The organism is Limisphaerales bacterium (genome assembly GCA_014382585.1).
Lineage (GTDB): Bacteria > Verrucomicrobiota > Verrucomicrobiia > Limisphaerales > UBA1100 > JACNJL01.
The window spans coordinates 1-57,355 of sequence record JACNJL010000026.1 but is presented as its reverse complement, the minus strand read 5'-3'; the positions used below and the strand labels follow the sequence as shown (position 1 = coordinate 57,355).

Below are 57,355 nucleotides of genomic sequence, written 5' to 3'. Positions count from 1 at the left end.
GCAGTGCCCTATCCATTGGCCTATTAACTGCCACCGCTTGCAACACACCCGATTCCTCCCCCGATGCCGCCACCAAAAACGAAGCCGTATTGTCCGAAACCCTCCACCCAAGCATCGGCACCATTGAGCGGCTGGATCCCGCATTGGACAAACTTATTGCCCGCGATGCGAAAATCGAACAGCTCGCCGACGCCTTCGATTGGGTGGAAGGCCCCGTTTGGGTCCGCACCAAACAAGGGCAAGAGTTCCTTTTATTCTCTGACATCCCGCTCAATAAAATTTACAAATGGAATGAGCAAAGTGGTCTTGAAGAATATTTGCATCCCAGCGGCTACACCGGCCTCGTGCAGCGCGTGGGCGAGCTGGGCTCCAACGGATTGATGCTCGATCCCGCCGGACGCTTGGTGCTTTGCCAACACGGCGACCGCCGCATTGCGCGTCTCACCAATTCGCTCAACAATCCCAACCCCGAATACGAAACGCTGGCCGACACGTACGAAGGCAAGCGCTTCAACAGCCCCAACGACGGCTGCTTCAACCAAGCCGGCGATTTGTATTTTACCGACCCGCCCTACGGTCTGCCGAAAGCCCTGAAAGACCCCGCCAAGGAACTGGCCTTTCAGGGCGTCTTCCGGTTGGACAAATCCGGCAAAGTGACGCTGCTCACCGACACAATTCAATTCCCCAACGGCATCGCATTTTCGCCCGATGAATCAATTTTATACATCGCCGAAAGCGGCCCTCAAACCCGCATCCACGCCTTCGATGTGAAGAACGATGGCACCGTGGAAAATCGCCGCATCTTTTTTGATCCCGCCGGACTGCGCGCCGCCGGTGCCCGCGGCAGCTGCGATGGCCTCAAGCTCGATCAACACGGCAACCTCTTTGCCACCGGCCCCGGCGGCGTCTTAATTATTTCCCCCACCGGCAAACACCTCGGCACCCTCGCCACCGGCACCCGCATCGCCAATGTCGCCTGGGGCAACGATGGCAGCATACTCTATCTCACTGCCAACAGTTACCTCTGCCGCATCCGCACCAAAACCAAAGGCGTAGGATTTTAAATGAAACCCGCCCTCGCAAGCCTACTGTTGCTGTGCGCCACCGCGCTTGCCGATGACTGGCCGCGTTTTCTCGGACCCACGGGCAACAATGTTTCCAAGGAAAAAGACATTCTCGATGCGTTTCCCAAAAACGGACCGCCTCAAATTTTTTCCCGCCGCATTGGTACCGGCTATTCTGCGCCCTCCATTCGCGATGGCAACGTGGTGGTGTTCCACCGCGCCAGTAAATTATATAAAGTCGAGGAAACCGACACGCCGGCGACGGTCATCAAATACATCAACGGCGAACTCGCCGCGCTGAAAGCAAAGGAACGCCTCACCGAGGCCGGCCTCAAAGCGGCGATCCAAACCACACGGCGACGTGGCTTCATCGAATGGCCCGCCTCCATCGCCAAACATCTCGATGTGGAAGCCATCGATTGTCTCGACGCCAAAACCGGCAAGCTCATTTGGCGTCACGCGTATTCCACGACCTACGAAGATCCCTACGGCTACAACAATGGCCCCCGCTGCGCTCCGTTGCTCACCAAAGATCGCTGCTACACCTTCGGCGCGCAGGGCGTCTTGCTGTGCCTCGACCTCAAGACGGGTAAACCAATTTGGCAGCGTGACACCCACAAAGATTTCAAGGTGAACCCCAATTTTTTTGGCGTCGGCAGCACGCCGGTGCTCGAAGGCAATCTCCTGCTCACCATGGTGGGCGGCCAGCCCGAAAGCGGGATGGTCGCCTTCAACGCCCAAACCGGCAAAACCGTTTGGCAAAGCATCGGCAAAACCACGTGGCACAAAACCCCCAAACTCGGCTGGCCCGGCGAGCCGTTGATGGATTGGAATGGCGCGGAAAAACTCGCCAGCTACACCTCACCCATCATCGCCACCGTGCACGGCAAGCGCGTCGCCTTCTGCCTAATGCGGCAGGGCCTCGTGGCGCTCGATCCCAAAACGGGCAAGGTGCATTTCAAGCGATGGTTCCGCGCGCGCTCCAACGAATCGGTCAACGCCTCCAACCCCGTCGTCATGGGCGACCACGTTTTTTGTTCCTCGGCCTATTACGGCGAAGGCTCCTTCGTGCTAAAAATAAAACCCGACCTCAGTGGGTTTACGGAAGTTTGGAGCACTCTTGCGCGTCGCGTAAAAAATCGTCGCCACGAAGAAGTGCTCGGCCTCCACTGGATGACGCCCATCGTTCACCAAGGCAACCTCTACGCCTTCAGCGGCCGTAACGAGCCGGACGCCCGTTTCCGTTGCGTCAGCTTTGCCACCGGAAAACTGCTTTGGGATCAGGATGAATCGTGGAATAAATTCGGCCCGCCCACCAAAAAATACGGCCGAGGCTCCTTCATCCAAGCCGACGACAAACTCATCGTGCTCGGCGAAACCGGCAAGCTCGGCCTCTTCGCCCTCAACGCAAAAAAGCCAACTGAACTGGCCGCGTATCAAGTCCCCCAACTCCGCCCTCCCTGCTGGGCTGCACCCGCAATGGCCAACCGGCGCGTGTACCTCCGCAGCGAAACACATTTGGTCTGTTATGATTTTGCAAAGAACAGGTAGGAACGCGCAGCGTTTCCCTACCGGCAATTCAGGCTTCCAATCCATCTGAAAAAACCGTTCCATCTTCCCCAGCTTTATGAGCGATCAAAACGATTCACTGGCCAAGGAGAAGGAATTGCTAACCAGCGTCGAGAACGCTACCACCTCCGAAAAAATCAAGACCTACACCAAGCTCTCCGGCCCCGGTTGGTTGCAGGGCGCCATCACGCTGGGTGGCGGTTCGCTGGCGGGCAGCCTCTACCTCGGCGTCATCGGCGGCACGCAACTGCTTTGGCTCCAACCGCTGATGATGATCCTCGGCGTGTTGATGCTTTCGGTCATCGGCTACGTCACCCTCTCCACCGGCAAAAGCCCGTTTCAAGCCATCAACCAACACATCAATCCCGTGCTCGGCTGGGGCTGGCTGATCGCCGCCATGCTCGCCAACCTCGTCTGGGCGATGCCGCAATTTTCCCTCGGCACGGCTGCGCTCCAGCAAAACCTTGGCATCCTCGTTGATGACCCGGAAACCAACAGCCAATCGGGGAAGTACCTTTGCGCAGCGATCCTGTTTATCATCGCGACGGTCATTGTTTGGATGTATGACACCAAGGCGGCCAAGGTGTTTGACGTGGTATTGAAACTTATGGTGGGAGCCATCGTGCTGAGCTTCTTCGGAGTGGTGGTGGTGATGGCGGGTCAACTCGAATGGGGTGCCATCGCCAGGGGCTTTATCCCGGACTTCAGCCTGCTCCTTCAACCGGCGGATAAATTCAATGAATTCATCGCCGCTTCCAGTGCCCCGGATTACTGGAAATCTACTATTCTCGAAATTCAACGCTCCAAAATGGTGACCGCGGCCGCCACTGCCGTGGGCATCAATATGACCTTTCTGCTCCCCTATTCGATGTTGCGCAAGGGCTGGGGCAAGGAACACAGGGGGTTGGCCAGCTTTGATTTGGGTATGGGATTGTTCATTCCCTTTTTCCTCGCCACCACCTTTGTGGTGATTGCGTCCGCCACTCAATTTCATGGAAAATATGATGAAGGCTTGCTGGATCATTCCAAACCCGCGCCAACAGAAAAAACCCTGAAGGCCTATGAGAAAAATCTAGCAGGTATTCAAGGCCACCTCGGCGCGCTTGAATCTCCTAACCATCAGGACCGCCAACTCGCCGCAATGCTAGTTGAACGGGATGCGAATCAGTTTGCCCTTTCATTGAAAAAACTCGAGGGCCTCGGCAGCGAAAAGACCGGGGCGGCGGAAAAGACAACCGACAAGAAAACAACCTCCCAAGTCATCTTCGGCATTGGCGTACTGGGTATGGCGATTTCCACCATCATCATCCTGATGCTGATCAACGGCTTTTGTCTCACCGAGGCGATGGGCGCAAAAATGGGCGGCGTGGTGCACCGCACCGGCGCGCTGCTGCCGGGAATCACAGGCGCACTGGGCTTCCTCTTTTTATGGGGCAACGCGGATGCCAAATTTTTACTGACGCAACCCACTAGCATCTTTGGCATGGTGCTGCTTCCAATTGCGTACTTTACCTTCTTCTGCATGATCAACAGCAAAGAACTGATGGGGGACGCGCTGCCCAAAGGTGGCAAGCGCGTGGCCCTCAATCTCGCGATGGGGCTGGCGCTCGTAGCGGCCTCCATTGGCGCGGCGTGGTCCATCTGGAGCAAAGCGCAATGGATCGGCGTGGGCGTGGTGGGGGCCTTCATTCTGCTGGTGTGGTTCGGCCACGGCTACCGGAAGCTGAACCAAAAGCTCGACCGGATTGAGTCCAAATTGGGCGACCAATAACGCCGCGATTTCCCCACATTTTCCTTGCCAATCCGCTCCCCGCGGAAACAATTGGCAAATCCACCATGGATTGTTTCCGTACAGGACTGTGTGGGCTTGTGCCGTGCGGGGGCGGAGGAATTTCCTTTGCCGCCCCCACACTCGGCCAATTTTGTGCCTCACCCTTCCCCGCCCTTCCCCAACCCTCAACCTCCATCCTTCAACCCCTAGTTTAATTGGACCTATGAAAACTTATCCCTCAGAAGATATTCGAAATTTCGCCATTGTGGGCCACGCCTCATCGGGTAAGACAATGCTCGCCGAAAGCATCGAGGCCGCCGCGGGCGCCATCAACCGGCTGGGCAGCATCGAGGCTGGCACGACGATGAGCGATTATCACGATGCGGAAAAGGAACGGAAAATTTCCATCAACGCCACGCCGTTGTGTGTGGAGTTTGGCGGCAAAAAGCTGAATTTCATCGACACGCCCGGCTACCTCGATTTTATGGCCGAGGCCCTCGGACCGCTACGCGTGTGCGATGCGGCACTGGTGGTCATCAACGCCGCCAATGGCGTGGAGGTCGGCACCACCAAAGTTTGGGACTGGTCGCGTGAACTCGGCGTTCCACACCTGGTGGCAGTTAACGGACTAGATAAAGAACTCGTGGAATTCGATGCTGCGCTGGCCAGCTTGCGCGAAAACTTTGGCAACAAAGTGATGCCCCTCACGGTGCCAATGAACGTCGGCCCCGGCTTCAATCAAGTGATCGATGTGCTGAACAAAAAGCTTCTGACTTACAAGACCGACGGCAGCGGCACATTCACCGAAGAAGATTCCGTCGAAGCGGAAGATTTGCACACGGAACTCATCGAGCTCATCGCTGAATCGGACGACTCATTGCTGGAGAAATTTTTCGAGGAAGGCAATCTCACCGAGGAAGAGCTCCGCAGCGGATTGCACAAGGCGCTGCAGGCGGAAGGGCTCATCCCCGTGTTCGCCACCTCGGCCACGACCAATGTGGGGGTGACTTGCCTGATGGATTTCATCGCGCGTTATGGCTCCTCGCCCGCCGATCATCCGGTGAGCAAAGGCATCCAGTCCGATCAATCCGAAACGGAAATCAACCTCACCGACAAGGATCCGGTGCTGTTCATTTACAAAACGATGAACGAAGGCCACGTGGGATCGCAATCGTTTTTCAAACTACACGCGGGCACGCTCACACACGGGGCGGATTTGAAGAACACCACGCACAAAGCTTCCGAGCGCATCAACCAAATTCACATCCTCAACGGCAAGGACCGCGTATCGGCGGATGAACTCGCACCGGGCGACCTCGGCGCATTGGTGAAGCTCAAGCACACGCACACGTGCGATACCCTCGTGGGCGGTAAACTGGATGCCGCGCTGCCGCCGATTGATTTCCCGGGAGCAAATATCCACTTCGCCCTGCGCTCCAAGGGCAAGGGCGATGAGGACAAAATTGCCGCCGGCCTTGCCGCGTTGCACGAGGAGGATCCCACTTTCATTTATCGCGTGGATGGTGACCTGCACCAAACGGTCATTTCCGGCCAGGGCGAGCTGCACCTCACCGTGGTTTGCAAACGCTTGGAGGAACGCTACCACGTTCAAATTGAATTGACCGAACCGCGCGTGCCATTGCGCGAAGCCATTACCATTCCGGCTGAAAGCAAGTATCGGCACAAAAAACAATCCGGCGGTGCCGGCCAATTTGCCGAAGTGTGGATGCGCATCGAACCGCGCGAACGCGATTCGGGCGTAGAATTTATCGAATCACTCGTGGGGCAAAACGTCAGCCGCAGCTTTGTGCCATCCGTGCGCAAAGGCGTGGAGCAAGCCTGCCGCGATGGCATCATTGCCGGTTACGGCGTGGTGGATGTGAAGATCGATTTCTACGACGGCAAAGAACACCCCGTGGACTCCAAAGATGTCGCATTCCAAACCGCTGGCAAACACGCCTTTCGCGAAGCTTTCAAATCCGCTAAGCCCTGTTTGCTCGAGCCCATCATGCACGTAGAAATTATGGTGCCCGAAGAATTTATGGGCGCGGTAATGGGCGACCTCAACAGCCGACGCGGCAAAATCCAAGGGATGGACGCCGACGGCGCGTTCCAAGTGGTCAAGGCGCACGTACCGCAAATGGATCTCTATAAATACTCGACCAACCTGCGTTCACTCACCGAAGGCCGCGGCCTGCACACCGAGGCGCTGAGCCATTACGAAAACATGCCGCGCGAGATGGAACAAAAAGTCATCGCCAGCAACCAAAGCAACGGCGAGGAATAGCGGATTTGTTTACGCCCCAATCTGCGCCACCCACAGCACGATGCCGATAATCGCGAAACATATCGCGAAGCAGGCGATGAACCCCCAGAAATCCATCGGCGTGGGGCGTTGGATTTCCAGTTGGGTTTTGGGGAACAGTTTTCGGTCATCGTAACGACTCGGCTCCGCGTAGCTTTTTTCCATCTCGACTTCATCCTCATCAGGATCAGGCCGAACCGGCGTTTTCATTCGCACATACAAACGATCCAGCGCCTCCTTGGAATTGGGCCGCGTGAGCAAGCTCGCGATGATCATCACCAAAAACGGCGCAATAATTTTGAACGGAAACTCCAGCGTCTTCAGCGTCGCATTGCGAACCTTTGTCAGGTCATACCCCAACGCCTTGTCGTAAATCATCATATCAAAACGGAACGAACCTTCGCCGCGTGCGGTGCCCTCCACTTCCTTCACACCACCGGTCCAATAAATGGATTTACCGCCCGCAGCGTTTTCTTCTGCGGGCTGATTCACCTGCGTGAAAGCCGGATTAGTCCGCAAGTTTGGTGCCACGGCGGGAATCACACGCGGCAGAATAAAAAATGTGAGCAGGCAAAAGACAATCGTAATCCATCCGGCCCTCGTGGTGGCGCGGCGCCAGTACATCCCCAGCCAAAACAATGCGGCGAAGGTCATCGGCACAATCCACGTGAGTTCCAATTGCTTGAACATATCGAGCATCGTGACGGAAATCAGCACCGCGCCCAGCACCACGATGCCGCCGGTGATGCGACCGAGGCGAAGGCATTCCCGATCTTCCGCTTTGGGGTTGAAATACGGCACGTAAATATTGCGCACCACCAACGCCGAGCACACGAGCATATAACAATCCACACTACTCATCAGCGCCGCCAACAAACACGCGAGCATCAGGCCGACCAAGCCGATGCCCAGCGGGCCGAGCAATTCCTTGGTGGCCACGCCCCACGCCATATCGGCGTCATTGATGAGTTCGCCGCCGCCGTAAAGTGTGAGCACAATCAACGCGGTGATGACCCAGCCAATGGTGCAGAAGCGTTTGATGAAGTTGCCGGTGACGAGCCCTACGCGGGCGTCGTGCTCGCTTTTGGCCGAGCCGCCGCCGGTGACGATGAAATGCGGCGTGAGTACGATGCCGATCATATTCATAATCACAATGGTGACAATGGCGTACAACGGAAATTCACTGGCCGCGCCGCCGCCCACAATTTCAAAAGTGGACGCGGGCAATTGCTCGTGCATCACGCGGAAGCCATCGGTCCACGTGTCGCCCGCTGCACCGAATTTTTTGACCACGGCGTTCAGGCCAAAGGGGATGAGTAATATTGAAAGCAGGATGATGCAGATGCCTTGGATGAGATCGGTCCAGTACGCGGCGGTGAGCCCGCCCAGCACGCCATACAAGGTGACGATGATGGCGACCAACGGCACAAGCACGTATTCCGTTTGTATCCCAAACAGCTCCGGCCCCATCAGCGGCACGGCGACTTTGCCGATGGCGGTGAAGAGCATCGCGCCGTAGACCATATAATAAAAGCAGCCGAAGATCGCGTAGGCCACGCCCATTGATTTGGATTCGTAGCGTTCGGTGAACCAATCGCCGAGGGTGAGGCAGCGCATGCGGCGATACCACACGGCGCTGATCCAGTAGATGGGCGTGACGAAGAGCCAGTACATCACGCCCCACATGCCGCTCATCCCATTGGCGAAGGTGCCTCGGGCGGTGTTGACGGGATCCGCGGAGCCGGTGCCCGCGCCAAAGGCGGCAAAGGTTTGCATCAGCTTGCCGAATTTGCGGCCGCCCATGAAATAATCCTCCTGCCCTTTCACCTGCCGCATCGCCCAGAAACCGATGCCGGCCATTCCGGCAAAGTAAAGAAACAGAACCAGATAATCCGCGTAATTCATCACGCGAAGGATACTGAATTCTCCGGCAGGCCCAATAAAAAACCCACCCCGTCATGCAAACGGGGTGGGTTGGAATTGGGTTGGTTGACGAGGCGTCGGTTAGTCGGATTTTTTGTTGTCGTCGGATTTGGGTTCCTCTTCAGACTTGGCTTCCGGTTCTTCAGTCGCGGCTTCCTTGGGTACCTCAGTTTCCGTTTCCTCGGGCGCAACTTCTTCTGTTGCTTCCTCAGTCACAGCTTGTTCAGTGACTTCCTCGCTGGAAGCCTCTTCGGTGGGTTCGGCGGTGGTGGATTCTTCAACCACTTCCTCGGCAACTGCTTCGGCAACTGCTTCGGCTTTAGATTCTTTGGATTCTTTGGATTGGGGCGCTTTTTTGCTTTCGCGGACAGGCGTGTCGCCGTCTTTTACCCACTCAAGGATGGCCATTTCGGCGGCATCGCCGCGACGACGCCCGAGCTTGATGACTCGCGTGTAACCGCCATTGCGCTCGGCAAAGGTGGGAGCGATATCTTCAAAAAGAATCCGAACCACATCTTCGTTTTGGCGCCATTCATCGCGCCGCACTTTACCACTCACGCCATTGTGCTTGGAAAAATGGTGGCGCGGTTGCTGTTGTAATCGCGCAGCCACAAGGCGGCGGCACTGAATGGCGTTATCCTTCTCCTGGCCTTTTTTGCCGAGGGTGACCATTTTATCGGCCACCACGCGGGCGGCTTTGGCCTTGGCGAGGGTGGTTTGAATTTTTCGGTGTTTGATGAGGCTGCACACCAGATTGGCGAGCAACGCGGTGCGGTGCTCACTGGTGCGGCCTAATTTGGCGGTGCGTTTACGGTGGCGCATTGTCTTGTTCGTTAATCGTCAAACGCGAGACCGGCGACTCCGGAGGCGTCCACGGTTTCTTCTTCCATGGAGCCGAATTCGTCTGCTCCGTTTTGCGGTTGAGGTTCGGCACTGGCATCGTAGATGCCTTCCTCGAAGGTGAGGCCGAGACCGAGCTTCAGCTCGACGAGTTTGTCTTTAATTTCATTGAGTGATTTCTTTCCGAAATTGCGATACTTGAGCATGTCCGCCTCCGATTTGGTGGCGAGCTGGCCTACGGTAGTGATGTTGGCGTTGTTTAGGCAGTTGGCGGCACGCACGGAGAGTTCAATCTCGTTGACGCTCATGGCCAACAACCGGCGCAATTCGGATTTCTCCTCGTCGTGGCTTTCATTGGCTTCCTCAAACTCAATGGCTTCCTGATCGTAATCGACGAACACATCGAGGTGATGCTGGAGGATGGCACTGGCTTGGGTAAGGGCGTCATCTGGCTTGATGCGCCCGTCGGTCCAGATTTCCAGCTCGAGGCTGTCGTAGTCCGTGCGTTGGCCCACGCGGGCGTCTTTCACATCGTAACGCACCTTCGTGACAGGTGAGAAAATTGAATCGATTGCGATGACGCCGATGGCTTGATTGGCCTTTTTGTTGTCATCACCGCTGAGAAAACCGCGGCCGACTTGGACCTCGAGTTCCATCAGGAATTTCATTTTCTTGTCTAGCGTACAGATGTGCTGCTTGGGGTTGATCACCTCGGTGTTTTGGTTCAGCTCAATGTCGGCAGCAGTCACAGCACCGTCTTTGTTGACGGCGATCATCAAAACCTGCGGATCACGCGAGTGGAGTTTGAACTTCACTTTTTTGAGGTTGAGAACAATTTCCGAGACATCTTCTACCACGCCTTCCACGGCGGCAAATTCGTGCTGCGCGCCATCAATTTTAACGGAGGTGATGGCCGAGCCTTCGAGACTGCTAAGCAGCACGCGGCGCAATGAGTTGCCGATCGTGTGACCATAGCCGGTCTCAAATGGTTCAGCGACAAACTTGGCGTAGTTTTTTTCCTCACCTTCCTTGCGGAGGTGCTTCGGTTGTTCAAATCGTCCGAGTCGTATTGGCATATTTTTCTTTTTCTAGGTTGCAATTTTAATCTGACTGCTGGCTTCGTTCCCGCGTGCCAGCGGCCCCTATAATTGCAGGGTTGCACCGGCCCCGAAAGGCCGGCAACGGTTAGCGGGAATAAAATTCTACAATCGCCTGTTCGTTGGCGATCGGTTGGATATCGTCACGGGTGGGGATCCGTTCCACCACGCCTTCGTAGGCATCTTTGTCGAGGCTCAACCAATCCGGCACATTGCGGCTGGTAGAATACTCAAGATTTTTGTCAGCGAGGTGGCGACTTTTGTCGGTGTCTTTCACGCCGACTTTGTCACCTTCCTTGATGACGTAACTGGGGCTGCTCACGCGGCTGCCGTTTACCAGTACGTGGCCGTGGGTTACCATTTGCCGTGCTTGCGCACGGGAATAGCCAAAGCCGAGGCTGTAGACAATGTTGTCCAGACGCGTCTCCAAAATTTGGAGCATGATTTCGCCGGTCACGCCGCGGCGACGAATGGCTTTTTCGTACACGCCGCGAAATTGTTTTTCCATCAACCCATAATAGAAACGCAGCTTCTGCTTTTCGATAAGCGCAAGGGCGTAGTCGGTGGCCTTGCGGCGACGGCTCTGCCCATGTTGTCCGGGCGGGTAATCTTTGCGCTCCAAGTATTTGGAGGGGCCAAAGACGGGCGTCCGCAAGCGGCGGCTGATGCGAAGTCGGGGTCCAGTGTAACGTGCCATTTTGGTAAAATATTTAGGATTTAAACGCGGCGCCGCTTCTTGGGGCGGCAGCCATTATGGGGTATGGGGGTGACGTCTTTGATGGTCGTGATTTCGAGCCCCACCGCTTGCAGTGCGCGGATGGCGGATTCGCGGCCGGAGCCGGGTCCTTTAACGCGGACTTCCACTTCGCGCAGCCCGTGGGCCTTCGCTTCGTTAGCGGCGCGTTGGGCCACTTGTTGGGCGGCGTAGGAGGTGCTTTTGCGGGAGCCCTTGAAGCCGGCGCGACCGGCGCTGTACCAACTGATGGGGTTGCCCTGCATATCGGTGATGGTCACCAAAGTGTTATTGAAGGTGGCCTGTATATGAACAATGCCGTGGGTGACATTCTTCGATTTCTTGGCCTTGATGATCTTGACGTCATCAACATTGTCCGACAGTAAATCTGCGGCCGTGGGAGCTGAATGGTGTCCTTCGGCGGGTTCAGCCGGTTCAGCGGAAGCCTCTTCGCCTTTTTGTTCGCTTTCAACAGCTTCAGCCTTATCGCCAGCATCAGCTTTTTCAGCCTTCTCTTTCTTGGCGGGCTTCTCGGCTTTTTCTTCCTTGGCAGGGGCCTCTTCTTTTACTTCAGCAGCAGGTTGCTCTGCAGCATCAGTTGCCTTGGGCGCCTCGGCCTCGGTTGCGGGATCTTGTTTTTCTTCAGCCATAATTCAGTCAGTTAATGAAAATGAAATTAGTCTTTCTTGCGCTGGGCCCCGACGGTTTTCTTCGGACCTTTGCGGGTACGGGCGTTGGTTTGGGTGCGTTGGCCGCGCGTGGGTAACCCGCGTTGATGGCGCTGGCCGCGATAGCTCTTGATGCTCTTGAGGTTTTTGATGTCCTCGGACACTTTCCGACGCAGATCACCTTCCACCAGGATGGGGCACAACTCGGTTTCCGGATTGGGTGCCGTGCGGGTTTGCGAGGGGCGCATCTCGGTGGTCTGGATGGCCTTGGCAATTTGCGCGAGCTGTTCTTCAGAAAGCGTGTGGGCGCGGGTGCCGGCATCGATGCCGGCGTTTTCCAAAACCTTGACCGCAACGGCAGGGCCGATGCCATAAATGGAGCGCAGCGCGATGTCGATGCGCTTGGCGGAGGGTACGTCGATTCCTAAAATGCGGGGCATAAGATTATCCTTGGCGCTGTTTGTGGCGCTTGTTTTTACAGATGACACGCACGACGCCTTTCCGCCGAATGACCCGGCAGTGTTCGCACATTTTTTTGACTGAGGCGCGTACCTTCATGTTGTTCCTTATTTCGTTGTTGTCTCTAAACTATTTAATTGCACGACCCTTCCCTTGGAAAGGTCGAAGGTGCTGACTTCCAACACCACGTTATCGCCCACCGCCGCTTCCGCCAGCAATCCGCTGGTGGCCCGCGTGGTGTGGCCCATCATTCGGTGGCCGTTTTCCAACTCCACCCGCACCAATCGATGCGTCAATACTTCTACTACGCAACCGCTGACGCGGATGGCTTCTGCTCCAGACATGTTAAAATCTCAGGCTCCCCATCGGTCACCGCGATTGTATGCTCAAAATGAGCCGACGGACGGCCATCCCGTGTCACCACGGTCCAACCATCCGACAAAAATTTCACTTTCATTCCACCAACATTCACCATCGGCTCGATGGCAATCGTCATTCCCGGCCGCAACTCGGGCGTCTCGCCGGTGCTAACAAAGTTTGGGATCTGCGGTTCTTCATGAACCGTCCGTCCTACTCCGTGTCCCACAAATTCACGAACGATGGAAAACCCATTAGCTTCCACCCGATTTTGCACCGCACAGGAAATATCCTTCACCCGGTTGCCCGGTAATGCGCGAGAAATTCCATCATACAGAGCTTCCTGAGTCACATCAATCAATTTTTGTGTTTCTTCGGAACACTCGCCCACAATGACCGTCCGAGCGGTATCGCCGATAAATCCATTCACGCGCACGCCGCAATCGAGACTGACGATGTCGCCCTCTTTCACTTTGCGTTTGCCGGCGAGGCCGTGCACGACTTCATCATTCATCGAAATGCAAATGTGGCACGGATACTTTCGGCCGCTCACTTCGTAGCCCAAAAATGCGCTCTTGGCTCCATGCGCCTTGATTCGACTGGCGGCGTATTCGTCAATCTCACGGGTGCTTACGCCCGGTTTCACCCAAGCCGATGCCTCCGCCAACACCGTACCGGCCACACGCCCTGCTTCGCGCATGGCGTCCAGCTCTTCGGATGTTTTGATCGGGATCATGGGGCTACACTACAAATACTCACAGGATTAATTAAATCGTCCGCGCACTTTACCGGTTTTCAGGAAGCCATCGTAATGGCGCTGGGCCAAATGACTTTCCACCTGTCGCATAGTATCAAGCATTACGCCCACCATAATCAATACACTCGTACCGCCAAAGAACTGGGCAACGATCATCGGGATATCAAATTCGTTGGTCAAAATGGTGGGTAAAATTGCAATCGCCACCAGGAACATCGCGCCCGCCAAAGTAAGCCGGCTCATGGCATGATGCAAAAAGTCGCGTGTGGCATTGCCGGGACGCACGCCGGGAATGTAGCCGCCACCTTTCTTGAGATCATCAGCAATTTGCGTTTCATTAAATTGCGTGGCCACCCAGAAATAACTGAAGAACAAAATCATCAACCCCACCATAACCAGATTCCAAACGTTTCCATAGGCGAGTGCATCGCCCATCCCGGTAATTGTATCCCCGAGCGATTTTAGGAATTGGCCGCCGGATTCCTTGGCAGTCATAATGGCACTCCCTTTATCGGCCAACACGCGGCCCAACGTTCCAAAAATTTGCGCCGGAAACATCATGATCGCCTGAGCAAAAATGATCGGCATCACCCCCGCATAGTTGACGCGTAAAGGAAAGTAGGTCGAACCACCTTGATATTGCTTACGGCCCACAGTGCGCTGGGCATATTGAACCGGAATTTTTCGCATCGCCTGGGTGACGGCAATCACCGCCCCCACCACTGCTAACAACAGACCCACCAGTAACACGCCTTTGAACGCATGCGCATCATTTTTGGCAAACATCTCATAAAATGAGAACACAGCCGTATCTATCTGGGCGATAATGCCTACGGTGATGACCAGTGAAATACCATTGCCAATGCCTCGTTCGGTAATCTGTTCACCCAACCACATGAGTATCACCGTGCCGGTAGTCAGGAGCAACGTGGTCCGCAAATGGTACCACCAGTCCGCCGCGCCAATCACCAATTCACCTTCGAATTGTTCGAAACCTGGAATTTTTGAGGGATGCTCCCATCCCATGCTCATCACAAACCCCTGACCAAGACAAAGCAACACGGTGAGGTATCGACCGTATTTAATGATCTGTGTGCGACCACCTTCCTCACGGGATAGTTTACTCAGAGAAGGCACCACTGCAGTCATCAACTGCAAAATAATTGTGGCACTGATATACGGCATGATGCCAAGCGACCCCAAAGCACAACGCTCCATCGCCCCTCCGGTAAACATGCTGTACATGCCGAGCAAGGAGGTCCCGCCTTCGCTGGACTGCTTTTCAGCAAGAATTTTGAAGTACTCAGAAAGAGCAAACCCGTCCAGTCCGGGAACCGGCACTTGCGCTATCAACCGACACACCAACAGCAGCAACAACGTAAAAACAATTCGACTCCGGAGTTCCGGAATCTTAAAGCAATTGCTGAGGGTTTGGAAATACCGGGCGAACATGAGGCGTGATTATTCCTCCGTTGCCGGTTCGTTTGCCGGAGCAGCCGCGATGAGCGCGGTACAACTGCCGCCCGCCGCCTCAATGGCTGACTGAGCGGAAGCACTAAATTTATGAGCGGTCACGGAAAGTTTTTTCTTCAACTCACCCGTGCCCAAGATTTTCACCTTCACATTGCCTTTGCCGTTGGCTAGGCCCTTGGCGATGATAGCTGCAACGTCCACGGTGGCGCCTTCGTCAAAATGGGCTTCAAGCGCTTCTAAATTCACCGCCAAATAATCGACCCGATGAACAAAATTATTGAACCCGCGCTTGGGAAGGCGACGGATGTAGGGCATCTGACCGCCCTCAAAGGTGGCACGAGTGCTGCTGCCAGCGCGGGAATTTTGGCCCTTATGGCCTCGGGTGCTGGTTTTTCCCCGGCCACTGCCGGGGCCGCGGCCCACACGTTTGCGGCGGGACTTGGAGCCGGGTCTGGGTTTGAGGTCGTGCAATCGCATGATAAATTTCTCCTTAAAAGTTAGTCTGATTTTTTCCCGCGCGCCTTGTACACATCCTCGCGCAGTCGCAAACTTTCCAACGCTTGCATGGTGGCTTTGGCCACATTGGCCGGGTTATTCGATCCCAGTGATTTGCTAAGCACATCGCGGACGCCGGCGCTTTCGAGCACCGCGCGAACGGTCTTGCCGGCGATGATGCCGGTACCAGGCGAGGCAGGCCGCAGCAACACGCGCGCGCCATCAAATACGGAATACACTTCGTGCGGCAATGTGGCACCGTGAAGCCGTACTTTCACCATTTTTCGGCGGGCATCTTCGTTGCCCTTTTGAATGGCGGTGATCACTTCGCGGGCTTTGCCGATGCCCACACCGACGCCGCCCTTGTGGTTTCCGGTGACCACCAATGCGCTAAATCCAAATCGTCGACCGCCCTTCACCACTTTGCTCGAGCGGTTAATGAAAACCACTTTCTCGGTCAGTTCGTTCCCTTCGGAATCGGTCACCACGGCGGGCGCGCGACGTTCGCGAGGGCCTCCGCGACGATTGCCGCCACGTCCGCCACCACCACGATTGCCACCACCACCACCACGAGGGCCACGATCATTTTGCGCCGCGGGCGCGGGGGTGTTTGCTGCAGGTGCTGCGGGGGCCGCTTCAGCCGGGGATGCAGCTGGTGCGGGGGGGGTGATTGGTGTTGTTGTTTCCTCTGCCACGTTGATGATCGTTTAATTCAGGTTAAATTATTTGCCGGCCTCGGCTTTTTCTGTTTCCGCAATCGGCTCGGTCACTTCAGCCTGCTTGGCCTTCTCGGCCGGGCCAGCCTGCTCGGCCTTTTTTTCTTTTTTGGGTTTCTTTTCCTTTTTTTCCTTCTTCGGCTTTTCGGCCTTCTCTTCCTTGGCGGCTTTTGCGGATTTGGCGGATTTCTTTTCTAAATCGAGACCAAAATCTAATCCGGCGCGGGTTGCCGCGTGGGCGAAGATGTCGATTTTACCATCCTGCACGTAACGCGCGCCGCAGCGGTCAAAAATTACTTTGCTGATTCCTACGGCTTTGGCGGCTTCGCCGGCGGCTTGGCCGACCACTTCAGCACCGGCTTTGTTGGCGGCGAGTGTTTCACGGCCAGCCTGCGCCTTGTGGCGGGTGGACGCGGAGGCCAGTGTGCAACCTTCGTCGTCGTTGATGAATTGCACGTAAATGTTGCGCTCGGTAAAGCGAACGGCCATGCGTGGGCGCGCAGCGGTGCCGTGGAGTTTTTTGCGAATCCGCCAGCGGCGGCGTTGTGCGATTTTGCGTTTCTGTTCGGGTCTCATCGAAATTTCCTTATTGAACTTGTTTGCCCTGTTTGCGGATGACGTGTTCGTCGCTGTAGCGCACGCCCTTACCTTTGTACGGCTCCACTGGGTAGTAGCTACGCACCTCGGCGGCCATTTTGCCAACAACGGCTTTATCCGCGCCTTCGATCGTAACGTTGGTGTCGTTTTCCACGGTGACGGTGATGCCTTGTGGAATGACGTGATTGATCTCGTGTGAGTAGCCGAGCAACAGGTTGAGCTTCTGCCCCTTCACGGCGGCTTTGAAGCCGACGCCGTGGATCTCAAGTTTTTTGACAAACCCTTTGTCCACGCCCATCACCATGTTGTTGATGAGACTGCGTGCGAGGCCGTGCATGGCCTTGGAGCGTTTCTCGTCGTTTTCGCGGGTGACGATAATTTGATCATCCTCCAGCTTGGCTTCGGTGCGCTCGGGGAGATCCAGCTTGAGACTGCCCTTGGGGCCTTCCGCCGAAATCGTCCGACCGCTGAGATTGACCTTCACGGTACTCGGCACGGGCACGGGCATTTTACCAATTCTTGACATCGTTGTTCCTCTAAAAAGTTTTAATTACCAAACGTGAGCCAGCACTTCACCGCCCACTTTCTTTTCGCGCGCACTGGCGCCGCTCATCACGCCCTCCGACGTGGAAATAATCGCCACGCCCAAACCGCCGAGCACCCGCGGCATCTCGCCGGCACCCACGTACTTGCGCAGGCCGGGCTTGCTGATTTTTTTGATGCCCGCAATCACGCCCTTACGGCCGTTATATTTGAGTGCCACTTCAAGCCGCTTGATGACACCCGATCCGGTGACTTGATAGCTGGTGATGTAGCCTTCTTCCTTGAGAATGTGGGCCACGTTTTCCTTGAGCTTGGAATAGGGCACGGAACAATCCGGATTGGTCGCCATATTGGCGTTCCGAATACTGGTGAGCATGTCTGCGACGGGATCCATTGTATTAAATTATTACCAACTGGCTTTGGTGACGCCCGGGATCATCCCGCTTAACGCTGCCTCACGAAAGGCGATGCGGCTCATGCCGAATTTGCGGATGAAGCCGTGTCGGCGTCCGGTGACATGGCAGCGATTCACTACCCGCACGGGGGAGGCATTGCGTGGCAGGAGCGCCAGTCCGGCGTAATCGCCCGCTGCCTTCATTTCTTTACGCCGCTCGGCATATTTCACCACCGTGCGCTCTTTGCGCTGGTTCCGTTCAATCCACGATTTCTTGGCCATATTAAATTATCCTAATTATTCGCTGTCTTTACTCTCGGTGGCCGGAGCTTCTTCCGCCGGTGCTTCAGGCTCAGCCGCGGGCGCTTTTTTATTGCGAGCGAATGGCATCCCCATGCGAGTGAGCAGATCCAGCGCCTCGTCGTTCGTCCCGGCAGTGGTCACGATGGTGACGTCCATGCCCTGGGTGCGCTTTACTTTATCCATCTCGATTTCCGGGAAAATAGATTGCTCAGTGATGCCCATGGAATAGTTGCCGTGACCGTCAAATGATTTTGGGTTGATGCCGCGGAAGTCGCGAATACGCGGCAGCGCAGCGGCGGTGAGGCGATCGAGAAACTCGTACATCACTTCGCGGCGCAGTGTGACGTGACAACCGATGGGCATGCCTTCGCGCAGCTTGAAATTCGAAACACTCTTCCGAGCGAGATCAACCACCGGTTTGCGGCCAGTAATCGTTTTCATGTCGTTGATTGCATCTTCCAACGCGGATTTTTCCAGCGTGGCGTCGAGCCCCATGTGCACGATGATTTTCTCAATGCGCGGCACTTGATGCAGGTTGGTATATTTCCGGTCCTTCTTCAGGCCCGGTTTCACTTCCTCGTGATATTTGCTGTAAAGTCTGGGTTTCATTGTGCTTTCTTCTGCGCGCGCGCGTTCCAACGGTCGAGCTTCATCACATTGGAAATGTGAAGCGTCGGATTCAAACGGAGGCGTGTGCCATTCGGGAATTCTGTGCTGCGCTTTTGGTGCTTCACGATCATATCGTCTTCAGCAAGGCCCTCGATCTCCACTTCCACGCGATTATTGTCGGCGAGGATACGGATGACCTTGCCTTCGGCATCGCGGTGTTCGCCGGCGAGAATTTTCACCTGATCATCGCGCCGCACGCGGTTTTGCTTTTTCTTGCCTTGAGTTTTTTCAGCCATTACAGAACCTCCGGTGCGAGGGAAATGATTTTCATGAATTTCTTTTCGCGCAACTCGCGGGCCACGGGGCCAAAAATGCGGGTGCCGCGCGGGTTTTTGTCGGCGTCAATAATGACCACCGCGTTGTTATCAAATCGCAGGTACGAGCCATCACTGCGGCGAATGGCTTTCTTGGTGCGAACGATGACGGCGTCAACCACCTCGCTCTTCTTCACCGCACCATCGGGAGCGGCCTCTTTGATGTGGGCCTTCACGACATCGCCGATCTCGCCGTAACTCTTGCGTTCGCCGAGCACGCCAATGATGGCGGCACGCTTCGCGCCGCTGTTATCGGCCACTTCACATACTGAACAAAGTTGGAGCATAATTCTTTTCCTGCTGTCTCGTGCTATCGAACGACTTCCACCAACTCCCAGCGTTTCAGTTTGCTGATCGGGCGGGTTTCGCGGATGCGCACGTGATTGCCCGGCTGGGCGACACTCTCGGCATCGTGCACGTAATATTTCTTAAACTTGGTGATCACTTTTTTGTACAGCGGATGCTTGATGCGGCGCTTCACGCGCACCACGATGGTTTGGGTCATCTTGTTGGAGATGACTTCGCCGCTGCGTTCTTTGCGATGTTTTTCTTGGGTTTCGCTCATGGATAAAATTAGTTGGCGGCCACGGTTGCAGCTTCGGCTTGTTTGCGGAGCAGCGTGAGCCGCGTCTCGAGCCGCGCGATTTGTTTGCGCAGTAATGGAATGCGATGGGGCTTCTCCAGACCGCCACCCTTTAACAGGGTGAGACTGAACAGCTCCTGCTTGGTCAGCAGCACTTGCTCGCGCAATTCGGCGGCGGGCATTTCGTTAATTTCTTCTTTCGTCTTCATGCTACTACAGTCGGGTCACAAATCGGGTTGGGATCGGCAGTTTAGCTGCGGCGAGGCGCATGGCGTCGCGGGCCAGGCTTTCGCTCACGCCACCGACTTCAAAGAGCATATTTGCCGGGCGCACCACGGCGACCCAGCCTTCAACGTTGGCTTTGCCTTTGCCCATCCGCACTTCCAACGGTTTCTTGGTGTAAGATTTTTGCGGGAACACGCGAATCCAAACTTTGCCGCGCCGTTTCATTTTGCGGGTGATGGTTTGGCGGCAGGCTTCGATTTGCTGGGTGGTGAGCCAGCAGCGGTCGAGCGCTTGCAGGCCGAATTCGCCGAACGAGACATTGCTGCCCTTCCACGCAATGCCGGCACGGCTGCCGCGGTGCATTTTGCGGTACTTAACTCGAGCTGGAATTGTGGCGGCCATTAAATTATTTTTCTAAGCGTTCGGTTTTAAGTTGTTATTGTTTGCCCTTGGAGGCGCCGGTCTCGATGACTTCTTCTTCACCGGATTTTCCAGGGGAATCTTCGCCCTTACAAATCCAGCATTTAATGCCCAGCAAACCGGCTTTGGTTTTGGCTTCGGTGAAGCCGTAATCAATGGTCGCACGCAATGTGTGCAACGGCACACGGCCCTCGAGATATTGCTCCACGCGAGCGATCTCAGATCCGCCCAGTCGTCCGGCGCACCGGATGCGAATGCCTTCGGCGCCAAAATCCATTGCCGTTTGCACCGCACGCTTCATTGCGCGGCGATAGGCGATGCGGCGCTCCAGCTGCATCTTCACATTCTCAGCAACCAGTTGGGCGTCGGTTTCGGGTTGCCGGATTTCCTGAATGTCCACGTACACTTCCTTGCTGGTCATGCGCGCAAGCTCTTCCTTGATCACATCAATTTCCGCGCCACGACGGCCAATGACCACGCCGGGACGGGCGGTGAGAATTTTGATGCGTACGCGTTGGGCGGCGCGCTCGATGAGAATCTTGGTGACCGCAGCGTTCTCGAGCTTGCCGTAAAGCAAATCTCGAATTGCTCGATCTTCAGCCATGAACGCGGCGAAGTTCTTCTTGTCGGAATACCACTTCGATGCCCAGTCCTTGGTGACCGCGGTGCGAAGCCCGATTGGATTGGTTTTTTGTCCCATGTTATTGGTCGTCGCTAAAATCGTCGGAAAGGGTGATGCGGATATGCGTGCAGCGCTTAAGAATGACAGAGCCGCCGCCGCGGGCGCGGGTCATCCAACGGCGCAACGGCGTGGCCGAAGTGGCCATCGCACTTTTGATGCGCAAATTGCCGGTGTTCACTTTGCCACCGTTGTCCAGGTACGTCTCGAGCTTGGCCAGTTTGGTGATCAAATGGCGGTGCTTACGCTGGATGATACCGTTTTCGTCCGAATGGTTTTCAATGTCCTGCTTGAGCTTGGCCACTTTTTCCTGCACCTCGGTAAGATTCCATTCCGCGCCGATATGCTCGGCATTGTGCAGTGCGGTGTTGAGTGTCTTCTCAATGAAGCGCGCAGATTTACGCGGGATCGCGGAGAGCACAGCCTGCGCCCTGCTTACCAGCATTCCCTCTTTTTCGCCTTTGTTATTTTTCCTCGGCAACAGTTGGCGGGTGACCTCGCGCACTTTCTTGGCCGACATCCGAACATTGCGGGTGGTGCAGGTAAATTCCATTATTTGGTCTCCCTCTTCACGTGGGCGCTGTGCCCCTTGAACACGCGGGTGGGTGAAAATTCGCCCAGCTTATGACCGACCATGTTCTCAGTGACGAACACCGGCAAAAACGTTTTACCGTTGTGAACATTAAAAGTGTGCCCCACGAAATCCGGATGGATGGCGCAGCGGCGATACCATGTTTTGATAGGCCGGTTTTGGCCACTCTCTTTTTGGACCTGAACCTTCGCCATCAGCTTGGGTTCCACGAACCAGTCTTTTTTAATTGAACGTGCCATGCGATTTAATTATTTGCGTTTCATCGGCCGACCATCGCGACGCACAAGGATGAATTTGTTGGAATACTTTTTCTTGGAACGGGTTTTGAAACCACGAGTGATAACGCCCCACGGTGTAACCGGATGCCCGCCTCCGGAGGTCTTCGCTTCGCCACCACCCATCGGGTGGTCGACGGGGTTCTTTGCCACCGCACGGGTAATGGGCCGAATGCCGCGATGCCGCGAGTTACCAGCTTTACCGATGACCTGGTTTTCGTGGTCGGTATTGCCCACTTGACCAATGGTGGCCCAGCAAATTTCTTTGACACGACGAATCTCGCCGGAAGGCAGTTTGATTTGCGCCATCCCGCCGTCACGGCTCATCAGTGTAGCAGCACCACCCGCTGAGCGAACGATTTGGCCGCCACGACCGGGGGTGATTTCAATATTATGAATCGTTGCGCCGAGCGGTACGTTCTTGAGCGGCAACGCACTGCCGATTTCCGGCTCGGCATTGGGCCCGCTTTGAACACTATCGCCCACGCCAAGTTTGTGCGGAGCAATAATGTAACGCTTCTCGCCACCTTCGTACTCAAGCAACGCAATACGCGCCGAACGCATGGGATCGTACTCAATTGCGACAACTTTTGCCGTCACCGTGGCGTCTTCGCCGAACGTTTTACGGGAAAACCGGCGCTTGAAATCGACGTTGCGAATCTTTTGTTTCGCACCACCGCCGATGCCGCGCATGGTGACACGGCCGCGATTGTTGCGTCCGCCGGTTCTCTTACGGATTTTCACCAACGCCTTTTCAGGCTTGGTCTTGGTGATCTCCTCGAAGGTCGAGCGCTTGATGTAGCGCATCGAGGGGGTGGTGGGTTTGTAAGATCGGATAGGCATCGGGAAATTCTTTCTTAAACGAGTTCGATGGATTCGCCTTCTTTGAGGGTGACGACAGCTTTTTTCCAGTTACCGGTGAAGCCCGCCATCTTGGTGCGGCCGCGTTTCACTTTGCCGCGCACCGTCATCGTGTTCACGTTAGTGACGCCCACTTTGAACAGCTCCTGCACCGCTTTGCGGATTTGGAATTTATTGGCGCGGCGATCAACTACAAACGAGTATTGCGGCGCGCAAGATTCCTTCATGCCCTCGGTGCGGCGCTGGTTGTACAGGTCGCGCTGGATTTGGGTTTTCTCCTTGTCCCAAACGCCTTTAATAATAGTAAATGAATCCATGGCGTTCCTTATTTGAGACGACCGGCCACCGCATCGAGGCCGGCTTGGGTGATGACGATGCGATCGGGGCGCAGCACTTGATACGTATTCAAGCTGCTCGCCTCGGCGAGTTCCACCAGCGGAATATTCCGCGAGGCGAGGCAAAGATTGTCGTTCTGGCTGGCATCGGCATCCACAAGCAAAAGCGTTTTGGCTTCCGTATCAATGGCGTCGAGTTGGGCGCTGAGGGCTTTAGTTTTTTTGGTCTCCAGTTTGAGATCGACCACCACGGTCACTTCGCCGTCTTTCAGCCGTTCGCTGAGTGCCTTGCGCAAAGCGAGCGTGCGGGTTTTGGCGTTGACCTTCTTGGAATAATCACGCGGCACGGGGCCGTGCACTACGCCGCCGCCGGAGAAAATATTGGTGCGGCGCGAACCCGTCCGGGCGCGACCGGTGCCTTTTTGGCGCCACGGTTTTTTGCCGGTGCCGCTCACTTCGCCGCGATCTTTGGCTTTGGCCGTGCCGCTACGTTGGGCGGCCATATACGCCACCACTGTGTCGTGCACGGCTTGCTCGCCCTTTTCGTCTTGAATGACATCAAAGCCGACGGAATACGTTCCCGTTTCCTCGCCGCTTAGTGTCTGTACTTTAAGTTCCATCAAAAATTTCTCCAGTTACTTTGTGGCCTTCGGTTTTTTCTTGGCCTCGCGGATGACCACGTAATCGCCATTGGCTCCGGGGATAGCGCCTTTCACGAGCAATAACTGATCTTCCTCGCGCACTTGCACGATTTTCAAATTTTGCACCGTACGCTGGCGTTGGCCCATATGGCCGGGCATCTTTTTGCCCTTACTCACCCAACCCGGGGTGGAGCCGGCGGCGATGGATCCGGGCCGACGGAACCAGCCTTTTTGACCGTGAGAGGCAGGACCGCCGCCGAAGTTCCAGCGTTTAACCACGCCTTGAAAGCCGCGGCCTTTGGTGCGGGCGATGGCGTCCACATGATCGCCCGGCTCAAACACCGTCACCGGCACAGTATCGCCCGGCTGCACTTCGAGGCTGAAATCGCGGAATTCTTTTACCCATTTAGTGGCTTCGGCATTGTGTTTTTTGAAGTGTCCCTGCATCGGCTGGGTGACACGGTTTTTGTGGCTTTGATCGTCGTACCCGATTTGCACCGCGTTGTAGCCGTCTTTGCCGTCAGCGGTTTTGCACTGAACGACGCGGTTTTCGCCGGTGTGAATCACGGTGACGCACACGGCATTCCCGGCGTCGTCGTAGACGCGCGTGGTGCCAATTTTTTTGCCAATCAATCCAACCATGTTGCTAGAAAATTCTAATGTTAATATCCACGCCGGCGGGGAGGTTCAGTTTTTTCAATTCATCGATGGTGTTGGGCGTGGGAGCGAGAATGTCGATGAGCCGTTTGTGGGTGCGTTGCTCGAATGTCTCCTGACTCTTTTTGTCAACGTGCGGAGAGCGGGTCATGGTGAACCGCTCGCGGCGGGTGGGCAACGGGATGGGGCCGGCCACGCGACTGCCGGTGCGCTTGACGGTCTCCACAATTTCCTGTGAGGAGCGATCGAGCACGCGGTGGTCGAAGCCTTTGAGTCTGATTCTAATTTGATTTCCGGCCATAAAAATACCTAAGCTCGAGCAGCCTTTTTGGGTGCCTTGTCGAGGATTTCGTCCGCAATGCTCTGCGGAACGGGTTCGAATGTCAACGGCTCCATGCTGTAGGAAGCACGGCCGCTGGAAAGTGAGCGGATGGCGGTGGCGTAGCCGAACATCTCGGCCAGCGGCACTTCGGCATTAATGATGGTGCCGGAGGGTTTGCTGTCGATGCCCTGCACTTTGCCGCGCCGACGATTGAGATCGCCAATGAGGTCGCCCTGATATTGATCGGGCGTGGTGCATTCCACTTTCATCACCGGCTCCAACAAAATGGGTTTGGCTTTGGCCACCGCGTCTTTGAGCGCGAAGATGCCGGCCATTTTGAAAGCCAGCTCGTTGGAGTCCACTTCGTGGTACGAACCATCAATGATTTGCACTTTGAGATTGATCATCTCGAATCCGGCGAGTACGCCGCTGCGGATGGTCTCTTCGATGCCGGCTTGAACCGCCGGTATGTATTCCTTGGGAATCACGCCGCCCACGATTTTATTCTCGATGAGAATGCCCTCTTCTTCATTGGGCTCAAGGGTGATGACCGCGTGGCCGTACTGGCCGCGACCACCGGATTGTTTCACAAACTTGCCAACGCCTTCAGCGGCTTTGGTGATGGTTTCGCGGTAAGCAATTTGCGGCGCGCCGGACGTGGCGGTGACGCCAAACTCACGGCGCAGTCGATCACAAATAATTTCCAAGTGTAGCTCACCCATTCCGGCAATCAACAGCTGGCCGGTTTCTTCGTGTGTGTAACAGCGGAAAGTCGGATCTTCCTCGGCCAAACGCTGAAGGCCTTCGGACATTTTTTCCTGATCGGCCTTGGTTTCTGGCTCGATGGCCATGGAGATGACAGGCTCCGGGAAAGTCGGCGGCTCGAGGCACACATCGAGATCCGGCGTGCACAGCGTGTCGCCAGTAGTAATGTTGCGAACACCCACGAGCGCGGCGATGTCGCCGGCGTACACCGTCTCCACCTCTTCGCGTTTGTCGGCCTGAATCATCATAATCCGGTTCACGCGCTCTTTGCGGCGGGTGCGCGGGTTATATAGAGTGTCGCCCTTGCTGATGGAGCCGCTGTAGACGCGGAAGAACACCAGTTTGCCGGCAAACGGATCAGTCCAAAGTTTGAATGCCAGCGAACAATACGGGGCATTGTCGTCGGCGGGCAGCGTGGTGATTTCGTTTTCATCATCCACATCGGCAGCCTCGGCGGCTTCCACGTCCAGCGGGGATGGCAGGTAATCGATGACCGCATCAACCATCGGTTGCACGCCTTTGTTTTTGAAGGCGGACCCCCCAAGAACCGGCACCAATTCATTGGCAGCGGTAAGGCGGCGGATGGCGTGTTTGAGCGTTAAATTATCAACCGGCGTTTCGTTGAGGATCATTTCCATCACCTCGTCGTCTTTGTCGCCGACCGCTTCGATCAATTCGGCGAGAGCCAACTCGGCTTCTTCTTTCAACTCAACCGGAATTTCCTCCACGTTAATCTTTGTGCCGAGCTCTTCGGACTCATCGTAAATGAGTGCCTTTTGGCTGATGACATCAATGACGCCGCGGAGATTTTCTTCCGCACCAATCGGGATGCCCACCGGATACGCGTACGCACCAAGTTTCTCGCGCATTTCGGCGACCACACTATTAAAGTTCGCGCCGGTACGATCCATCTTATTGATGAACGCAATGCGGGGCACGCCGTACTTAGTCGCCTGCCGCCAGACGGTTTCGGACTGCGGCTGCACACCGGCGACGGCGCAAAATACGGCAACCGCGCCGTCGAGCACCCGCATGGAGCGCTCCACCTCGGCGGTGAAATCCACGTGGCCGGGGGTGTCGATAATGTTGACGCGATGGGCGACGCCTTCCCACAGCTTATCAGTGCCATCGGGCTTTTGCGTCCAAAAACAAGTGGTGGCCGCGCTGGTAATTGTGATGCCGCGCTCGCGCTCCTGTTCCATCCAGTCGGTGACGGTGTTGCCGTCGTGCACCTCGCCGATTTTGTGCGAGAGGCCCGTGTAAAAAAGGATGCGCTCGGTGGTCGTGGTTTTGCCGGCATCAATATGCGCCGCAATCCCGATGTTCCGGGTGCGCTCCAGTGTGTACTCGCGGTCCGGCGAGTTCAGTGCTTTTGTATCTATGTCAGTCAATGTTTCCATCGTTGGTTTGGATTAAAAAACGCCCCGATAAATCCACGCTCGGGGCGTCTCACAATCCAAATTGTTTTTACCAGCGGAAATGGGCAAATGCCTTGTTGGCCTGTGCCATCCGGTGGACCTCATCGCGGCGGCGAATGCAATTGCCTTCACCGTTATACGCATCAAGAATTTCGTTGGCCAACGCCCGTTTCATTGGCGTGCCTTTTTTGGCCTTGGCAAATCCCACGATCCAACGCAGGGCCAATGCTTCGGAACGTTCGCCGGTGACTTCCAGCGGCACTTGATAAGTGGCGCCCCCCACGCGGCGGCTCTTTACTTCTAAACGCGGCTTGGCGTTTTCCACGGCGCGTTGCAACACTTCCAGCGGCGTGGCGCCTTCCTGCTTCTCGCTAATTTGGTCGAACGCATCATACACCAGGCTTTGCGCGAGATTGCGCTTGCCGCATTTCATAATGGTGTTCACCAAACGCCCGATGAGCCGGCTGTGATGGCGGGCGTCGGTGCGTATCGTGCGTTTAACTGCTCTGCGTCTGCGTGACATATAAAATCCTTATTTCTTCTTGCCGGCCTTCGGGCGTTTCACGCCGTACTTGGAACGGCTCACCCGGCGCTTCTCCACGCCGGCAGCATCGCGGGTGCCGCGTACCACGTGGTAACGCACACCTGGCAAATCCTTGATCCGACCACCCCGCACGAGCACGATGGAGTGCTCCTGCAAACTGTGTCCCTCATCCGGGATGTAGGCGATAATCTCGTTCCCGTTGGTGAGGCGCACCTTACAAACTTTTCGCATCGCGGAGTTCGGCTTCTTCGGGGTCCGCGTGTACACCTGCAGGCACACGCCCTGCCGGAAAGGACAGTTCTCGAGCGCGGGAGAAGCGCTCTTCTCTTTCGTCCGTTTCCGTCCTTTTCGGACCAGCTGATTAATTGTCGGCATTATAAAAAATAGTTCGCTTGCCCGCGCGTTGTCCGCGTCGGCAAGCGATTCGGGGGCGGGATAATACCAAAGTAAAATCCCGTTGCAACAAGTTTTATGAATTATTTTCGGGAAAATCCCGGGAGGCGTTATGCCCCCCAATTCCGACCTTTTAGCCGGTTTTTCTTTCAAAAACTCTAACTTGCCATTTCCTCTTCGTCATCGAGCAGCAGATTCGGTGCTTCCACAGCTTCCACTTCCTCGACTTGCGGGTCGAGGCTGAGGTTGCGATGGCCGTCAAATCCCGTGCCGGCGGGGATAATGTGCCCCATAATTACGTTTTCCTTGAACCCACGTAGGGTGTCTTTTTTGCCCAAGGTGGCGGCCTCGGTCAACACGCGCGTGGTGTCCTGGAAACTTGCGGCGGATAAAAAGCTCTCGGTCTCGATGGAGGCCTTTGTGATGCCGAGGAGCACGGGGCTCGCTTCGGCAGGTTGGCCCCCCATGTTTTCAACGCGCTCGTTTTCTGCCTCGAACGCCAAGCGGTCGATTTGTTCGCCCCACAAGAACGTGGTGTCGCCGGGCTCGGTGATTTTCACTTTGCGCAGCATTTGGCGCACGATCATTTCGATGTGCTTGTCGGCGATGGTCACGCCCTGCAATCGATACACTTCCTGCACTTCGTTAACCAGAAAAGCTTGCAGTGCGCTCACGCCGAGCACCTCAAGAATGTCATGCGGCACCATCGGGCCTTCAGTAAGTTGCTGGCCTTTCTTCACGATATCGTCTTTGAAAACGATGACGTGTTTGCCGATCGGAATCATGTGCTCCTCTTCCTCGCCGGATTCCTGATCCTGCACGATGACCGTGCGCTTGCCGCGCACGATGGCTCCGAAGTCGACCTTGCCGTCGATCCGGGCAATCTCCGCAGCATCCTTTGGCTGGCGCGCTTCGAAGAGTTCCGAGACCCGCGGCAAACCGCCGGTGATGTCTTTGGTCTTGGACGTTTTGCGCGGCGTCTTGGCCAGCAGCGTGCCGGCTTGGATGGTGTCGTTATCGCCCACCTGCACGTGCGCTCCGGCGGGGATGGGGTAATTGGCAACGACTTCCTTTTTCGAGTCTTCAATGATGATTTGCGGATGCAGATCTTCTTTGTGCTCGATGACGACCATTGAATCCTGGCCGGTGGCTTCGTCCACTTCCATTTCCATGGTGACGCCCTCGATGATGTCGTGGAATCGAATGCGGCCTTTTTTCTCCGAAAGAATCGGCACGTTGTATGGATCCCATTGCACGAACGTTTCGCCGGATTTAACCTTATCGCCATTCGCCACGGTGATCACAGCGCCGATGGGGATGTCGTAGGTTTCCAATTCGGCATCCGTCTTGGCATCGCGCACGATGACAGAGCCGTTTTTGTTAAGCACAATGTGGCTGCCATCCTGCAGATCCACAATGCGGAGGCCTTCGTATTGAACCACGCCGGCTTTCTTGGCTTTGATTTCCGGCTGCTTAAAGACCGAAGAAGCGGTGCCGCCAATGTGGAAGGTCCGCATAGTCAGCTGCGTGCCGGGCTCGCCAATGGATTGTGCGGCAATAATGCCCACCGCCTGCCCAAGCTCGGCGGTATAGCCGGTGGCGTGGTTGCGGCCGTAGCAATGGGCGCAGACGCCCTGCTTGTTTTCGCAGGTGAGTACGGAGCGCACTTTCACTTTGTCGATGCCGGCATCTTCAATGGCCTTGGCGTGGGCTTCGTCAAATTCCACGCCGGCTTTGATGAGTTTTTCATCGGGCTTGATGGGGTTGATGATGCTGTCGCACGAGTGTCGGCCCACCAGGCGATCTGCCAAATGCACGACTTCCTCTTCACCTTCTTGAATCGCCTCAACCCAAATGCCGTTGTTGGTGCCGCAATTCATTTCCTGAATGATGACATCCTGCGCCACGTCCACGAGCTTGCGGGTCATGTAGCCGGAGTCAGCGGTTTTGAGCGCAGTATCAGCCAAGCCTTTTCGGGCGCCGTGAGTGGAGATGAAGTATTCCAGCACCGTAAGGCCCTCGCGGAAGTTTGAGAGGATGGGTTTCTCGATGATGTCACCGCTGGGCTTGGCCATCAGTCCGCGCACGCCGGCGAGCTGCCGGACTTGCTGGCGGTTACCACGCGCACCGGAATCCACCATGAGGGCAACGGGGTTGTACTCTTCTTTGCCCTGATTGGCCTCGAGCGTTTGCAGCATCACGTTGGAAATCTTATCCGTTGCGTGCGTCCAAATATCGATGATCTTGTTGTAACGCTCGCCCGGCGTGATGACGCCCTTGCGGTATTGTTTCTCTACGTCGGCGATTTCCTTTTCGGCACCTTTGATTTCCTGACCTTTTTCCTTCGGGATGATCATATCATCAATGCCAATGGAAGCGCCGGATTTGGTGGCCTCCCGGAACCCAAGTTCTTTGAGGCGGTCGAGGGTTTCCACCGTTTTTGCGTGACCAGCTTGTTTGTAAGAATCAGCAATGAGATCGCCAATCTTAGCTTTGCCAACTTCGAAATTTGCGAAGCCCAATTCCTCGGGCCAAATCTCGCTGAAAATCACGCGGCCGACGGTGGTCTCGATGATGACGTCTTCAGAATTACCGTAGACCGTTTCCTTGCCGTGATCGGGATTCGCCAGGCGAATGGTGGTGTGCGTGTCAACCACACCTTCGTCCAGCGCAAAGAGCACTTCGAATTTGTCGCCAAACAATATTTTCCGGTTGTTCTCCTTGTACTTCTTCTTGTTCATCTTCTCCGGATTCACCGTGAGATAGTAGCAACCGAGCGTGATGTCCTGCGTAGGCGTCATAATCGGCCGACCGCTTGACGGGCTGAAAATATTGTTGGGTGCCAGCATCAACAGGCGCGCTTCCATTTGTGCCTCCACGGAGAGTGGCAAATGCACCGCCATTTGGTCGCCATCGAAGTCCGCGTTGTATGCGGTACACACCAGCGGATGCACACGGATCGCCTCGCCTTCAATCAACACCGGCTCGAATGCCTGCACGGAAAGACGGTGCAAAGTGGGCGCACGGTTAAGCAATACCGGATGGCCTTTGGTAACTTCTTCGAGCACATCCCAAACTTCGGAGGTTTGACGCTCGATGAGTTTTTTGGCGGAACGCACGGTGTGCACGTAACCCAATTCTTTGAGACGACGGATGATGAATGGCTCGAATAACACGAGCGCCATTTTTTTGGGCAACCCGCATTGGTGCAGCTTCAGCTCCGGCCCGACGACAATCACCGAGCGGCCGGAATAATCCACGCGCTTGCCGAGCAGGTTTTGGCGGAAGCGGCCGCCTTTGCCCTTGAGCATATCGGAAAGACTTTTTAATGCGCGATTGCCCGCGCCGGTCACGGCGCGCCCATGGCGACCGTTGTCGAACAACGCATCCACCGCTTCCTGCAACATCCGTTTTTCATTGCGGATGATAACCTCGGGGGTCTTCAACTGCGTGAGATTTTTCAGGCGGTTGTTGCGGTTGATGACGCGACGATATAAATCATTCAAATCACTGGTCGCAAAGCGGCCGCCTTCCAATGGCACGAGTGGGCGCAAGTCCGGCGGGATCACGGGCAGCACCGTAAGTACCATCCATTCCGGACGCGAACCGGAGGCTTCAAAGCCCTGAAAGAGCTTGATGCGTTTGGCGAGTTTTTTGCGGATTTGTTTGGAGCGCGTTTTGGTCATCGCTTCCTGCAATTCCACCACGCCCGCAGCGAGATCAATTCGAGAAAGTGCATCGTGCACTGCCTGCGCACCCATCGCGGCTTCGAAAGATTCCGGGCCGTAAGTTGCTTTGGCTTCGCGGAATTCTTCTTCGGTAAGCAATTGATTTTGCACCAGTGGCGTTTCGCCGGGATCCACTACGAGATAATCCTCGTAGTAAATGACGCGCTCGAGATGGCGGCCGGTCATATCCAACATCAAGCCGAGGCGCGAGGGCATGCATTTGAAAAACCAGATGTGGGTGGCCGGCACGGAGAGATCGATGTGGCCCATCCGCTCGCGGCGCACGCGGGCGAGGGTGACTTCGACGCCGCAGCGATCGCAAACAACGCCTTTATATTTGATGCGCTTGTATTTGCCGCAGGAACATTCCCAGTCTTTGACGGGGCCAAAAATGCGTTCGCAAAAGAGGCCGCCTTTCTCGGGCTTGAAGGTACGATAGTTGATGGTCTCGGGGTTTTTAACCTCACCTTTGGACCAGCGCCGAATGGATTCGGGGCCGGCAACGGAAAGGGCGACGTGATCCACAAGGTTCACGCGTTCGAGTCCCAGCAATTCACGGGCGGATTGATTGGCAGTGTCGCTCATATTTTTTCCAAATTACGTTGGTTACAGGTTAGCTGGCGAGGATGGCCAGGGTGTCGTCAGCTTCGGCTTGGTTGTCGGCGGGGTTGGTGTAGCCCACGCCCACCTCGAGGCCGAGGGATTTCATTTCCTTGACGAGCACGTTGAAGGATTCCGGGATGCCGGCGTCCAGTGTATTGTCGCCCTTCACGATGCTCTCGTAAATGCGGGTGCGTCCCTGCACGTCATCGGACTTGACGGTGAGCAGTTCCTGCAAGGTGAAGGCCGCGCCGTACGCTTCCATCGCCCACACCTCCATTTCCCCGAAACGCTGGCCGCCGTACTGCGCTTTGCCGCCCAGAGGTTGCTGGGTGACGAGGCTGTACGGGCCCACCGCACGGGCGTGAATTTTGTCCGCCACAAGGTGGCCTAGCTTCATCATATAAATGTAGCCAACCACGATTTCCTGGTCGAACCGATCGCCGCTGAGACCGTCGTACAGATAGGCCTTGCCGTTTTCGCCGACCAACCGGTCGTTGCTCAATGCCGTCGCCTGTTTGAGGTAATCGCGGATATCTGTTTCCGGAATGCCATCGAACACTGGCGTGGCAAAGTGTAGGCCCAGCAATTTGGCGGCCCAACCGAGGTGAGTTTCGAGCACCTGCCCCACGTTCATGCGCGATGGCACACCGAGGGGGTTGAGCACGATGTCCACCGGAGTACCGTCCTTGAGATAAGGCATGTCTTCCTCAGGCACGATCTTGGCGACCACACCTTTATTGCCGTGGCGGCCGGCCATTTTGTCGCCAACCGAGAGCTTGCGTTTGGAAGCGATGTAAACTTTCACCTGCTTGACCACGCCGGGATCAATGTCGTTGCCCGCTTCCACGCGGTCCGCTTCATCGGCATGGGCCGTTTTCAAATCCTCAAAACGCTTGAGGAAGGTCCCCAGAATTTCGTTAATCTTGTTGCGGATCGGCGAGGGATCGATCTCGATCTTATCATACACACTCGCCAACTTGCGCAGGAGGGTTTTGGTAATCTTGCGGTTGGCAGGGATGATGATCTCGCCGGTCTCACTGTTGACCACGTCGAGCGGAATTTTTTCCCCGAGCAAAATATTCGAGAGCGCCTCGGTGAGTTGCTCCTGCAAATCAGTGAGCCGTTTCTTGAATTCGTCGGCAACCTGTTTCTCGCCTTTTTTGTTGGACGTCCTGGTGTCCTTCTCTTTTTTGGAGGAGACCTTCACATCCATCACAATACCGTAAGTCCCACTGGGCACTTTGAGCGAGGTGTCTTTGACGTCAGCCGCTTTTTCACCAAAAATGGCGCGCAGCAAACGCTCTTCCGGGGCCAGCTCGGTTTCGCTTTTGGGCGTGATTTTACCAACGAGAATGTCGCCCGGCTTCACTTCCGCGCCCACGCGAATGACACCATCGGCGCTCAAATCCGCCAATGCTTCCTCGCCGACATTTGGAATGTCGCGCGTGATTTCTTCCGGGCCAAGCTTGGTATCGCGGGCGCTCACTTCATATTCCGCGATATGGATAGAGGTGAACACATCATCTTTCACCACCCGTTCGCTGAGCATAATGGCATCCTCAAAGTTGTAGCCATTCCACGGCATAAAGGCGACGAGCACATTCTTGCCGAGCGCCAGTTCGCCATCCTCGGTGCAGGGGCCATCGGCAATGACTTGCCCTTTTATCAAAGTTTCATTGAGGTGCACCAGCGGTTTCTGGTTAACGCAGGTACCGGCGTTGGACCGCATGAACTTGCGCATTTCATAAACCCACATTCCGGATTCCGGATCGTGCTTGAATTTCCGTTTGTTGACCGGCATTTCGCCATCCTTGGTGATGATAATGCGCTCGCCGGTGACGGAAGCAACTTTGCCGGCCACTTCAGATTTCACCACCGCGCAGGAATCCTCGGCCAATCGCCGCTCCATACCCGTGGCCACCAGCGGCGCCTCGGTGATCAACAGCGGCACCGCCTGCCGTTGCATGTTCGAGCCCATCAACGCGCGGTTCGCGTCATCATGCTCAAGGAAGGGAATCAACCCCGCCGCCACGGAAATTAATTGTTTGGGCGACACGTCCATATAATGCACGCCCTTGGGCTCCACATCAATGAAGTCACCCCGCCGTCGACAAGAAACAAACTCGGTCAAAAATTTGCCTTTGTCGTCAATCTTCGCATTGGCCTGAGCCACTGTGAAGTTTTCCTCGGCATCGGCCGTGAGGTAATCAAGTTGTTCCGTAGCCCGCCCCTTTTCCACTTTACGATAGGGACATTCGAGAAAGCCGAATTCATTCACGCGGGCAAAGATTGCGAGGCTCGCGATCAGGCCGATGTTCGGGCCTTCGGGAGTTTCCACCGGACAAATGCGGCCGTAATGGCTCGGGTGCACATCGCGCACCTCAAAGCCCGCACGCTCACGCGATAGGCCGCCCGGGCCCAGCGCGGAGAGGCGCCGCTTGTGCGTCGTCTCGGCCAGCGGATTGATTTGATCCATAAACTGGCTGAGCTGACTGCGCCCAAAGAAATCGCGGATCACCGCGCTGAGCGCTTTCGGGTTCACCAGTTTGGCGGGTGTCATCGTGCCGCTTTCGCGATCGAACAACGTCATGCGCTCCTTCACCAAACGCTCCGTACGGGCAAGCCCCACGCGACATTGGTTGGAAAGCAACTCGCCCACCGTACGTACCCGCCGACTGCCGAGATGATCAATATCGTCCAGCACGCCGCCGCCCATTTTAAGGGTGAGCAAATAGCGGGTAGCTTCTACAAGATCGTGCCGGGTGAGCACGCGGGATTGATTGGGATCCTCGAAGCCCAGTTTCTGGCCGATTTTGTAACGACCCACGCGACCCAGATCGTAGCGTTTGGGATCAAAGAACAATCGCTTGAGCAGCGCGCGGCTATTGGCCACCGTGGGCGGATCTCCTGGGCGCAGGCGGCTGTAAATTTCTTTAAGTGCCTCCTCCTCATTGTGAGTCGGATCTTTTCTCATGCACTTGATGATAAGCCCTTCATCGCGGGTGGTATCCACCACACGAATTTTGCCCGAGTTCACCGCACCAATTTGCTTAAGCACCGCCTTGGACAGCGGCTCGAACGCGCGCGCCACGATCACGTTTTTCTCCGAATCAACCGCGTCCTCCACCAACACGAGGTTGGCCAGGTTCGCGTGTTTCTCAGCTGCCTTGAGAGAGATTTCTTCGATGTCGTAAAACAGCTCAAGAATTTCGGTATCCGTGCCCTTGAGAGATTCGTCCTCGAGAAAACACAGCGCCCGGAAAAACGTGGTAATCAAAAACTTACGACGCCGTTTCTTGCGATCGAGATACACATACAACAAATCACTGGTATCATACTGCGCCTCAAACCACGACCCGCGATCGGGGATGATGCGGAACGAATGCAGCATCTTGCCATTCGCGTGCTGGGAGGCCTCAAACGCCAGACCCGGCGAACGGTGCAACTGGCTGACCACCACGCGCTCCGCGCCATTAATCACAAAGCTGCCGGAGGGCGTCATCAGAGGCATCTCGCCCATGAACACTTTTTCCTCCTTCACACCCTTCCCTTCCTTCAACTGAAAAGTCACGTACAGCGCCGCACCGTATGTGCCGCCATCGTCGAGGGATTCAAGCCAGGTTTGCTTGGGCGGGGTGATTTCATAGCTATGAAAATCAAGCATGATGTTTCCATCATAACTTTCGATGGGAAACACCTCTTTGAACACGGCCTGAAGGCCTTCATTCTTGCGCTTATCAGGCGCAGTCCCAATTTGCAGAAAATCGACGTATGAGTCGCTCTGGATTTCAATGAGGTTGGGCGGTTCAATGACCTCATTGATTTTACCGAAGTTGATCCGCTCGTTTTTGTTCGCTGCCATATCGCTATTGTTCTGTGCCGGCTACTGGCCGACGGGGTTACCCCCAAATTGTTGTCACGTTAACCCATCCAAGAGCGGCTCCGCGGATCCGCTTGTGTGTGCCCCGGCCATCGCTTTCGCAATCACCGAGGCGGCCGGCGGAGGATGCCCCCCGCCGGTGCCCGGTAAAATACCAAGCTACTTGAGCTCGACCTTTGCGCCGGCTTCTTCGAGCGCTTTCTGGGCCGCTTCGGCCTCATCTTTGCTCACGCCTTCCAGCAAGGTGGCGGGGGCGCTTTCCACGAAATCCTTGGCTTCTTTCAGTCCAAGTTCCGATTTGATGCCGCGCACCGCTTTAATGCAGGGAATCTTTTTGCCGCCGTCGCCGACGAAGATGACGTCGAAGGAATCCTTTTCCTCCGCCGCATCGCCACCGCCTGCGGCGGGGCCGGCCACGGCCACTGCTGCGGGAGCAGCGGCGCTGACGTCCCATTTCTCTTCAAGTTTTTTCACCAGATCGGCGGCCTCAATCACGCTGAGTTCGCTCAAGCTGTCTACAATTTTATCCAGATCTGCCATTTTGTTTTTTCTTTCTTTTGTGTCGTCTCGTCGTCCCTCTGGCGGAAGGGATTTCAGTGCGCCGCCTGCGTCCCGACGATTTACAGTGGTTCGTGTTTTAACCGCCCACCGCACCCGCGGCAGACGAAATTGTTTAATTCGTTTTAGCCTTTCTCGGACTTCGCCTGAATGGCGCGGGCCAACATCGTGGCCGGTGTGCCAATCACGCGCGCAATCGCCGTGGCCGGTGCCTGAATAGTCCCGAGCAGTTGGCTGCGCAATACATCCAGCGAAGGCAGATCGGCCAGCCGATTCACGGCCTCGCCTTCCAGACGTTCTTCGCCAAGGTAACCAAAGTGAATGTTCAGCCGCTTGATGCTTTGGCCGTATTCCTTAATCACCTTGGCGGCACCGGCGATTTCGCTTTCGCCGGTGACCACGGCCACCTGTCCGGACAGGCCGCCGTTGAGATCGCCCACGCCGGTTTCTTCGCAGGCCTTCCGGAACACGGAGTTTTTCACCACGTGAATTTCCGCGCTTTCCGCCCGCAACTTACCGCGCAGCTCCTCAAACTGCGCCATGGTGACGCCGGTGTAATCGGTGGCAATAAAGTAGGGCGACGCGTTGAGCCGCTCCACGTATTCATTCGTCAAAAATTGTTTTTCCGCTCGCATTGTTTTGCTCCGTTGCTCCGTTAGTCTTGTTTGCCGAGGTCTTTGATATCCACTTTCACGCCGGGGCTCATCGTGGCGCTGATCGTGCAGCTATTTAGATACGTGCCTTTGAACGAATCCGGCCGGGCTTTCATGATCGCGTCTACCGCCGCGCGCGCGTTGTCCAGCAACTTTTCTTGGCTGAAAGATGCTTTACCGACGACAACGTGGAGGTTGGCAGATTTGTCCACTTTGAATTCCACGCGTCCGGCTTTCACCGCGGTGACTGCTTTGCCGAGGTCTTCAGTTACCGTTCCGGTTTTGGGGTTGGGCATCAATCCGCGCGGGCCGAGCTGGCGGCCGAGCTTGGAGACACCGGCCTTCATCGCTTCAGGAGTGGCCACGGCGACGTCGAACCCGGTCCAACCGCCTTCCACTTTCTTGATTAAATCTTCGAAGCCAACGTGTTCTGCGCCGGCGGCTTTGGCGGCATCGGCTGCCGCGCCTTCGGCGGTGAAGGCGGCCACCACAATTTTCTGGCCGCTACCGTGCGGCAGTGAAACGGTGCCGCGCACCATTTGATCCGAGTGCTTCGGATCCACCCCCATCCGGAAGCTGAGCTCCACGGTTTCGTCGAATTTCGCCTTGGGAAAACCCGCCAGCACGCCGATGGCGGCCTGCAGTCCCTGACGCTCATCCCCGTTCAGGGATTCCTGTGCTTTACTATATCGTTTGCTTGGCATGTTGTGTTTGCGGTGCAATCGGACGTACGCCCTCCCGCGGTTTTATTTGTTCAAAAATTTCAAAAAACTATCCACGCACTTCAATGCCCATACTGCGGGCCGTGCCGGCGATGATGCGAATGGCTTTCTCATCGTCGAACGCATTCAGATCGTCCTGTTTGGTTTTCACAATTTCCAATAATTGCGCCTTGGACACGCGACCCACTTTGTCTTTGTTGGGCGTTCCGCTGCCGGAAGCGATGCCGGCGGCTTTCTTTAGCAATTCCGCTGCGGGCGGGGATTTGAGGATGAAGGTAAAGCTTTTATCCTGATAAACCGTGATGACCACCGGCACAATGGTGCCGGCCATGTTCTGGGTTTTGGCGTTAAATTCTTTGCAGAAGGGCATGATGGGCACGCCTAACTGACCGAGCGCCGGGCCCACGGGCGGGGCGGGCTTGGCGTCCCCGCCGGGGATTTGCAGCTTGATGATTCCGATTTCTTTTTTGGCCATTCCGTTTTCCTATAAAATGTGGGTTATTGTTTTTCGACTTGCCAGTATTCCAGCTCCACCGGGGTGCTGCGGCCAAAAATATCAATGGTGACCTTGAGCTTGCCGCTCTCCGGATCGATCGCCTCAACGGCGCCATTGTAGTTGAGGAACGGACCGTCGTTGATTTTTACAATCTCGTTCACTTCAAAATTTACTCTCGGCCGTTCGGTTTCTTCCGAATCGGCAATCTGCGATTGGATATCTGCGATCTCAGCGGGCGGCGTGGGTTGCGGTCGTTCGCCGCCCACAAATCCGATGATGCCCTGGGTGCCGTTAATGAAATCCCACGGCGCGGCATGAATACGGCCTTCGTCGTCGTAGAGGTTTACCTCCATAAACATATAACCCGGATAGAGTTTCCGCTGGGTGGTGGTTTTTTTCCCGCCGCGCACTTCCACCACTTTCTCCATGGGCACGAGCACTTCTTTGATGTACTCGGCCATCTCCTCATCGCCAATGCGTTTGGCGAGGCTTTTCTCGACCTTTTGCTCCTGTCCGGAGAGGGTCTGGATGACGTACCATTCGTGTGCCATAAAAAATTCCTAACTGCCCATTAACCGATCCCAAATGATAAAACGGACAATTTTATCCGAGATCACCGTAAATAGTCCGAGCATCACGGAGGAAATCATCACCACCACGATGTGCTGCTTCAGTTCGTCCATTGTGGGCCACGTGCTCTTGTACAGTTGCTCCCGGGTTTCACCGATGAATTTACGGAAGGAGGCGATGTACCCCTTGCGCCACAAAACCACAAACAACGCAAAGCCCGCGGCTAACCAAAAGATCGTCCAGCCATCAATGCCCCCGCCGGGGGTGTCCTCGGCCTTGTCGCTGGACGCGCCTTTGGGGTCGGTGGATTCATGAACCGTGCCGACGGGCGCAGGTAGCGCGCCCGAAACCGCGGGGATTTCAGGCGCGTTGCCGGCTGCATTAGTATTCGTGGTTGCTGCCATCTGTGTTCAATTCAATAACTGTCGTTGCTACCCATGTCGGCGGCGGTCGCGTCCCGGTTGGCGGAGGGGGAGGGATTCGAACCCCCGGTACCTCGCGGTACAGCGGTTTTCAAGACCGCCGCATTCGACCACTCTGCCACCCCTCCGATTGCCGTCAATGTTGGCACGGCGAGAGGGAGTCGAACCCCCAACCTGCGGTTTTGGAGACCGCTGCTCTGCCAATTGAGCTATCGCCGTATAAACGAACGATGGGTCCGAACCCCGGGGTGAGGCGGATTGCGCCTATGCGGTTATGCTCACCACCCGGCCGGAACCAATGGTGCGGCCACCTTCACGAATGGCGAAGGTCAAGCCTTCCTCCATCGCCACGGGCTGGCCGAGCTCCACGTCCATAATTACGTTGTCACCGGGCATGGCCATTTCCACGGTGTTCTTGTCATCCGAATCGCGCAGCTCATGCACCGATCCGGTGATGTCGCTGGTGCGGAAAAAGAACTGCGGGCGGTAGTTGGCAAAGAACGGCGTGTGACGGCCACCCTCGTCTTTGCTCAACACATAAACCTGCCCCTTGAAACGGGTGTGCGGCTTGATGCTGCCGGGCTTAGCCAACACTTGGCCGCGCTCCACTTCACCCTTCTTTTTGCCGCGCAGCAACACGCCCACATTCTCGCCGGCGCGCGCTTCGTCCAGCAACTTGCGGAACATTTCGATATCCGTCGCCACGGTTTTTTCGGTCTCTTCCTTGATGCCGACCAGTTCCACCTCATCCATCTTGTTAAGGACGCCACGCTCCACGCGACCGGTGGCCACCAGACCGCGACCTTCAATAATGAAAGTATCCTCAATGCACATCAGGAAGGGTTGATCCTCCGCACGAGCCGGCTCGGGGATGAAATCATCACAGGCCTTGAGCAAATCCTTGGTGGCGTTCACCCACTTCTCTTCGCCCGCCATCGCGCCGGTGGCGCTCATTCGGGTGACGGGGGTGTCGTCGCCGGGGAAGTCGTATTTGCTAAGTAATTCACGCACTTCCATCTCCACAAGATCCAGCAGCTCATCGTCGTCCACGAGGTCAGCTTTATTGAGCGCCACCACGATGCTGGGCACACCCACCTGGCGGGCAAGCAGCACGTGCTCTTTGGTTTGCGGCATCGGACCGCTGGAAGCGTCCACCACCAAAATCGCGCCGTCCATTTGCGCCGCGCCGGTGATCATGTTCTTCACGTAATCCGCGTGACCCGGGCAATCGACGTGCGCGTAGTGGCGCGACTCGCTCTCGTACTCCACGTGGGCCACGGCGATGGTCACCGTCTTGGTTTCATCACGCACGTTACCGCCCTTGGCGATTTCCGAATATTCCTTGATTTCCGCCAAGCCGTCTTTCGCCTGCACCGCGAGGATGGAGGCGGTCAGCGTGGTTTTGCCGTGGTCGACGTGACCGATAGTGCCGATATTAACGTGGGGCTTGGCCCGCACAAATGATTCCTTAGCCATGCTGCTTTCTCTTCCTTCTGTTTCTGGTTAACGTTTTACTAAAACTGGAGCCCTTGACCGGATTTGAACCGGTGACCTCGTCCTTACCAAGGACGCGCTCTACCAACTGAGCTACAAGGGCACGGTTACAATTAATTTCCTGATCAACTCTCTAATCTCAACAAACGACAAAACCCCATACCACACTCCCCAAATTCCTCGGAAAAGTGGCTAGGCTTTGTTCGTTTACATCTCGTTTTTAACCGCCCAACACGTTTTAAACACGTTCCATACACAATTTATCGCATTCAAAACACACCCATTGGGGCCGTCGGCGGGTGAGGGAAACTAGCGATTCAAGGCTGCGAGTCAACGTTTTTTTTATTTTTTTTGAAAAAGTTATTCACCGAGGCGGTTCCGGTTGCCCCAACGCCCTCGCCGCGTTGCGGAAATGCACCTTCGCCACCTCCCCCAAAATCGACTCGCCTTGCTCTGCCACCAGTTCTTTGGCCACCACATCGACCGGTTTCCCACCGCCTTTTGGCAATGTTTTACCCACTTTTTCGCTCAATTCGGCTATTTTTTGCACAAACACGTCCCGAGCCAATATGGATGCCCCGGCCACTGCGAGGTCTTCTTCTGCTTTATGCCGCTGGACAAGCTCCAGTCCGCGCCCCAATTCCATCAACGCATTGGCCACTGTCGACTTACTGCGGGCGAATTGATCGCTGATCGCCCGCTCCGGTCGCGGATCCATTTCGGCGCCGCGTTCCAGCAAATTTTCAATCACCCGTGCGTGGCCCCACGCGAGCATTTGATTCACCGTCCGCATTTTTTTGTGCATCCGATTGTAAGTCTCTGGGCCAATCGGCACGACGGTCCAAATGCATCCCGGCGTGCTACGAATCACTTTCGCCAGCTCACCAATGCGTTGGTCGCTCTTCACCCGTTTGGAATCTTTGATGCCTTTTTCCTGCCAATGCCGCACGACCGATTCATTAACATAAACTGCGGCGATGACCAGTGGCCCAAAAAAATCTCCCTTGCCTGATTCATCCACGCCCAAGCGCGGCTGAATGAAATCCGGGTTGATCTCCGCCTCATAACCCAGCCGCGCTTCCTTGAGAATTTCCGGCTCGAGCACAAACTCCACAAACTCCCGCGTGCCTTTGCCCTGAATCAACAGCTTGCCGCTGTTATAGAAATTTACGTTGAGTTGATTGCGATGGCCCGCGAAGCGCGTATACGGCACCGCGCGCATTTCGTAATCGCGTTCCAATAAGTACGCCTCGAGCTGCGCTGCTTGCGTCTCGTCGAGTTTGCAGGTGTACGAGGTGAGTGCCTTTTCCGCCATCAATCCGCCATCAATCCGCCGTTACTTCTCCAGCACCATCAGCTCCACTTTGCGAAACTCCACCGGATGACTTTCCGACTGCAATGAAATGTATCCCGCCTTCAAGCTTAACGCATCACCTTTAATGAGTTTCTTCGCATCCGCATCGCGCGGATCATATTGCGGCTTGGTGTACGCCATCACTTCTTTGCCATTCACAAAATGCTTAATTACCTCGCCACCGCGCACTTCCACTTCCACCGTCACCCATTGATCGCCGGGATACGTTTCGGATTTACTGTTAAAACAATGGCGCGTATGCAGCTTGCCATCCATCTCCACATGGGTGCCCGGCGTGCAAAGATTCGCCGTTGTGCGCTTGCCCTTTTCCGGGCCACCCAGCAATTGCACTTCAATCGATACTGGAAAATCCTGGTTCAACCCCATCGATTTTGGATCCTGACAATGCAGCATGATGCCGCTGTTACGCCAAGCCCAGCCCGGGCCACCTTTGATTTGCTTGCCCACAAAACGATGCTCCACGCGGATGCGATAATGTGAAAACGAGTCCTTATAAAAAATATGGCCGAACTGTTCATCAAACCCGTCATAGCCCTCATAGCCCACTTGCAACAAACCTTCCTTCACACGGAAAGTGTCTTTGAAATTTTTACCCAGCGGTTGGCCTTTAATTTTCACCGTCCAGCCCTCGAGATTTTTCCCGTTGAACAACGAAACCCATTTCCCCTCCGCCTTCACGTTCAAGCAAAGCGCAAGACAAACCCACAACGACAATCTGGAAATCAATTGCATGTCCCTTGTGTACACCAGCCAAGCCCCGGCGCAAACGCAAAACGCAATCACGCAACCGTCCAATTGAACTTGGCCGCCATCGGTTTTCCCTTCACCGTCGCCGCGTGTCGCATCATCGCAAAGCTCGCCGCCTCGTTCCGCATTTGCTGGATTGGTATGCGGCAAATGCACGGGACTTGCCGTGGCGGCGCACGCGGGATGCGTACGCCATTTGGGTTTCCGAAATCATGCTGCAACAAACACAGGTGGCAACGGTGATCCCGTTTTGGCAAAAATGGATGCGCGCGCTGCCGTCGATTGAAAAACTCGCGCGCGCCAAGCCCGAGCACGTGCTGAAGCTCTGGGAGGGCTTGGGCTACTATTCCCGCGCGCGGAATCTCCAAGCCGCGGCGAAGCAAATTGTCAGCAAACACAAAAATCGCTTCCCAAACGACCCCGAAGCCATTCGCGCCTTGCCGGGCATTGGCCGCTACACCGCCGGCGCGATCGGCAGCATTGCTTTTGGGCGGGCGGAGCCGATTGTGGATGGCAATGTCACGCGCATCCTCACGCGGATTTTTGGCATCCGCGAACATCCAAAAGATAAATCCACGCAAGATCAACTTTGGAATTTGGCTGAAATGCTCGTGGTCAAAACGAAAAATTGTTCGGCGCTAAATCAATCGCTGATGGAACTGGGTGCTACTGTCTGCACTCCGCGCCAACCCAATTGCAACCAATGCCCCGTGGCCCGGGCTTGCGTGGCGCGACGGCAAAATGCGATCGACGCGATCCCCGCCAAGAGCCGCGCAATCGAGTACGTAGTCAAACAGATTGAGGTATACCTCATCACACGCGGCCCGCACTATCTTGTGCAGCAACGGCCGAACGACGCAGTGAATGCGGGGTTTTGGGAATTTCCAAATAGCGATTCAGGTTCACACTATGCGATCCCCAAAAACACGGCCCCGATCGCCACCGCTCTTCACACGATTACGCATTTTCGGATCGAGCTCAAAGCGTACCCGATTCATCACGAACATGCTCAAAGCTCTCAAAGCAAATGGTGCACAATCAACGAACTAATGAAACTCCCCTTCACCACAGGGCATCGGAAGCTACTGAAAAAACTGCGAAGCTAACCCAACCCCGCCGCTAATACTCGATGGTGCAGTTGGGAAGCGTGTCCTCGAGATCCATGATCTCCGCGCTGCTAAGATTCGTGTTGCCTTTGATCATCAGCACTTCAAGGTTTTTCAATCCGTACAAGGGCTTTAACTTGGTGATGTCATTAAAATTCAGGCCGAGCCACGAGAGTTTAGGGAAGTTGGCACACACGGCAATATTGGTGAGCTTGTTGTTAATCAGGTTTAATCGCTCGAGGTTGACCAGCTTTTTCAAGGGAGCGATATTGCTGATTTGGTTGCGGCTGAGATTGAGTTGATCCAGCAAAACCAAATCAGAAATCGGCTTAAGGGCACTGATCTGATTGCCCTGCAGCTGCAGCTGCACCAGATTTTTCAAGGACGCCAGAGGCTTCAAATCCGAAATTTCATTATCCACCAACGAAAGGTTGCTGACGGAGGTTAACTTGAGCAAGGGCTTGATGTTGACGATGTTTTTGCCGGAAAAAGTGGCATCAAACACTTTTTCAAAGTCAGCTTTTGTAAGCGTTCCCTTGGGGTTCTTCGCAATTTTGCGAACTAAAGATAAGATGATATCGGGGTCCAAGCGGCGACTGTAGCACTTTAAAAACCGGATGTAAATCCCGCACTTAAAAAAATTTGCACTATGAAATCTCCCACACTCATTAGTGAGCGCGCACGAAAAGCTGGGTGAAATAATATTTACCGGCAGCGGATTTAGCGATGGCGATGGCGGTGTGAGTGAAGGGGGCTTCCATTGCTTCGCGATGGGAAGAGCTCTCACGCCATGATTGCAATGCACGCGCGGCCGGATCAGTGTGGCCATAATTGAGAGCGAGGTTTTCCGAACATTTGCTGAAAGGCCGAAACCGACGGATCTCCTGAGCACGCGACTGAAAGTAGCGATGACTAAAAGGCCGTCGCTCTTGCGCCATTGCCGCACTGTGTCGGCGGGCCACGGGGACGATGCGGGCGTCCCATTTCAAAACCCGCAAGCCGCGGGCGGCACGATGTTTATTCACCAAATCAAACGTGCGCCGGGCCATTGCGGTGAGTTCAGCAGAATCCTCCGCCGGTTGCCAACCGACATCCAACGGTGGTGCTGTGGTGCAGCCGAGGGCCAGAAGTGTTGCCACCAAAATCAGTTTTGTCAGTTCAGAAAAAATCACCGCTTCTGAATTTCAATCTCTCGGATGTTAAAATAGTTCACGCGCTTTTCCTTGCGCGCACCGCCGACGTCGATGGAAATAAAACAATGATCGCCTTTCACATCGGCAATGCGAAAGACGGCGAAGGCTCCTTCGCGGGTTTGCATAAAGAGCGCCTCGGGATTTCCGTCGGGATTGAGCTTTTGGAATCGGCCCAGCTCAGTATCGAAAAAGCGTTTGTTAAACTTAGTGATGTCCGAGGTGTAACGGGCGACCACTTCTGTTTGCACCGGCGCCGCGCCGGGCGGGGGGGAAGGCGGCGCACCGGGAGCGGCCGTGCCAATCACGCCCGGCACTTCGATAACATTCATCCAATCGGGCGCGCCCTCGTACCACGCTTGATCGGTGGGCAAAATCTGACCGCGCTTGAGATATTCGCGCGCTTCATCCAGTGGATACGGCCCGAACGCTTCGCCCTCGCGCATAAAATGCAGCAGCATCAGCCAAGGGTGCGCGGAGGGCTTCGGATTGGCGATGCTATTCTTTCATAGACAAACCGGAATAATTTTGATAGACAATCCCGCATGAAGTCCCGTGCGATACTCTTGGGGGCAGTCTTGGCGCTGCTCATCACTCCCGCGACTCAAACCCAAGCCGGCGAACGTCTGGTGGATGGCTCCGGTGGAGCGTACCTCGCCGAAGTGGTGGTGCGCCCGGTGAGCTTGGCGGGCACGATTTTGGGAACTGGATTTTACATTATCACATGGCCCTTCTCCAAAGCCTCTGGCAGCAGCGAAGCGGCCAAGCGCGAGCTGATCGACAAACCTTTTGACGCCACCTTCAAACGCAAGTTCGGCGATTTTACGGCCCTAAAAAAAACTGAAACCGCGCCCTCCCCCGCGCCAGTAAACCCATCAGCTCAACCCATTGTTCAATCCAAACCCGAACCACAACCGGCCGCACCCGCAGCAAACACCACGCCACAACCGTCTGCCCAATCGCAACCCGTTCCCGCTCCCCAAACGGAAGATCGATAAACCCTTATGGTAATGCGCAATCCCAAACCGGTAGAAGTTGAAGGAACTGTGGAATCAGAAACTAAACCGCCCGTCGTGGAAGAATCCACGAATGGAGAACAACCCGATCAACCGCCGTTGATTGAAAAATCAGCTGGCGATTCAGAATCTCCCGCAACGGCGGAATCCACCCAACCGGAACGCGTGAGTGCATTGGCCGTGATCAGTGCGGTCAGCAGCTCGCTGGGATTTTTAGGGGTGACGAGTTTGATCGGTCTGGGGCTGGGCATCATCGCGTTGAGGCAAATGACCCTGAACCCTCAACTAACCGGTCGTCACCTGGCGATCTTCGGCGTGTGCCTCTCGGTTTTCTGGCTCGGCCTGCTGATTGCAATAGGTAGCATAATGTGGGTGGGGCTATCGCTATTGAATGCGTTGTTTAACGCAATTTTCGGTTGAGACGAAAAAGGTCGTCTGGCTTGCCGAACACACTCGGCTACGCTCGGCTACTTTTTCTTAATCTCATCCGCAGGCGCTTTGCCGGCGGCCTTGGTATCGAGATAAGCATCGACCGGAAAATTGTCTTTGCCAATCCGTGCGTTACCAAGCACGCGCATGCGGGCGATGGCACGGATGGCTCCCATATTTCCGTTTAAATTCTTTGGCGCCTTTCCGGCAAAATTATTTGGACCCCCTTCGGGTAATGCGGCAACACTTGGTACGCTGAGTGGTGGAGCCTGTCCGGCTCCTGCAGCACTCGGCCGCGCGAGGGATTGAGGATGAGCGACCACGCGTGGGTTCAGCGTGCCATCTTTTTTGCCAAGCACAGAATTGTCCAGCGTCGCTTCGAAGATAACCAGTTGCTGGAGCGTTTTGTTGGTGCCTTGCACGCGGAAAAACGCCTGACTACTCTGCCGTGTTTTTGCTCGGGCCGGGTTAGCCGCTACATTCGCGTGATAGGCGCCGCCGCCAGCAATACCACCACCTCCACCCCCTTCGCCGGGCTCGGCCAATAATTTACGTTCCTCGGCTTCGGGCATAGCTTCTTCATTGATGACGTTACCGGAATAAATCGAGCCGTCGCCATCGACTACGCGGATGGTGTTGCCGACGCGCTTAAGTTCGAAATTCACGAGCACGGGTTTGGGCAATTCCTTATTCTTGACCGTCCGCATTGCGGAAACTCCGGGACCGCTGCGGGCGCGGGATTGCTGTGCGAAGTTCAGCTGCATCTCGCGGGCGTGATTGTAGTAGTTGCCATTTTCCATCGCTATGTTTTGGCGCGAAGGCATATTTCGTACCGGCGTGGGCCGTGGTGCGGGTTGATTGGGAGCGATTAATGGTTGCGAAGGCACGGCTTGCACGGTGACGGTATTGCCGGGTGAGCCGGGCACGGAACCTTTGGCAGCCATTCCTCTGCTCATTCCGCCCAAACCCCCGCTCGCCGTTTTGGACTCGTCGGTAGCATGAGCCGCATCGCGGTTCAGGTCATCGAGCGAGGCATCAGCGGTGCCCGCTTTTATTTGAGAATTGGATTCAGGTGAACCGGGGTTGGCTTGAGCCATTGAATCTGACTCGGATTGAAATTGCGAAAGGGACGAAACGCCGAGCACTACGATAGCGGCGGTCATCCCGCCAAGGGCCCAGCGCATCCAGCCGTGCGAGGGTGCGGCGGGTTCGGCGGGTTCGGCGGAGATTTTCGGGGTGGCGGAGCCCGTCGAATTCTGCCGGCGCACTTCGGCCATTAACATAGCGCGGGTGGGCTCATCGAATTCCACGGGGTCTTCGTTCCATTGGTCGCGCCGCTGTTGCCGGTAGGCTTTCAGCCATGCTTCCATCTTGCTGTTTTCTTGTTCAGACATATTCTGCCTACTTTTTAGACGGGATTGCGCCGGTTTTCTCCCTGGAAAATAGCTGACGCATCACGTTCTCTAGTTTATCCCTGCATTTACTGAGCCGGGAACTGACGGTTTTTTCGTTTAAATCGAGTTCTTCGCTGATTTCGCGGTAGTTCAAATCGCCAAAATAGCGGAGCTCCAAAATTTGCTGGCACGGCCCGCCCAGCTCTTCGAGCCCTTGGCCGACAAGATGCCATTTCTCGTCGCGGGTCATTTCCTCATCGGGCGAAGGCAACGGGCTGGGAGGGTCCAACAGGCGGTTGCCTTCGTCATCTTCCGCCTGCAACGAGAGCGGCACTTGCCCGCCACCGCGTTTGGCGGCGTGGAGCTTGGCGCGGTAATCGCGGCTCTTGTTGGCGGCGATGCGAAAGAGCCAGGTTTGCAACCGGCTGCGTCCGCTGAAGCCTTTGAGGTTTTTTACAACCGAAAGAAAGACTTCCTGGCACACTTCATCGGTATCCTCGCGCGAGAGATCCGAGGCGAGTTGGAACACAAAACGCCCCACCGCCGCGTAATGCTCGGCAAAGAGTTCTTCCCACGCGTCGTCTTCTCCGTCACGACAGCGTTGGATCATCTCGCGTTCGGCGTCCAGATCCATTCCGGTTAAGGTAGCGCGATTTCGTGCATCTTGCCAGCGCGTATTACGGCAATGGATTGACGGGAGGAAACGGCTCGTTGCTCCCGTCCATTAAGTGTCATATTTGTCAACCCGTGGCTTTTCGCTGGTATCGATCCGCGAATATGACAGAATCGGCCAAGCCCTTTTATTGCAATGAAAACAATCTTCGCCCTCATCCCCGCTCTCTTTTTCACCCTCAATAGTTTGCACGCCGCCGTCGCGCCGCCCACGCCTCCCAAGACCGGCCCGGTGATCGTTCACGAAATCCGCTACACCGGCCAGCTTACCGACGACGCCGCCAGCTTCACCGCCGCGCTTAAGATAGAAAGCACCAACACCGTCGCCACCGCGCTCACACTGTTCCAGGGCGAGCTGGCCATCATCGATCCCAAACTCCCCTCCGGCCTGCGCCTCGGGCGAATTCAAGATGGCTACCAGCTCATCGTCGAGAAGCCCGGCCAATATAATCTCTCCCTCAGCCTCCTGCCGCGCATCACCAAAAAAGATCCGCTGCGGCAAATCGATTTCACCGGCCCGCCCGCCACCATCGCCGCACTCACCGCCGCCGTCGCCGGCAACGGACAGGAACTCGAGCTCCTCTCCGGCACACCCCTCCCGCGCACGGGAAACAAAGCCGCCGTGCGCGGCGCGCTGGGCGCGGACCGCAAGGTTTCGCTGCGTTGGCAAACCAAAGTAACCGAGCAAGTACGGCGCGTTTTATTGACCACCCAAACCGCCGCGACCATTCACCTCAACCCGACCGTTGCCAAATTCACCACGCGGTTCAACTACGACATCCTCCAAGGCAAACCCACCAACCTCACCGTCGCCCTGCCCGCCGGCCAATCGATCACCAAAGTTGACGGTAAAAATATCAAAAACTGGGCCGTGACCGACGGCACGTTGAACATTGATTTTGTCCAGCCCGCTGAAAAAACTTACGCGCTCACCCTCCTATCCGAGCAGCCACTCGCCGCCGCCGCCGCCGGCCTCACCCCGCCCGCGCCGATGGGCGTGGAACGCGAGAGCGGTAATCTCCAACTCACCGCCGAGGATGTGACCGTGGAAACCGGCACCATCCAAGGCCTTCGCAAAGTCAACGCTGCCGCCGGCCAAATCGGTGCGTGGCGGTTCTTTGGCCGCACGCCCTTTGCGCTCCCGGTCACCACCAAACGCATCGAACCCTCCGTGGGCGCACACAGTGCGGTGGACGCCCATCTTTCCGAAACCCGTCTGCGCGCCTACCACCGCGTGTCGCTTAACGTCACCAAGGCCGGCATTTATTCGCTCACCCTTGGCAATGCCGCCGTACTCACCGGCACCAATAAATTCACCGTGGCAAACGTCACCGGCACCGGCCTTACTGATTGGAAGCTCGACCCCGCCACCGGCCTCATCACGCTGCAATACCAAAGCCGCGTGCTGGGCAACCGCCTGGTCACAGTAGAGCTGGAAAAACCCGCCGACAAATCGCAGGCGAACTTTACCTTGCTGCCACTCAATGTCGCCGCGCGCGCAAAGGAACCTTTCGCGTTGGACCGCCAAACCGCCCGCATCACCGCGCGCGCCTCGGCGGGGTTGCGGCTCTCGGGCGGTGCGTTGCGGTCCGCGCGCGAAATCGCCGCCGGCGCCGCCGAAGCCCTCGCCTTCACTGCCACCCAACCGGATTGGTCAGTCACCTTTTCCGCCGAACGCCTTGAAGCCATCGTCACCGCCGAAGTCTTCAACCTCGCCACCATCGGCGACGGCCTCTTGCGCGGCAGCGCCACCATTCGATTCGGCATCGTGAATCAAGGCGTGCAATCCTTCACCGTCCGCGTGCCCGGCACCAATGACTGGAAAAATGTGGAGTTCGCCGGAGCGAACATCCGCGCTCGCCAAGCGACCCGTGCCGCTGATGGCGCCACGGTGGATTGGACGCTCACACTGCAGGAAAAAGCATGGGACGGCTACACGCTCGTGGTGAGCTACGACAATCAGTTTGACAGCAACGCCGGCAGCCAATCGCTCGGCGTGGCATTACCGCAACACCTCGAGCGCGTCACCGGCACGCTCGCCCTGACCGGGGCCTCCAACATCGAGCTGACCCCCAACCCCGCCAAAACCGGCCTGCGCCAAATCGATGCTGCCGAGCTGGACGAAGCCGATCGCGGCGTGGTTAATCGCTCTATTTTATTTGCCTATAAATATGACGCCGAACCCAAGCGACTACCCGTGGCGATTAATCAGCACACGACCGAAGAAGGGCTCGACGCCGTGGCGGATCGTTCGCTACTGAGCACGCAAATCAATCCCGACGGCCAGCTTATCACGCTTGCCGCGTACACGGTAAAAAACACCAACCGCCAGTTCATGGGCATCACCCTGCCCGCCAAGGCCAACCTCACCTACACGAGTGTGGACGGCGAATCAGTCACGCCCCGCACCGATGCTGATGGCAAAGTGCTGGTGCCGCTCCCCTCGAGCCTCAACCGTAATCACGCTTTTTATGTGGAAATAATGTACACCGAAGAACTCTCCGGCGAAGTGCGCAAACGCGGCGCGTTCGCCAGCCTCGCGCCGGTGGACCTCCGCCTCGAAGCGCCGCGGCCGGACCTCCCTCACACCGGCAATGCCTGGCAGGTTTACCTCGACCCCACCTCGCACGAGCTGTTCGATTTCGGCGGCAACATGGTTCCCCAACGCGCGGAACCCTATCGCTGGGTCAATGTATGGCGCGATTTTAACCGCGTGCTGCGCCGCACGCATTGGGATTCCGTGGTGGGACTGCTCGTCTTTTTCGGCATCGCCTTCGGCCTGTTACAGCTCGCCCTGCGCAAAGGCCGCAAGGCACTGCTCATCGGCGCGGGCGCCTTGATCGCGCTGCTCGTTGTTAGCGCAATCCTGATGCCGACAGTCGCCCGAAGCACATCCAGAGTTTTCAAAACGGCTGACGGTTATGCGGATACGGGATCCAACGAAAACTGGGGCGCGGATGACGAAGCCCACTCTCCCGGTGAACGCGGTGGCGGAAGCGAAGGGGAAGAGCGCGCCGAAGGAGGCAAATACGATTCCCCCACCCAAACCACCTCAAGCAAACCATCCCCACCCAAATCCCCCGCACCGAAACCGGCGCAACCAAGCAAACCGGGCAACAGCGGAACAGCTGATCCCGCCACCGGATTGCCCGGCGGCACCGGCGGTATGGGTATGGGTGGCGGCGGTGGCGGAATTCCCGGGGGAGGCGAAGGCCCTACCGCCGGTCGTGGGCCCGGCAATACTTCCACCCGCACACCAATGGTGCAGGGCATTCGCGGTGTGCGGCAGACGATCCCCGCCAATGGCCGCGTGTTTAATTTTACCAAAGCCATTCATTCGAGTGAAACCGGCGATGACGCGATGGTCATCGAGGCGCAAGTGATGGATTCAGGTCAACGCAAAGTGCGGCGCGGGCTGTTTCAGTTGCTCGCTTTGCTCACCGGTTTGTGGGTGCTGTGGCGGCAATTCCGAGTGCCGGAAAATCGCCACACGCTCGTTATCACCGGCGGCATCGCGATGGCGTACGGTGCGGTGATTTGGATTTGTTTCCAGGAACAATCCGTCCACCAACTTTTTGCCTGTACCCTCTGGACCCTCGGGCTCGCGGTGCTGGCGTGGGTGACGTGGTACTTCTGGCCCTCGTGCCAAGCGTGCCAAACCACACCGGCGGAACCGACGGAAGAAATTTCCAACGATGACGACAGCAGCACCGGCGGCAGCACTTCAGGCGGGGCCGCGGCCACGGCGGCGTTGGCGATTTTCCTCGGCCTCCAAGGCACGCTCGGCGCTCAACCGACCGCGCCCGCAGCCAAGCTCACGCCGGAACAAATTCGCCAAACGCTCATCGATTTGCTCTCGCCCAAAGCCACCGGCGCCAAGCGCATCTCAGAAGCGCAATTGCAAGACCGCAACGGCACTCGCTTTGAGGTGAATGCGGACGCACCCTTCACCGGTATTGTCACCGGTTCATTTGCCAATCAACAAAAACGCATCGAAAGCCATTATCAAAACGGCCAGCTGCACGGCGTGGAAACCTTATGGCACGAGAACGGCTCCAAACGCTCGAGCAGCCCGTACGCCAAAGGCAAGCTGCATGGAACTCAAACCAGTTGGCGACGCGACGGCACGCAGTCGGGCCAACAGATTTATCAAACCGGCAAACTTCACGGCAACCAAATCACGTGGCATCCCAACGGAAAAAAAGCCACCGAAACACCGTGGGCCCAAGGCGAGCCACACGGTCTCGCACGCCAATGGCACACCAACGGCAAGATCGCCCGCGAAGTGCGCTGGGACCGCGGGCGGCAGCTTTCCTTCGATACGTGGGACGCCAAAGGCGTGCGCGCCAACGCCGGCACCAACACCGTCAGTTTGGTATCCGCCATTTATAATGTGACCGTGCATCCGAAGGTGGCCATTGTGGAGGCGGAATACACGCTCGACACGCGCGCGGACGCGCAAGCCTTTACCCTCTTCCGCGAGCACCTCGCCATCGATTCGTTTAGCTGCACGCAAACCGGTGCCACACTTCGCCGCGCCGGGCCCACGCTGGAAATCAAGCTCCCCAACGCCGGCCAAGCCACGGCCAAAGTGAAATTCCTCATCAAACACACCGGCGACGCCGCCCAACGCGCGCTTGCCTTTGGCATTCCGCCCGCGCTCGTCAGCCACGTGGTAGCGACGCTCAACGAACAGGACGCCGAAATGGAATTGCCCACCGGGGTCACCGCCAAAACCGAGGCGGCGGGTGATGCCACCACCCTCACGGGCATCATCGGCGCCAACGATTCGCTACGCCTCACCTGGAAACCCCGCGTGCAAAAGGCCCGCGAGATTGCCGCTACAGTATTTGTGCAAAACGCCAGCCATGTGACGTACCAACGCGGCCTCGTGCGCACTCGCACGCAGCTCGATTATCAGGTGACCCAGGGCGAACTTCACCGCGTGCGCGTGCAACTGCCCCCCGCCGCGGCCGGCCACAAGCTGATGCGCGTCACCGCACCGAATCTCCGCAACTGGGTGATGGGGGATGGCACCGATGACTCCGTGCTGGTGGTGAACCTCACCAAGCCGGCCACCCAAAACTGGCAGCTCGTGCTCGAACTCGAGCAACCGCTCGCCGCCCCGCCCAATGAAGCCGCCGTGACTGTGCCGCACGCACTGGATGTGAAACGCGAAAACGGATTGGTCGGCCTCCAAGCCGGCGATGACCTCGGCCTCACCGTCGCGCAATCGGTTAACCTCACCAAAAAGAATACCGAAGATTTCACCGCCGTGGTGAAAGCCACCGCGCCAATGCACGTCTTTAGCTATCTGAATACATTTACGCTGGCCGCGCAAGTGGCCGCCGTACAGCCGCGCCTCGAGGCGGAAGTGCGCCAGCATTTCCACGTGGGCGCCAACGCGCTGCAACTCACCAGCCACGTGAATTATACCATTAAGAAAACCGGAATCTTCAATCTCTCACTGGCATTACCCGAAGGCTATCGCGTGGAGAAAGTCCACGGCGCAAACATCGCCCGCACCAACCTCGCGGATGGCCAATTGGAAATCACCCTCAGCCAGCGCATGATGGGCGCGTACGGCGTCCGGATTGATTTGCAAAAACAACTTCCACTGGCCGCCACGGTGCCCGTGGCCGGGGTGCATCCGCTGGGCACACACAAACTCACCGGCTTTGTGGCCGTGGGCAGCGAGCCGGGGCTGGAAGTCTCCGCCGGCGTGGCGCAGGGGTTAACGGAAATTCCCGCCGCCGAGTTGCCCAGCCGCCAACCCAACGCGCCCGGCCACGCCTTCGGCGCGATGCCCTTCACGCTCGGCGCCAATGTGCTGGCGTACAAACACATCACCACGATGCCCGATGATTCGCTGGGCTGGAGTCTCACGGTGAACACCGCGCGCCGACCGGTTTGGGCCACGGCCGAGGTAGTCAATCATTTGAAAGTGAGTGAGACACACTTGGAAGGACGCACCGTGATTCGGTATTCCATCAAGAACGCGCCAACGCAGGAATTTCGCATTCGTGTTCCAGAGCAGTTCAAGAATGTGGAATTTGAAGGCAAAAATATTCGCAGCAGACAAACCGACCCCGAAGTCATCACGGATTGGATCGTGCGTTTGCAAAATAAAACGATGGGCACGTACGACCTCTCCTTCACGTGGGAATGGAAAGACTGGAGTCTTTCGAAGACCAATCAATTCACCTTCACCGGCCCACAAGTGCAAGGCACGCAAATGCCCGCCGGCCAATCACCGGTGGATCCCACCGTGGAACGCGAGACCGGCTGGGTGACCGTGCAAGTGGCCAACACCACACCGTTGCAGGTGGAGGAAGCCACCGCCGTGGCCGATCCGCTCGCGGCAATGGACGCGGCCAACCTGCCCGAGCGCACGCAGATGGATCCGCCGCCCGCATTAACGTATCAATACCTGCGGCCCGGCTGGCAACTCGCTGTGCAGGTGAACCAGTTTGAAACCGCCGCCGTGTTGCAAACCAGCATCACCGCCACGCGATTCACCAGCGTACTCACACAGGACGGCCGGATGCTCACGCAGGCAAGATTACAGGTGGTCAACAACGGCGGGCAAACGATGACGCTCGAATTACCCGGCAGCGACGACCGGCTGTGGTCTGCCTTCGTGGCCGGCCAAGCGGTGCGCGCCGCGCGCACGCAAAAGGGCGCGCACCTGTTGCCGCTGGAGCAATCGGAAAACAACACCGCCTTCACTGTGGAGTTCACCTACGAAAGCAGCACGCCCTTCCCCGATGGCAGCGGCCAGGTGAAGCTTGAGTCCCCCCGCCTCAACGTGCCCCTGCAGGACGCCCAATGGAAACTCCACCTCCCGCGCGATTACAAATACACCAACTTCGAAGGCTCAATGACCCACTCGAAGCCACGCAATCAATACCCGCACCCAATGCGCCAAGCCCAACAGAGCACGCTCCTCAACACTTTACAAACCGAGGCCATGCCCAACAATGATATGGACCAACGGGCTTACGAAAGCAAAACTCTCAATGATGAAAAAGGGAAAAAGGAAGAACAATCAAAACTGTTTTCCAGCACGCTCAAAAATACGGTCGACAACATCAAGGCCGGAAACGTGGAGGACGCCAACCGGTACTTCGACCAAGCCCGCCGACAAGACGCTGCCAACTCGAATTCAGACCGGAAAAAACTGAGAGAATTGGAACGGCAAGTTCGCCAACTGCAGGCCCTCAAACTGAATGAGTCGCAGTTCGAATTCAACAACCGCAACTCCGCCCGCTACGCGCTACAAGCCAACCTCCCCAACCAAAAACCCGCCGGCCAATCGCAATCCATTGCCCAACACGCTGGCGACAACGCCGAGGCTGCACTCGAGCAGGTGGAGATGCTGCAAAAATCACAGGAACTCACCGAACGCACCGTGGCCCCGCTGCACATCACCCTTCCCCTCCACGGCACGGTGCATCAATTCACCCAAAGCCTGCAAATGAAACCCGGTGAACCGATGACCATTGAGTTTGAAGCGGTGAACACCGAAGACCCCGATTGGCTGATCGCACTCGGCGCACTCCTCCTCGCGCTGGCAATCTTATACGGATTCGTGAAACTCACCCGCGCCGCCCTGCGCAAGCCAACGGAAGAAAACGCCTAATAATACTGGATGGCTTTTTTGATCACGGCCTTGATTGTTTTGCCGTTATCCGCAGCAGACGTTCCTGTCGCTGCGCCTTGGTAAGTCACTGAAGGATTAGAATAATACGGAAGGCGGGCTTCGCCGGCACTCTTTTGATAACTCAATAAAGTCCGATATTTTTTCTTGTCCGTACCTTCAAACCGCCAACCATGCGAATAGCCGAAAGCGCCTTTGCCCGCGCCTGAGCCCTGATCTTTGGCGTGCGCGCAACCCAGATTATGCCCAATTTCATGAGCGAACGATCGGATCGGACTGCCGATCGCCTTTACTTTGCACACACTGAATGCCGCCCCTTTATTGCCACTCGCACTCCCCACATGACCCATTCCCATAGTGGAACCGTTTGAGCTTTTTACCAGCATGGACACTAAATCCGCTTTATGTTTATTGCGCCAACTGGCGACCTGACTGTCCTTGGCAATTTTGCCGATATCCGACCCCAGATTTCCGTTGGAAGTGTGGGCAAATTTTTCAGTCGCAACCAGCTTGGCCCGTTCACTCACGCCGCTGTTCTTAAGGGCCGTGTTGACATTTCCAACAGCCGCACCAGCCAATGATTTGATTCCGTTATCCCCACCTTTTTCCTGCGCCGCAGCATCGGTATAGAGCACCAAAATATCCAACGTCGAAGAGGACGAGGAACTCCCACCGGAACTCCCACCGGAGTTGCCACCGGAGTTGCCACCGGAGTTACCGCCAGAGTTACCACCGGAGTTGCCGCCGGAGTTGCCGCCGGAGTTGCCGCCGGAGTTGCCGCCGGAGTTGCCGCCGGAGTTGCCGCCGGAGTTGCCGCCGGAGTTGCCGCCGGAGTTGCCGCCGGAGTTGCCGCCGGAGTTGCCGCCGGAGTTGCCGCCGGAGT

58 protein-coding genes and 3 tRNA genes (1 of these 61 cut by a window edge) are annotated in these 57,355 nt (G+C 56.3%); 8 read left to right on the top strand and 53 right to left on the bottom strand.

Annotated features, from left to right (window positions below; all coding sequences use genetic code 11):
- The 4 genes from H8E27_03750 to H8E27_03735 form a co-directional block, all read left to right on the top strand.
- A protein-coding gene (locus H8E27_03750) for an SMP-30/gluconolactonase/LRE family protein (GenBank protein ID MBC8324720.1) crosses the window boundary here: on the top strand, positions 1-1,064 show its 3' portion. It extends 28 nt beyond the left edge of the window; 1,064 of the gene's 1,092 nt are visible here — the last part of the coding sequence; the start codon falls outside the window, past its left edge; its stop codon occupies positions 1,062-1,064.
- Entirely contained in the window at positions 1,065-2,615 is a 1,551-nt protein-coding gene (locus H8E27_03745; GenBank protein MBC8324719.1) for a PQQ-like beta-propeller repeat protein, read from the top strand.
- Between the two features lie 76 nt (positions 2,616-2,691).
- Complete coding sequence (locus tag H8E27_03740) at positions 2,692-4,404, top strand: divalent metal cation transporter (protein ID MBC8324718.1); 1,713 nt, start codon at positions 2,692-2,694, stop codon at positions 4,402-4,404.
- Positions 4,405-4,627: 223 nt separating this feature from the next.
- Positions 4,628-6,691 (top strand): elongation factor G, encoded by a 2,064-nt coding sequence (locus H8E27_03735; GenBank protein ID MBC8324717.1) that lies wholly within the window; start codon positions 4,628-4,630, stop codon positions 6,689-6,691.
- A gap of 9 nt (positions 6,692-6,700) precedes the next feature.
- Here H8E27_03735 and H8E27_03730 read toward each other — a convergent pair whose 3' ends face one another.
- From H8E27_03730 to H8E27_03500, 47 genes are all read right to left on the bottom strand, one after another.
- The gene (locus H8E27_03730) at positions 6,701-8,614 is read right to left on the bottom strand and encodes a sodium:solute symporter family protein (GenBank protein ID MBC8324716.1); all 1,914 of its coding nucleotides are present in this window, start codon (positions 8,612-8,614) and stop codon (positions 6,701-6,703) included.
- Positions 8,615-8,713: 99 nt separating this feature from the next.
- Positions 8,714-9,454 (bottom strand): 50S ribosomal protein L17, encoded by a 741-nt coding sequence (gene rplQ / locus H8E27_03725; GenBank protein MBC8324715.1) that lies wholly within the window; start codon positions 9,452-9,454, stop codon positions 8,714-8,716.
- Positions 9,455-9,465: 11 nt separating this feature from the next.
- Positions 9,466-10,548: a DNA-directed RNA polymerase subunit alpha gene (locus H8E27_03720; protein MBC8324714.1), complete on the bottom strand. Its 1,083-nt coding sequence runs from the start codon at positions 10,546-10,548 to the stop codon at positions 9,466-9,468.
- A 109-nt stretch (positions 10,549-10,657) separates the two neighbouring features.
- Complete coding sequence (gene rpsD, locus H8E27_03715) at positions 10,658-11,266, bottom strand: 30S ribosomal protein S4 (GenBank protein MBC8324713.1); 609 nt, start codon at positions 11,264-11,266, stop codon at positions 10,658-10,660.
- Between the two features lie 20 nt (positions 11,267-11,286).
- Positions 11,287-11,952, bottom strand: coding sequence for a 30S ribosomal protein S11 (rpsK, locus tag H8E27_03710; GenBank protein MBC8324712.1), 666 nt, complete (start codon positions 11,950-11,952; stop codon positions 11,287-11,289).
- Between the two features lie 26 nt (positions 11,953-11,978).
- Entirely contained in the window at positions 11,979-12,410 is a 432-nt protein-coding gene (gene rpsM / locus H8E27_03705) for a 30S ribosomal protein S13 (GenBank protein MBC8324711.1), read from the bottom strand.
- Between the two features lie 4 nt (positions 12,411-12,414).
- The gene (gene rpmJ / locus H8E27_03700) at positions 12,415-12,528 is read right to left on the bottom strand and encodes a 50S ribosomal protein L36 (protein MBC8324710.1); all 114 of its coding nucleotides are present in this window, start codon (positions 12,526-12,528) and stop codon (positions 12,415-12,417) included.
- An 8-nt stretch (positions 12,529-12,536) separates the two neighbouring features.
- A complete protein-coding gene (gene infA / locus H8E27_03695) occupies positions 12,537-12,773 on the bottom strand; it encodes a translation initiation factor IF-1 (protein MBC8324709.1) in 237 nt (78 codons plus the stop codon).
- Positions 12,734-13,522 (bottom strand): type I methionyl aminopeptidase, encoded by a 789-nt coding sequence (map, locus tag H8E27_03690; GenBank protein ID MBC8324708.1) that lies wholly within the window; start codon positions 13,520-13,522, stop codon positions 12,734-12,736. Before map ends, infA begins: the two co-directional genes overlap by 40 nt.
- 27 nt (positions 13,523-13,549) lie before the next feature.
- Positions 13,550-14,995 (bottom strand): preprotein translocase subunit SecY, encoded by a 1,446-nt coding sequence (secY, locus tag H8E27_03685; GenBank protein MBC8324707.1) that lies wholly within the window; start codon positions 14,993-14,995, stop codon positions 13,550-13,552.
- Between the two features lie 9 nt (positions 14,996-15,004).
- The gene (gene rplO / locus H8E27_03680; GenBank protein ID MBC8324706.1) at positions 15,005-15,493 is read right to left on the bottom strand and encodes a 50S ribosomal protein L15; all 489 of its coding nucleotides are present in this window, start codon (positions 15,491-15,493) and stop codon (positions 15,005-15,007) included.
- Between the two features lie 20 nt (positions 15,494-15,513).
- Complete coding sequence (rpsE, locus tag H8E27_03675; GenBank protein ID MBC8324705.1) at positions 15,514-16,182, bottom strand: 30S ribosomal protein S5; 669 nt, start codon at positions 16,180-16,182, stop codon at positions 15,514-15,516.
- A 51-nt stretch (positions 16,183-16,233) separates the two neighbouring features.
- Complete coding sequence (locus H8E27_03670) at positions 16,234-16,803, bottom strand: 50S ribosomal protein L18 (protein MBC8324704.1); 570 nt, start codon at positions 16,801-16,803, stop codon at positions 16,234-16,236.
- A 10-nt stretch (positions 16,804-16,813) separates the two neighbouring features.
- A complete protein-coding gene (rplF, locus tag H8E27_03665; protein MBC8324703.1) occupies positions 16,814-17,350 on the bottom strand; it encodes a 50S ribosomal protein L6 in 537 nt (178 codons plus the stop codon).
- Between the two features lie 24 nt (positions 17,351-17,374).
- Complete coding sequence (rpsH, locus tag H8E27_03660) at positions 17,375-17,761, bottom strand: 30S ribosomal protein S8 (protein ID MBC8324702.1); 387 nt, start codon at positions 17,759-17,761, stop codon at positions 17,375-17,377.
- 12 nt (positions 17,762-17,773) lie between these two features.
- Positions 17,774-18,043 carry a 30S ribosomal protein S14 gene (gene rpsN, locus H8E27_03655; protein MBC8324701.1) on the bottom strand — a complete coding sequence of 90 codons (270 nt, stop codon included), beginning with the start codon at positions 18,041-18,043 and terminating at the stop codon, positions 17,774-17,776.
- A gap of 15 nt (positions 18,044-18,058) precedes the next feature.
- Positions 18,059-18,673: a 50S ribosomal protein L5 gene (gene rplE / locus H8E27_03650; protein ID MBC8324700.1), complete on the bottom strand. Its 615-nt coding sequence runs from the start codon at positions 18,671-18,673 to the stop codon at positions 18,059-18,061.
- Positions 18,670-18,969 (bottom strand): KOW motif-containing protein, encoded by a 300-nt coding sequence (locus H8E27_03645; GenBank protein MBC8324699.1) that lies wholly within the window; start codon positions 18,967-18,969, stop codon positions 18,670-18,672. Before H8E27_03645 ends, rplE begins: the two co-directional genes overlap by 4 nt.
- Positions 18,969-19,334 (bottom strand): 50S ribosomal protein L14, encoded by a 366-nt coding sequence (gene rplN / locus H8E27_03640; protein ID MBC8324698.1) that lies wholly within the window; start codon positions 19,332-19,334, stop codon positions 18,969-18,971. The genes H8E27_03645 and rplN overlap by 1 nt, the downstream gene beginning before the upstream one ends.
- A 23-nt stretch (positions 19,335-19,357) precedes the next feature.
- Positions 19,358-19,612 (bottom strand): 30S ribosomal protein S17, encoded by a 255-nt coding sequence (gene rpsQ / locus H8E27_03635; GenBank protein MBC8324697.1) that lies wholly within the window; start codon positions 19,610-19,612, stop codon positions 19,358-19,360.
- Positions 19,613-19,620: 8 nt separating this feature from the next.
- The gene (rpmC, locus tag H8E27_03630; GenBank protein ID MBC8324696.1) at positions 19,621-19,839 is read right to left on the bottom strand and encodes a 50S ribosomal protein L29; all 219 of its coding nucleotides are present in this window, start codon (positions 19,837-19,839) and stop codon (positions 19,621-19,623) included.
- 4 nt (positions 19,840-19,843) lie between these two features.
- On the bottom strand, positions 19,844-20,257 hold the full coding sequence (gene rplP / locus H8E27_03625) for a 50S ribosomal protein L16 (GenBank protein ID MBC8324695.1): 414 nt from the start codon (positions 20,255-20,257) through the stop codon (positions 19,844-19,846).
- A gap of 34 nt (positions 20,258-20,291) precedes the next feature.
- On the bottom strand, positions 20,292-20,975 hold the full coding sequence (gene rpsC, locus H8E27_03620) for a 30S ribosomal protein S3 (protein ID MBC8324694.1): 684 nt from the start codon (positions 20,973-20,975) through the stop codon (positions 20,292-20,294).
- A gap of 1 nt (position 20,976) precedes the next feature.
- The gene (locus H8E27_03615; protein ID MBC8324693.1) at positions 20,977-21,507 is read right to left on the bottom strand and encodes a hypothetical protein; all 531 of its coding nucleotides are present in this window, start codon (positions 21,505-21,507) and stop codon (positions 20,977-20,979) included.
- Positions 21,507-21,785 (bottom strand): 30S ribosomal protein S19, encoded by a 279-nt coding sequence (gene rpsS / locus H8E27_03610; protein MBC8324692.1) that lies wholly within the window; start codon positions 21,783-21,785, stop codon positions 21,507-21,509. Before rpsS ends, H8E27_03615 begins: the two co-directional genes overlap by 1 nt.
- Positions 21,786-21,794: 9 nt before the next feature.
- Positions 21,795-22,664, bottom strand: a complete 870-nt coding sequence (rplB, locus tag H8E27_03605) for a 50S ribosomal protein L2 (protein MBC8324691.1) — start codon at positions 22,662-22,664, stop codon at positions 21,795-21,797.
- A 14-nt stretch (positions 22,665-22,678) separates the two neighbouring features.
- Entirely contained in the window at positions 22,679-22,999 is a 321-nt protein-coding gene (gene rplW, locus H8E27_03600) for a 50S ribosomal protein L23 (GenBank protein MBC8324690.1), read from the bottom strand.
- An 8-nt stretch (positions 23,000-23,007) separates the two neighbouring features.
- Positions 23,008-23,637: a 50S ribosomal protein L4 gene (rplD, locus tag H8E27_03595; protein MBC8324689.1), complete on the bottom strand. Its 630-nt coding sequence runs from the start codon at positions 23,635-23,637 to the stop codon at positions 23,008-23,010.
- A 15-nt stretch (positions 23,638-23,652) separates the two neighbouring features.
- The gene (gene rplC, locus H8E27_03590; protein ID MBC8324688.1) at positions 23,653-24,300 is read right to left on the bottom strand and encodes a 50S ribosomal protein L3; all 648 of its coding nucleotides are present in this window, start codon (positions 24,298-24,300) and stop codon (positions 23,653-23,655) included.
- 4 nt (positions 24,301-24,304) lie between these two features.
- The gene (rpsJ, locus tag H8E27_03585; protein ID MBC8324687.1) at positions 24,305-24,616 is read right to left on the bottom strand and encodes a 30S ribosomal protein S10; all 312 of its coding nucleotides are present in this window, start codon (positions 24,614-24,616) and stop codon (positions 24,305-24,307) included.
- Positions 24,617-24,624: 8 nt separating this feature from the next.
- Positions 24,625-26,802: an elongation factor G gene (gene fusA, locus H8E27_03580; GenBank protein MBC8324686.1), complete on the bottom strand. Its 2,178-nt coding sequence runs from the start codon at positions 26,800-26,802 to the stop codon at positions 24,625-24,627.
- Positions 26,803-26,869: 67 nt separating this feature from the next.
- Entirely contained in the window at positions 26,870-27,343 is a 474-nt protein-coding gene (gene rpsG / locus H8E27_03575; GenBank protein ID MBC8324685.1) for a 30S ribosomal protein S7, read from the bottom strand.
- Between the two features lie 9 nt (positions 27,344-27,352).
- On the bottom strand, positions 27,353-27,739 hold the full coding sequence (locus H8E27_03570) for a 30S ribosomal protein S12 (protein ID MBC8324684.1): 387 nt from the start codon (positions 27,737-27,739) through the stop codon (positions 27,353-27,355).
- 176 nt (positions 27,740-27,915) lie between these two features.
- The gene (gene rpoC / locus H8E27_03565; protein MBC8324683.1) at positions 27,916-32,070 is read right to left on the bottom strand and encodes a DNA-directed RNA polymerase subunit beta'; all 4,155 of its coding nucleotides are present in this window, start codon (positions 32,068-32,070) and stop codon (positions 27,916-27,918) included.
- 28 nt (positions 32,071-32,098) lie between these two features.
- Positions 32,099-35,950: a DNA-directed RNA polymerase subunit beta gene (rpoB, locus tag H8E27_03560; GenBank protein MBC8324682.1), complete on the bottom strand. Its 3,852-nt coding sequence runs from the start codon at positions 35,948-35,950 to the stop codon at positions 32,099-32,101.
- 177 nt (positions 35,951-36,127) lie between these two features.
- Positions 36,128-36,508 (bottom strand): 50S ribosomal protein L7/L12, encoded by a 381-nt coding sequence (gene rplL / locus H8E27_03555; GenBank protein MBC8324681.1) that lies wholly within the window; start codon positions 36,506-36,508, stop codon positions 36,128-36,130.
- 143 nt (positions 36,509-36,651) lie between these two features.
- A complete protein-coding gene (locus H8E27_03550) occupies positions 36,652-37,161 on the bottom strand; it encodes a 50S ribosomal protein L10 (protein MBC8324680.1) in 510 nt (169 codons plus the stop codon).
- Positions 37,162-37,181: 20 nt separating this feature from the next.
- On the bottom strand, positions 37,182-37,883 hold the full coding sequence (locus tag H8E27_03545; protein ID MBC8324679.1) for a 50S ribosomal protein L1: 702 nt from the start codon (positions 37,881-37,883) through the stop codon (positions 37,182-37,184).
- A gap of 67 nt (positions 37,884-37,950) precedes the next feature.
- Positions 37,951-38,376 (bottom strand): 50S ribosomal protein L11, encoded by a 426-nt coding sequence (rplK, locus tag H8E27_03540; protein ID MBC8324678.1) that lies wholly within the window; start codon positions 38,374-38,376, stop codon positions 37,951-37,953.
- A 23-nt stretch (positions 38,377-38,399) separates the two neighbouring features.
- A complete protein-coding gene (nusG, locus tag H8E27_03535; protein MBC8324677.1) occupies positions 38,400-38,948 on the bottom strand; it encodes a transcription termination/antitermination factor NusG in 549 nt (182 codons plus the stop codon).
- Between the two features lie 9 nt (positions 38,949-38,957).
- Positions 38,958-39,371: a preprotein translocase subunit SecE gene (secE, locus tag H8E27_03530; GenBank protein ID MBC8324676.1), complete on the bottom strand. Its 414-nt coding sequence runs from the start codon at positions 39,369-39,371 to the stop codon at positions 38,958-38,960.
- Positions 39,372-39,429: 58 nt separating this feature from the next.
- Positions 39,430-39,517: transfer RNA gene (locus tag H8E27_03525), tRNA-Ser, on the bottom strand.
- 15 nt (positions 39,518-39,532) lie between these two features.
- Positions 39,533-39,608 (bottom strand) — tRNA-Trp (locus H8E27_03520).
- Positions 39,609-39,653: 45 nt separating this feature from the next.
- A complete protein-coding gene (gene tuf / locus H8E27_03515; GenBank protein MBC8324675.1) occupies positions 39,654-40,865 on the bottom strand; it encodes an elongation factor Tu in 1,212 nt (403 codons plus the stop codon).
- Between the two features lie 45 nt (positions 40,866-40,910).
- Positions 40,911-40,986 (bottom strand) — tRNA-Thr (locus H8E27_03510).
- Positions 40,987-41,247: 261 nt separating this feature from the next.
- Positions 41,248-42,198: a ribonuclease HIII gene (locus H8E27_03505; protein ID MBC8324674.1), complete on the bottom strand. Its 951-nt coding sequence runs from the start codon at positions 42,196-42,198 to the stop codon at positions 41,248-41,250.
- 21 nt (positions 42,199-42,219) lie between these two features.
- Positions 42,220-42,990, bottom strand: coding sequence for a DUF1080 domain-containing protein (locus H8E27_03500; protein ID MBC8324673.1), 771 nt, complete (start codon positions 42,988-42,990; stop codon positions 42,220-42,222).
- Between the two features lie 104 nt (positions 42,991-43,094).
- Between H8E27_03500 and mutY the strand changes: the two genes are divergently transcribed.
- The gene (gene mutY / locus H8E27_03495; GenBank protein ID MBC8324672.1) at positions 43,095-44,111 is read left to right on the top strand and encodes an A/G-specific adenine glycosylase; all 1,017 of its coding nucleotides are present in this window, start codon (positions 43,095-43,097) and stop codon (positions 44,109-44,111) included.
- 13 nt (positions 44,112-44,124) lie between these two features.
- On the opposite strand, the gene H8E27_03490 is transcribed toward mutY, so the two are convergent.
- The 3 genes from H8E27_03490 to H8E27_03480 all read right to left on the bottom strand — a co-directional run bounded on the left by H8E27_03490 (position 44,125) and on the right by H8E27_03480 (position 45,762).
- Positions 44,125-44,616, bottom strand: coding sequence for a hypothetical protein (locus tag H8E27_03490; GenBank protein MBC8324671.1), 492 nt, complete (start codon positions 44,614-44,616; stop codon positions 44,125-44,127).
- Positions 44,617-44,779: 163 nt separating this feature from the next.
- Positions 44,780-45,250: a CAP domain-containing protein gene (locus H8E27_03485; protein MBC8324670.1), complete on the bottom strand. Its 471-nt coding sequence runs from the start codon at positions 45,248-45,250 to the stop codon at positions 44,780-44,782.
- Between the two features lie 29 nt (positions 45,251-45,279).
- Positions 45,280-45,762: a DUF4339 domain-containing protein gene (locus H8E27_03480; protein ID MBC8324669.1), complete on the bottom strand. Its 483-nt coding sequence runs from the start codon at positions 45,760-45,762 to the stop codon at positions 45,280-45,282.
- Between the two features lie 84 nt (positions 45,763-45,846).
- Here H8E27_03480 and H8E27_03475 point away from each other — a divergent pair, with 84 nt between their 5' ends.
- On the top strand, positions 45,847-46,299 hold the full coding sequence (locus H8E27_03475; GenBank protein ID MBC8324668.1) for a hypothetical protein: 453 nt from the start codon (positions 45,847-45,849) through the stop codon (positions 46,297-46,299).
- A 12-nt stretch (positions 46,300-46,311) separates the two neighbouring features.
- Positions 46,312-46,737, top strand: a complete 426-nt coding sequence (locus H8E27_03470) for a DUF4190 domain-containing protein (GenBank protein ID MBC8324667.1) — start codon at positions 46,312-46,314, stop codon at positions 46,735-46,737.
- 47 nt (positions 46,738-46,784) lie between these two features.
- On the opposite strand, the gene H8E27_03465 is transcribed toward H8E27_03470, so the two are convergent.
- Together H8E27_03465 and H8E27_03460 are read right to left on the bottom strand one after the other, a co-directional pair.
- On the bottom strand, positions 46,785-48,140 hold the full coding sequence (locus H8E27_03465) for a hypothetical protein (protein ID MBC8324666.1): 1,356 nt from the start codon (positions 48,138-48,140) through the stop codon (positions 46,785-46,787).
- A gap of 7 nt (positions 48,141-48,147) precedes the next feature.
- Positions 48,148-48,774, bottom strand: a complete 627-nt coding sequence (locus tag H8E27_03460) for an RNA polymerase sigma factor (GenBank protein ID MBC8324665.1) — start codon at positions 48,772-48,774, stop codon at positions 48,148-48,150.
- A gap of 174 nt (positions 48,775-48,948) precedes the next feature.
- On the opposite strand from H8E27_03460, the gene H8E27_03455 reads away from it, so the two are divergent.
- Positions 48,949-56,454, top strand: a complete 7,506-nt coding sequence (locus H8E27_03455; protein ID MBC8324664.1) for a toxin-antitoxin system YwqK family antitoxin — start codon at positions 48,949-48,951, stop codon at positions 56,452-56,454.
- Here H8E27_03455 and H8E27_03450 read toward each other — a convergent pair.
- On the bottom strand, positions 56,451-57,355 hold a 905-nt coding region (locus H8E27_03450; protein ID MBC8324663.1), incomplete at its 5' end, for a hypothetical protein. The genes H8E27_03455 and H8E27_03450 overlap by 4 nt on opposite strands.

Excerpts from the sequence above, each read along its gene's own strand:
- H8E27_03550 (MBC8324680.1), bottom strand. The coding sequence starts at position 37,161 with ATGCGAGCGGAAAAACAATTTTTGACGAATGAATACGTGGAGCGGCTC.
- rpoC (MBC8324683.1), bottom strand. The coding sequence starts at position 32,070 with ATGAGCGACACTGCCAATCAATCCGCCCGTGAATTGCTGGGACTCGAA.
- H8E27_03645 (MBC8324699.1), bottom strand. The coding sequence starts at position 18,969 with ATGGCTGAAAAAACTCAAGGCAAGAAAAAGCAAAACCGCGTGCGGCGC.
- rpmC (MBC8324696.1), bottom strand. The coding sequence starts at position 19,839 with ATGAAGACGAAAGAAGAAATTAACGAAATGCCCGCCGCCGAATTGCGC.
- rpmJ (MBC8324710.1), bottom strand. The coding sequence starts at position 12,528 with ATGAAGGTACGCGCCTCAGTCAAAAAAATGTGCGAACACTGCCGGGTC.
- tuf (MBC8324675.1), bottom strand. The coding sequence starts at position 40,865 with ATGGCTAAGGAATCATTTGTGCGGGCCAAGCCCCACGTTAATATCGGC.
- rpsK (MBC8324712.1), bottom strand. The coding sequence starts at position 11,952 with ATGGCTGAAGAAAAACAAGATCCCGCAACCGAGGCCGAGGCGCCCAAG.
- rplQ (MBC8324715.1), bottom strand. The coding sequence starts at position 9,454 with ATGCGCCACCGTAAACGCACCGCCAAATTAGGCCGCACCAGTGAGCAC.
- H8E27_03500 (MBC8324673.1), bottom strand. The coding sequence starts at position 42,990 with ATGCAATTGATTTCCAGATTGTCGTTGTGGGTTTGTCTTGCGCTTTGC.
- rpsC (MBC8324694.1), bottom strand. The coding sequence starts at position 20,975 with ATGGGACAAAAAACCAATCCAATCGGGCTTCGCACCGCGGTCACCAAG.
- H8E27_03570 (MBC8324684.1), bottom strand. The coding sequence starts at position 27,739 with ATGCCGACAATTAATCAGCTGGTCCGAAAAGGACGGAAACGGACGAAA.
- rpsS (MBC8324692.1), bottom strand. The coding sequence starts at position 21,785 with ATGGCACGTTCAATTAAAAAAGACTGGTTCGTGGAACCCAAGCTGATG.
- H8E27_03615 (MBC8324693.1), bottom strand. The coding sequence starts at position 21,507 with ATGGAATTTACCTGCACCACCCGCAATGTTCGGATGTCGGCCAAGAAA.
- rpsJ (MBC8324687.1), bottom strand. The coding sequence starts at position 24,616 with ATGGCCGGAAATCAAATTAGAATCAGACTCAAAGGCTTCGACCACCGC.
- rplD (MBC8324689.1), bottom strand. The coding sequence starts at position 23,637 with ATGGAACTTAAAGTACAGACACTAAGCGGCGAGGAAACGGGAACGTAT.
- rplO (MBC8324706.1), bottom strand. The coding sequence starts at position 15,493 with ATGCGATTGCACGACCTCAAACCCAGACCCGGCTCCAAGTCCCGCCGC.
- H8E27_03730 (MBC8324716.1), bottom strand. The coding sequence starts at position 8,614 with ATGAATTACGCGGATTATCTGGTTCTGTTTCTTTACTTTGCCGGAATG.
- rpsN (MBC8324701.1), bottom strand. The coding sequence starts at position 18,043 with ATGGCCAAGAAATCGTGGATTGAACGGAACCAGCGCAAAGAGCGCACG.
- H8E27_03735 (MBC8324717.1), top strand. The coding sequence starts at position 4,628 with ATGAAAACTTATCCCTCAGAAGATATTCGAAATTTCGCCATTGTGGGC.
- rplB (MBC8324691.1), bottom strand. The coding sequence starts at position 22,664 with ATGCCTATCCGATCTTACAAACCCACCACCCCCTCGATGCGCTACATC.
- infA (MBC8324709.1), bottom strand. The coding sequence starts at position 12,773 with ATGTCTGGAGCAGAAGCCATCCGCGTCAGCGGTTGCGTAGTAGAAGTA.
- rplE (MBC8324700.1), bottom strand. The coding sequence starts at position 18,673 with ATGAAACCCAGACTTTACAGCAAATATCACGAGGAAGTGAAACCGGGC.
- rpoB (MBC8324682.1), bottom strand. The coding sequence starts at position 35,950 with ATGGCAGCGAACAAAAACGAGCGGATCAACTTCGGTAAAATCAATGAG.
- H8E27_03670 (MBC8324704.1), bottom strand. The coding sequence starts at position 16,803 with ATGAGACCCGAACAGAAACGCAAAATCGCACAACGCCGCCGCTGGCGG.
- rplC (MBC8324688.1), bottom strand. The coding sequence starts at position 24,300 with ATGGTTGGATTGATTGGCAAAAAAATTGGCACCACGCGCGTCTACGAC.
- fusA (MBC8324686.1), bottom strand. The coding sequence starts at position 26,802 with ATGGAAACATTGACTGACATAGATACAAAAGCACTGAACTCGCCGGAC.
- H8E27_03505 (MBC8324674.1), bottom strand. The coding sequence starts at position 42,198 with ATGGCGGAAAAGGCACTCACCTCGTACACCTGCAAACTCGACGAGACG.
- rpsD (MBC8324713.1), bottom strand. The coding sequence starts at position 11,266 with ATGGCACGTTACACTGGACCCCGACTTCGCATCAGCCGCCGCTTGCGG.
- rplK (MBC8324678.1), bottom strand. The coding sequence starts at position 38,376 with ATGGCCAAAAAAGAAATCGGAATCATCAAGCTGCAAATCCCCGGCGGG.
- H8E27_03455 (MBC8324664.1), top strand. The coding sequence starts at position 48,949 with ATGAAAACAATCTTCGCCCTCATCCCCGCTCTCTTTTTCACCCTCAAT.
- rplN (MBC8324698.1), bottom strand. The coding sequence starts at position 19,334 with ATGCTCCAACTTTGTTCAGTATGTGAAGTGGCCGATAACAGCGGCGCG.
- H8E27_03465 (MBC8324666.1), bottom strand. The coding sequence starts at position 48,140 with ATGTCTGAACAAGAAAACAGCAAGATGGAAGCATGGCTGAAAGCCTAC.
- H8E27_03740 (MBC8324718.1), top strand. The coding sequence starts at position 2,692 with ATGAGCGATCAAAACGATTCACTGGCCAAGGAGAAGGAATTGCTAACC.
- rpsG (MBC8324685.1), bottom strand. The coding sequence starts at position 27,343 with ATGTCACGCAGACGCAGAGCAGTTAAACGCACGATACGCACCGACGCC.
- rplL (MBC8324681.1), bottom strand. The coding sequence starts at position 36,508 with ATGGCAGATCTGGATAAAATTGTAGACAGCTTGAGCGAACTCAGCGTG.
- H8E27_03720 (MBC8324714.1), bottom strand. The coding sequence starts at position 10,548 with ATGCCAATACGACTCGGACGATTTGAACAACCGAAGCACCTCCGCAAG.
- map (MBC8324708.1), bottom strand. The coding sequence starts at position 13,522 with ATGATCCCGATCAAAACATCCGAAGAGCTGGACGCCATGCGCGAAGCA.
- rpsM (MBC8324711.1), bottom strand. The coding sequence starts at position 12,410 with ATGCCCCGCATTTTAGGAATCGACGTACCCTCCGCCAAGCGCATCGAC.
- H8E27_03545 (MBC8324679.1), bottom strand. The coding sequence starts at position 37,883 with ATGCCAAGCAAACGATATAGTAAAGCACAGGAATCCCTGAACGGGGAT.
- H8E27_03470 (MBC8324667.1), top strand. The coding sequence starts at position 46,312 with ATGCGCAATCCCAAACCGGTAGAAGTTGAAGGAACTGTGGAATCAGAA.
- H8E27_03745 (MBC8324719.1), top strand. The coding sequence starts at position 1,065 with ATGAAACCCGCCCTCGCAAGCCTACTGTTGCTGTGCGCCACCGCGCTT.
- secY (MBC8324707.1), bottom strand. The coding sequence starts at position 14,995 with ATGTTCGCCCGGTATTTCCAAACCCTCAGCAATTGCTTTAAGATTCCG.
- rpsQ (MBC8324697.1), bottom strand. The coding sequence starts at position 19,612 with ATGAGCGAAACCCAAGAAAAACATCGCAAAGAACGCAGCGGCGAAGTC.
- H8E27_03480 (MBC8324669.1), bottom strand. The coding sequence starts at position 45,762 with ATGCTGCTGCATTTTATGCGCGAGGGCGAAGCGTTCGGGCCGTATCCA.
- rpsH (MBC8324702.1), bottom strand. The coding sequence starts at position 17,761 with ATGGATCCCGTCGCAGACATGCTCACCAGTATTCGGAACGCCAATATG.
- rplF (MBC8324703.1), bottom strand. The coding sequence starts at position 17,350 with ATGTCAAGAATTGGTAAAATGCCCGTGCCCGTGCCGAGTACCGTGAAG.
- secE (MBC8324676.1), bottom strand. The coding sequence starts at position 39,371 with ATGGCAGCAACCACGAATACTAATGCAGCCGGCAACGCGCCTGAAATC.
- rplP (MBC8324695.1), bottom strand. The coding sequence starts at position 20,257 with ATGGCCGCCACAATTCCAGCTCGAGTTAAGTACCGCAAAATGCACCGC.
- rplW (MBC8324690.1), bottom strand. The coding sequence starts at position 22,999 with ATGGATTCATTTACTATTATTAAAGGCGTTTGGGACAAGGAGAAAACC.
- H8E27_03460 (MBC8324665.1), bottom strand. The coding sequence starts at position 48,774 with ATGGATCTGGACGCCGAACGCGAGATGATCCAACGCTGTCGTGACGGA.
- nusG (MBC8324677.1), bottom strand. The coding sequence starts at position 38,948 with ATGGCACACGAATGGTACGTCATCCAGACCCTCTCCGGACAGGAGCAA.
- H8E27_03475 (MBC8324668.1), top strand. The coding sequence starts at position 45,847 with ATGAAGTCCCGTGCGATACTCTTGGGGGCAGTCTTGGCGCTGCTCATC.